This is a genomic window from Marinobacterium stanieri (assembly GCF_900155945.1).
Classification (GTDB): Bacteria; Pseudomonadota; Gammaproteobacteria; order Pseudomonadales; family Balneatricaceae; genus Marinobacterium; species Marinobacterium stanieri.
This window is the reverse complement of record NZ_FTMN01000003.1, coordinates 458,557-509,788: the sequence shown is the minus strand read 5'-3', so window position 1 is coordinate 509,788 and position 51,232 is coordinate 458,557. Positions and strand designations below refer to the sequence as shown.

At 54.6% G+C, this 51,232-nt stretch carries 59 protein-coding genes (1 of these 59 cut by a window edge); 27 read left to right on the top strand and 32 right to left on the bottom strand.

Features of this window, described 5'->3' with window-relative positions; all coding sequences use genetic code 11:
- From BW956_RS10015 to BW956_RS09995, 5 genes are all read left to right on the top strand, one after another.
- Nucleotides 1–447, top strand: a 447-nt coding sequence (locus tag BW956_RS10015; protein WP_139327160.1) for a transposase, incomplete at its 5' end; no start/stop codon positions are given.
- Between the two features lie 28 nt (nucleotides 448–475).
- Nucleotides 476–1,525, top strand: a complete 1,050-nt coding sequence (locus tag BW956_RS10010) for a DASH family cryptochrome (RefSeq protein WP_244894349.1) — start codon at nucleotides 476–478, stop codon at nucleotides 1,523–1,525.
- 101 nt (nucleotides 1,526–1,626) lie between these two features.
- On the top strand, nucleotides 1,627–2,073 hold the full coding sequence (locus BW956_RS10005) for a DUF3465 domain-containing protein (RefSeq protein WP_217695117.1): 447 nt from the start codon (nucleotides 1,627–1,629) through the stop codon (nucleotides 2,071–2,073).
- 128 nt (nucleotides 2,074–2,201) lie between these two features.
- Nucleotides 2,202–2,609: a GFA family protein gene (locus BW956_RS10000; protein WP_076462615.1), complete on the top strand. Its 408-nt coding sequence runs from the start codon at nucleotides 2,202–2,204 to the stop codon at nucleotides 2,607–2,609.
- A gap of 75 nt (nucleotides 2,610–2,684) precedes the next feature.
- The gene (locus tag BW956_RS09995) at nucleotides 2,685–3,107 is read left to right on the top strand and encodes a YccF domain-containing protein (protein ID WP_076462614.1); all 423 of its coding nucleotides are present in this window, start codon (nucleotides 2,685–2,687) and stop codon (nucleotides 3,105–3,107) included.
- Between the two features lie 54 nt (nucleotides 3,108–3,161).
- Here BW956_RS09995 and BW956_RS09990 read toward each other — a convergent pair whose 3' ends face one another.
- From BW956_RS09990 to BW956_RS09980, 3 genes are all read right to left on the bottom strand, one after another.
- Nucleotides 3,162–3,818 (bottom strand): GGDEF domain-containing protein, encoded by a 657-nt coding sequence (locus BW956_RS09990; protein WP_076462613.1) that lies wholly within the window; start codon nucleotides 3,816–3,818, stop codon nucleotides 3,162–3,164.
- Nucleotides 3,819–4,144: 326 nt separating this feature from the next.
- Nucleotides 4,145–4,819: a 4'-phosphopantetheinyl transferase family protein gene (locus BW956_RS09985; protein ID WP_076462612.1), complete on the bottom strand. Its 675-nt coding sequence runs from the start codon at nucleotides 4,817–4,819 to the stop codon at nucleotides 4,145–4,147.
- Nucleotides 4,809–5,249, bottom strand: a complete 441-nt coding sequence (locus tag BW956_RS09980; protein ID WP_083703009.1) for an excinuclease ATPase subunit — start codon at nucleotides 5,247–5,249, stop codon at nucleotides 4,809–4,811. The genes BW956_RS09985 and BW956_RS09980 overlap by 11 nt, the downstream gene beginning before the upstream one ends.
- Nucleotides 5,250–5,449: 200 nt before the next feature.
- Between BW956_RS09980 and BW956_RS09975 the strand changes: the two genes are divergently transcribed.
- The 19 genes from BW956_RS09975 (at nucleotide 5,450) to galE (ending at nucleotide 21,659) form a co-directional block, all read left to right on the top strand.
- Nucleotides 5,450–6,178: a beta-ketoacyl synthase chain length factor gene (locus BW956_RS09975; protein ID WP_175611994.1), complete on the top strand. Its 729-nt coding sequence runs from the start codon at nucleotides 5,450–5,452 to the stop codon at nucleotides 6,176–6,178.
- Nucleotides 6,179–6,180: 2 nt separating this feature from the next.
- The gene (locus BW956_RS09970; RefSeq protein WP_076462610.1) at nucleotides 6,181–6,951 is read left to right on the top strand and encodes a lysophospholipid acyltransferase family protein; all 771 of its coding nucleotides are present in this window, start codon (nucleotides 6,181–6,183) and stop codon (nucleotides 6,949–6,951) included.
- A complete protein-coding gene (locus BW956_RS09965; protein WP_010322042.1) occupies nucleotides 6,944–7,204 on the top strand; it encodes a phosphopantetheine-binding protein in 261 nt (86 codons plus the stop codon). Before BW956_RS09970 ends, BW956_RS09965 begins: the two co-directional genes overlap by 8 nt.
- 9 nt (nucleotides 7,205–7,213) lie before the next feature.
- Nucleotides 7,214–7,465 (top strand): acyl carrier protein, encoded by a 252-nt coding sequence (locus BW956_RS09960; RefSeq protein WP_076462609.1) that lies wholly within the window; start codon nucleotides 7,214–7,216, stop codon nucleotides 7,463–7,465.
- A complete protein-coding gene (locus BW956_RS09955; protein WP_076462608.1) occupies nucleotides 7,465–8,004 on the top strand; it encodes a COG4648 family protein in 540 nt (179 codons plus the stop codon). The genes BW956_RS09960 and BW956_RS09955 overlap by 1 nt, the downstream gene beginning before the upstream one ends.
- Nucleotides 8,001–9,698 (top strand): ApeI family dehydratase, encoded by a 1,698-nt coding sequence (locus BW956_RS09950; RefSeq protein WP_076462607.1) that lies wholly within the window; start codon nucleotides 8,001–8,003, stop codon nucleotides 9,696–9,698. Before BW956_RS09955 ends, BW956_RS09950 begins: the two co-directional genes overlap by 4 nt.
- On the top strand, nucleotides 9,676–10,443 hold the full coding sequence (locus BW956_RS09945; RefSeq protein WP_076462606.1) for a glycosyltransferase family 2 protein: 768 nt from the start codon (nucleotides 9,676–9,678) through the stop codon (nucleotides 10,441–10,443). The genes BW956_RS09950 and BW956_RS09945 overlap by 23 nt, the downstream gene beginning before the upstream one ends.
- Nucleotides 10,436–11,404, top strand: a complete 969-nt coding sequence (locus BW956_RS09940) for a lipid A biosynthesis acyltransferase (RefSeq protein ID WP_076462605.1) — start codon at nucleotides 10,436–10,438, stop codon at nucleotides 11,402–11,404. The genes BW956_RS09945 and BW956_RS09940 overlap by 8 nt, the downstream gene beginning before the upstream one ends.
- Nucleotides 11,405–11,416: 12 nt before the next feature.
- Nucleotides 11,417–11,824, top strand: coding sequence for an acyl-CoA thioesterase (locus BW956_RS09935; protein ID WP_076462604.1), 408 nt, complete (start codon nucleotides 11,417–11,419; stop codon nucleotides 11,822–11,824).
- A gap of 98 nt (nucleotides 11,825–11,922) precedes the next feature.
- The gene (locus BW956_RS09930) at nucleotides 11,923–12,399 is read left to right on the top strand and encodes an outer membrane lipoprotein carrier protein LolA (protein ID WP_175611993.1); all 477 of its coding nucleotides are present in this window, start codon (nucleotides 11,923–11,925) and stop codon (nucleotides 12,397–12,399) included.
- On the top strand, nucleotides 12,396–14,717 hold the full coding sequence (locus BW956_RS09925) for an MMPL family transporter (RefSeq protein ID WP_083703007.1): 2,322 nt from the start codon (nucleotides 12,396–12,398) through the stop codon (nucleotides 14,715–14,717). Before BW956_RS09930 ends, BW956_RS09925 begins: the two co-directional genes overlap by 4 nt.
- Nucleotides 14,710–15,942: an NAD(P)/FAD-dependent oxidoreductase gene (locus BW956_RS09920; protein WP_076462602.1), complete on the top strand. Its 1,233-nt coding sequence runs from the start codon at nucleotides 14,710–14,712 to the stop codon at nucleotides 15,940–15,942. Before BW956_RS09925 ends, BW956_RS09920 begins: the two co-directional genes overlap by 8 nt.
- A 104-nt stretch (nucleotides 15,943–16,046) precedes the next feature.
- On the top strand, nucleotides 16,047–16,499 hold the full coding sequence (locus tag BW956_RS09915) for a DUF3261 domain-containing protein (RefSeq protein ID WP_175611992.1): 453 nt from the start codon (nucleotides 16,047–16,049) through the stop codon (nucleotides 16,497–16,499).
- On the top strand, nucleotides 16,496–17,668 hold the full coding sequence (locus BW956_RS09910) for a beta-ketoacyl-[acyl-carrier-protein] synthase family protein (protein WP_076462600.1): 1,173 nt from the start codon (nucleotides 16,496–16,498) through the stop codon (nucleotides 17,666–17,668). The genes BW956_RS09915 and BW956_RS09910 overlap by 4 nt, the downstream gene beginning before the upstream one ends.
- Complete coding sequence (locus BW956_RS09905) at nucleotides 17,665–18,117, top strand: hotdog family protein (protein WP_076462599.1); 453 nt, start codon at nucleotides 17,665–17,667, stop codon at nucleotides 18,115–18,117. Before BW956_RS09910 ends, BW956_RS09905 begins: the two co-directional genes overlap by 4 nt.
- Nucleotides 18,114–18,839, top strand: coding sequence for a 3-ketoacyl-ACP reductase FabG2 (locus tag BW956_RS09900; protein ID WP_076462598.1), 726 nt, complete (start codon nucleotides 18,114–18,116; stop codon nucleotides 18,837–18,839). Before BW956_RS09905 ends, BW956_RS09900 begins: the two co-directional genes overlap by 4 nt.
- The gene (locus BW956_RS09895) at nucleotides 18,839–20,065 is read left to right on the top strand and encodes a beta-ketoacyl-ACP synthase (RefSeq protein WP_076462597.1); all 1,227 of its coding nucleotides are present in this window, start codon (nucleotides 18,839–18,841) and stop codon (nucleotides 20,063–20,065) included. The genes BW956_RS09900 and BW956_RS09895 overlap by 1 nt, the downstream gene beginning before the upstream one ends.
- A 34-nt stretch (nucleotides 20,066–20,099) precedes the next feature.
- Entirely contained in the window at nucleotides 20,100–20,555 is a 456-nt protein-coding gene (locus BW956_RS09890) for an Sbal_3080 family lipoprotein (protein WP_076462596.1), read from the top strand.
- Nucleotides 20,556–20,618: 63 nt separating this feature from the next.
- Complete coding sequence (gene galE / locus BW956_RS09885) at nucleotides 20,619–21,659, top strand: UDP-glucose 4-epimerase GalE (RefSeq protein ID WP_083703006.1); 1,041 nt, start codon at nucleotides 20,619–20,621, stop codon at nucleotides 21,657–21,659.
- Nucleotides 21,660–21,729: 70 nt separating this feature from the next.
- Here galE and BW956_RS09880 read toward each other — a convergent pair whose 3' ends face one another.
- Both BW956_RS09880 and BW956_RS09875 read right to left on the bottom strand, forming a co-directional pair.
- Nucleotides 21,730–23,805 carry a TonB-dependent receptor family protein gene (locus tag BW956_RS09880; RefSeq protein WP_244894348.1) on the bottom strand — a complete coding sequence of 692 codons (2,076 nt, stop codon included), beginning with the start codon at nucleotides 23,803–23,805 and terminating at the stop codon, nucleotides 21,730–21,732.
- A gap of 222 nt (nucleotides 23,806–24,027) precedes the next feature.
- Nucleotides 24,028–24,684 (bottom strand): GntR family transcriptional regulator, encoded by a 657-nt coding sequence (locus BW956_RS09875; protein WP_076462593.1) that lies wholly within the window; start codon nucleotides 24,682–24,684, stop codon nucleotides 24,028–24,030.
- Nucleotides 24,685–24,824: 140 nt separating this feature from the next.
- On the opposite strand from BW956_RS09875, the gene BW956_RS09870 reads away from it, so the two are divergent.
- From BW956_RS09870 to BW956_RS22630, 3 genes are read left to right on the top strand one after another with little or no spacing between them, the layout of a single operon-like run.
- Complete coding sequence (locus BW956_RS09870; protein WP_244894347.1) at nucleotides 24,825–25,763, top strand: ABC transporter substrate-binding protein; 939 nt, start codon at nucleotides 24,825–24,827, stop codon at nucleotides 25,761–25,763.
- 8 nt (nucleotides 25,764–25,771) lie between these two features.
- Nucleotides 25,772–26,746, top strand: coding sequence for a FecCD family ABC transporter permease (locus BW956_RS09865; protein ID WP_076462592.1), 975 nt, complete (start codon nucleotides 25,772–25,774; stop codon nucleotides 26,744–26,746).
- Complete coding sequence (locus tag BW956_RS22630) at nucleotides 26,743–27,246, top strand: iron chelate uptake ABC transporter family permease subunit (RefSeq protein WP_076462591.1); 504 nt, start codon at nucleotides 26,743–26,745, stop codon at nucleotides 27,244–27,246. Before BW956_RS09865 ends, BW956_RS22630 begins: the two co-directional genes overlap by 4 nt.
- On the opposite strand, the gene BW956_RS22905 is transcribed toward BW956_RS22630, so the two are convergent.
- The 27 genes from BW956_RS22905 to BW956_RS09720 all read right to left on the bottom strand — a co-directional run.
- On the bottom strand, nucleotides 27,152–27,526 hold the full coding sequence (locus tag BW956_RS22905) for an SPRY domain-containing protein (RefSeq protein ID WP_420811650.1): 375 nt from the start codon (nucleotides 27,524–27,526) through the stop codon (nucleotides 27,152–27,154). The genes BW956_RS22630 and BW956_RS22905 overlap by 95 nt on opposite strands.
- A 422-nt stretch (nucleotides 27,527–27,948) precedes the next feature.
- Nucleotides 27,949–30,786, bottom strand: a complete 2,838-nt coding sequence (locus tag BW956_RS09850) for a phage tail protein (RefSeq protein ID WP_076462589.1) — start codon at nucleotides 30,784–30,786, stop codon at nucleotides 27,949–27,951.
- 2 nt (nucleotides 30,787–30,788) lie between these two features.
- Nucleotides 30,789–30,983, bottom strand: a complete 195-nt coding sequence (locus BW956_RS09845) for a hypothetical protein (protein ID WP_076462588.1) — start codon at nucleotides 30,981–30,983, stop codon at nucleotides 30,789–30,791.
- Nucleotides 30,980–31,213 carry a hypothetical protein gene (locus BW956_RS09840; RefSeq protein WP_244894346.1) on the bottom strand — a complete coding sequence of 78 codons (234 nt, stop codon included), beginning with the start codon at nucleotides 31,211–31,213 and terminating at the stop codon, nucleotides 30,980–30,982. Before BW956_RS09840 ends, BW956_RS09845 begins: the two co-directional genes overlap by 4 nt.
- Nucleotides 31,214–31,220: 7 nt before the next feature.
- Complete coding sequence (locus BW956_RS09835) at nucleotides 31,221–32,048, bottom strand: phage BR0599 family protein (protein WP_076462587.1); 828 nt, start codon at nucleotides 32,046–32,048, stop codon at nucleotides 31,221–31,223.
- The gene (locus BW956_RS09830) at nucleotides 32,045–33,253 is read right to left on the bottom strand and encodes a hypothetical protein (RefSeq protein WP_076462586.1); all 1,209 of its coding nucleotides are present in this window, start codon (nucleotides 33,251–33,253) and stop codon (nucleotides 32,045–32,047) included. Before BW956_RS09830 ends, BW956_RS09835 begins: the two co-directional genes overlap by 4 nt.
- A gap of 1 nt (nucleotide 33,254) precedes the next feature.
- Nucleotides 33,255–37,265, bottom strand: coding sequence for a tape measure protein (locus BW956_RS09825; RefSeq protein WP_076462585.1), 4,011 nt, complete (start codon nucleotides 37,263–37,265; stop codon nucleotides 33,255–33,257).
- Nucleotides 37,266–37,566: 301 nt separating this feature from the next.
- Complete coding sequence (locus tag BW956_RS09815; protein ID WP_076462583.1) at nucleotides 37,567–37,896, bottom strand: hypothetical protein; 330 nt, start codon at nucleotides 37,894–37,896, stop codon at nucleotides 37,567–37,569.
- Between the two features lie 160 nt (nucleotides 37,897–38,056).
- Nucleotides 38,057–38,569, bottom strand: coding sequence for a DUF6631 family protein (locus BW956_RS22435; protein ID WP_076462582.1), 513 nt, complete (start codon nucleotides 38,567–38,569; stop codon nucleotides 38,057–38,059).
- The gene (locus BW956_RS09805) at nucleotides 38,569–39,324 is read right to left on the bottom strand and encodes a phage tail tube protein (protein ID WP_076462581.1); all 756 of its coding nucleotides are present in this window, start codon (nucleotides 39,322–39,324) and stop codon (nucleotides 38,569–38,571) included. Before BW956_RS09805 ends, BW956_RS22435 begins: the two co-directional genes overlap by 1 nt.
- 11 nt (nucleotides 39,325–39,335) lie before the next feature.
- Nucleotides 39,336–39,536, bottom strand: coding sequence for a DUF7210 family protein (locus BW956_RS09800; RefSeq protein ID WP_076462580.1), 201 nt, complete (start codon nucleotides 39,534–39,536; stop codon nucleotides 39,336–39,338).
- Nucleotides 39,533–39,985, bottom strand: coding sequence for a phage tail terminator protein (locus tag BW956_RS09795; protein WP_076462579.1), 453 nt, complete (start codon nucleotides 39,983–39,985; stop codon nucleotides 39,533–39,535). The genes BW956_RS09800 and BW956_RS09795 overlap by 4 nt, the downstream gene beginning before the upstream one ends.
- Complete coding sequence (locus tag BW956_RS09790; RefSeq protein ID WP_076462578.1) at nucleotides 39,982–40,485, bottom strand: gp436 family protein; 504 nt, start codon at nucleotides 40,483–40,485, stop codon at nucleotides 39,982–39,984. Before BW956_RS09790 ends, BW956_RS09795 begins: the two co-directional genes overlap by 4 nt.
- Nucleotides 40,482–40,991, bottom strand: coding sequence for a hypothetical protein (locus tag BW956_RS22430; RefSeq protein ID WP_175611991.1), 510 nt, complete (start codon nucleotides 40,989–40,991; stop codon nucleotides 40,482–40,484). Before BW956_RS22430 ends, BW956_RS09790 begins: the two co-directional genes overlap by 4 nt.
- 35 nt (nucleotides 40,992–41,026) lie before the next feature.
- The gene (locus BW956_RS09780) at nucleotides 41,027–41,929 is read right to left on the bottom strand and encodes a Mu-like prophage major head subunit gpT family protein (RefSeq protein WP_076462577.1); all 903 of its coding nucleotides are present in this window, start codon (nucleotides 41,927–41,929) and stop codon (nucleotides 41,027–41,029) included.
- 14 nt (nucleotides 41,930–41,943) lie between these two features.
- The gene (locus tag BW956_RS09775) at nucleotides 41,944–42,351 is read right to left on the bottom strand and encodes a hypothetical protein (protein ID WP_076462576.1); all 408 of its coding nucleotides are present in this window, start codon (nucleotides 42,349–42,351) and stop codon (nucleotides 41,944–41,946) included.
- Between the two features lie 11 nt (nucleotides 42,352–42,362).
- Complete coding sequence (locus BW956_RS09770) at nucleotides 42,363–43,421, bottom strand: phage protease (protein ID WP_083703005.1); 1,059 nt, start codon at nucleotides 43,419–43,421, stop codon at nucleotides 42,363–42,365.
- A gap of 283 nt (nucleotides 43,422–43,704) precedes the next feature.
- Entirely contained in the window at nucleotides 43,705–44,277 is a 573-nt protein-coding gene (locus BW956_RS09765; RefSeq protein WP_076462575.1) for a phage virion morphogenesis protein, read from the bottom strand.
- Nucleotides 44,278–44,368: 91 nt separating this feature from the next.
- The gene (locus BW956_RS09760) at nucleotides 44,369–45,619 is read right to left on the bottom strand and encodes a PBECR2 nuclease fold domain-containing protein (RefSeq protein WP_076462574.1); all 1,251 of its coding nucleotides are present in this window, start codon (nucleotides 45,617–45,619) and stop codon (nucleotides 44,369–44,371) included.
- On the bottom strand, nucleotides 45,619–47,211 hold the full coding sequence (locus BW956_RS09755; protein ID WP_076462573.1) for a DUF935 domain-containing protein: 1,593 nt from the start codon (nucleotides 47,209–47,211) through the stop codon (nucleotides 45,619–45,621). The genes BW956_RS09760 and BW956_RS09755 overlap by 1 nt, the downstream gene beginning before the upstream one ends.
- On the bottom strand, nucleotides 47,205–48,644 hold the full coding sequence (locus BW956_RS09750; RefSeq protein WP_076462572.1) for a phage terminase large subunit family protein: 1,440 nt from the start codon (nucleotides 48,642–48,644) through the stop codon (nucleotides 47,205–47,207). Before BW956_RS09750 ends, BW956_RS09755 begins: the two co-directional genes overlap by 7 nt.
- The gene (locus BW956_RS09745; protein WP_139327158.1) at nucleotides 48,644–49,246 is read right to left on the bottom strand and encodes a phage protein Gp27 family protein; all 603 of its coding nucleotides are present in this window, start codon (nucleotides 49,244–49,246) and stop codon (nucleotides 48,644–48,646) included. Before BW956_RS09745 ends, BW956_RS09750 begins: the two co-directional genes overlap by 1 nt.
- A 5-nt stretch (nucleotides 49,247–49,251) precedes the next feature.
- The gene (locus BW956_RS09740) at nucleotides 49,252–49,563 is read right to left on the bottom strand and encodes a hypothetical protein (protein ID WP_076462571.1); all 312 of its coding nucleotides are present in this window, start codon (nucleotides 49,561–49,563) and stop codon (nucleotides 49,252–49,254) included.
- Nucleotides 49,550–49,909: a hypothetical protein gene (locus BW956_RS09735; RefSeq protein WP_076462570.1), complete on the bottom strand. Its 360-nt coding sequence runs from the start codon at nucleotides 49,907–49,909 to the stop codon at nucleotides 49,550–49,552. Before BW956_RS09735 ends, BW956_RS09740 begins: the two co-directional genes overlap by 14 nt.
- 98 nt (nucleotides 49,910–50,007) lie before the next feature.
- Nucleotides 50,008–50,427, bottom strand: coding sequence for a hypothetical protein (locus tag BW956_RS09730; protein ID WP_139327157.1), 420 nt, complete (start codon nucleotides 50,425–50,427; stop codon nucleotides 50,008–50,010).
- Nucleotides 50,421–51,071 carry a transglycosylase SLT domain-containing protein gene (locus BW956_RS09725; protein WP_076462568.1) on the bottom strand — a complete coding sequence of 217 codons (651 nt, stop codon included), beginning with the start codon at nucleotides 51,069–51,071 and terminating at the stop codon, nucleotides 50,421–50,423. Before BW956_RS09725 ends, BW956_RS09730 begins: the two co-directional genes overlap by 7 nt.
- Before the next feature lie 2 nt (nucleotides 51,072–51,073).
- On the bottom strand, nucleotides 51,074–51,232 hold the final stretch of the coding sequence (locus BW956_RS09720; protein ID WP_076462567.1) for a putative holin. Its footprint extends 195 nt past the window's final position; the window shows 159 of its 354 coding nt (coding positions 196–354); its start codon lies beyond the right edge, outside the window; the stop codon is at nucleotides 51,074–51,076.

Here is a 51,232-nt window from a genome sequence, read left to right as displayed (position 1 = left end):
GAAACTCAGATAAAGACTATCACCAAACAGATCGATGAAGCCGTTATGCAGGTCAAGCATTGGCGTACCAAAACCGAGATCCTGACCAGCGTGCCTGGTGTCGGTAAAGTCCTCGCGTACACCTTGCTCAGCGAGCTTCCGGAGCTCGGTAAGCTCAACCGTAAAGAGATCGCCGCACTCGTCGGTGTCGCACCCATGAACCGAGAAAGCGGCACCTGGAATGGCAAACGGCGTATTCGCGGAGGCCGTCACCGTATCCGCACGGTCATGTTCATGGCGATGCTGTCATCCATCCAATGTAACCCCGTCTTCAAGCGCTTTTATGAACACCTGAAGTCTGAGGGTAAGCTGCCCAAAGTGGCGATCATCGCCTGCATGCGCAAGCTCATTGTAGTGCTAAATACCATGCTCAAAAACGAAGAGCTTTGGCGTCATAAAACAGCCTGATTATTTATGCTGGACACCACAGTCACTGGTGAGTCGGTACCGCATTGATCGATTGTTCTGCACCAGAAGCTCGGGTGTATACGAGCAGCGTCAGCTGTCTTCGCTGCAAAGCCGCTTTCCACACCTGAATGCGTCTATCCGTGATGGTTACACTCTATTTGATCAAAGCCAATTAACCGAGATTGTTGATCCCTTTCCCGTCAGTTTTTCGGCCTTCAGACGTAGGGTCGAGAAAGCGCTGGATATCCCTCAGCCCTTGCCGCCTGTAATGGACCTGCCGCCTGCACTGAAGATTGAGGCAAGAGGTGAGCAGCTTTCAAGGTCAGCCGGGTATCATAATGACACCTGGTTTACAGGCGGGGAGCAGGCAGCACAGTCTCATCTGGAACGCTATTTCAGTTCGTTGCTGCCCTCAACGTACAAACAGGTTCGCAATGAACTGGATGGTCTTGAGAACGGTACCCGTTTTTCACCCTGGCTGGCACAGGGCAGCCTCTCTCCACGGCGAATCATGCAGCAGCTTAAACAGTATGAAGCACGCCAAGGTGCTAATGAGTCAACCTATTGGATTTTCTTCGAGTTGCTGTGGCGCGAGTACTTTCAGTGGTATGCGCATCATCATGGCGTCAGGCTGTACCACTTGAAGGGTATTCAAGGGCGCTCACCACTGACCAGCTTCTACCCCCAGCGTTTCAAGTCCTGGTGTGAAGGGACCACGCCCTGGCCACTGGTAAATGCCTGCATGCGACAGCTAAAGCAGGCAGGCTGGATGTCCAACCGGGGGCGTCAGGTTGTTGCCAGTTGCCTGGTTAATGAACTGGCATTGGACTGGCGGTATGGTGCGGCCTGGTTTGAGCAGGAATTGCTGGATTATGACTCCGCCAGCAACTGGGGCAACTGGCAGTATCTGGCAGGCGTAGGGGCAGACCCGCGCGGGAAACGGCGTTTCGATATTGCCAAGCAAACCCGTCAATACGACCCTGATGGTCGTTTCATAGAGAGCTGGCAGGGTAATGAGCAGACCTTGGCACTGGATCATGTAGATGCATCCGACTGGCCTATACCGCCTCGGCATTAGTTTCCGGCGTATTTGGATATCGTTTTTTTTGATAGCCGGGCTCGCGTTGATTCGCGTTTTTGATGAAGATAAGGGCTTGGCTGAATGAAGGGACTCGCGTGATGAAAAAACTGGCTGTCGTATTGCTAATCGGCTTGGTTGCTGTTGGCTATCTGGAGCGGAATACAGGGCTTGGAGACCTCTTTGGCAGCGAGCCGGTTTCTGTGGGTGCCAGTGCTTCTGACGCTATCGCCGAGGCGTTTCAGACACGGCAAAGTGATGTTCAGGTACAAGGCGAGGGCACTGTGGTTCACCTTTTACCCGATGACACCCGGGGCAGTCAGCATCAGAAATTTATTCTGGAACTGGCATCCGGCCAGACCTTGCTGATATCTCACAATATTGATCTGGCACCGCGCATAAATGCACTGCGAAAGGGCGACCGTGTTCAGTTTTATGGTGAATACGAGTGGAACCCGAAAGGCGGTGTCGTGCATTGGACGCACCATGACCCGGCCGGTCGCCATGCCCATGGCTGGCTTAAGCATCAAGGTGTCACTTACCAGTAAAGACAGGCCAGATGATCAGTCGCCGACTGAATGACTGTGGGTGTCACTTTTGTTCTAGTCTTTCATCATTCAGGTTGCGATGATCTCGGACCCGATAATTTGAATTTCTGGACAGAAAGGATCTCAGTATGAGCTACCCGATCAATGGTGCCTGTCAGTGTGATGGTGTGACATACCAGCTACTATCTGAACCTCAGATGGTTGTTGCCTGCCACTGTAAGGAGTGTCAAAAACTCTCCACCAGTGCATTCAGCATTACCGCCATGGTCAATGCCGACCAAGTGAAATTTGAAGGAGAAATGGCTGATTGGAGCCGCCCGGCGGATAGTGGCAATATTAGTGCCGCAAAATTCTGCCCCGGCTGCGGCAACCGTATCTATCATTACAATCCGGCAGAACCCGACAAAATCAAATTGAAGCCATCAAATCTGTCGGATACCAGTATTATTAAACCGGTTGCCCATGTCTGGGTAAGTGAGAAGCAGGACTGGTATACCATCCCTGAAGGGGTCAGGGTATTTGATAAGCAGCCCTGATAGGTTGAGCTGTTAGTGCTATGTTCAGCGTTGGCGGCCTAGTCTTGATGGATATATTTGGCAGGAGGCACTTTAGTGGCTGTTCTACGTTTTTTGGGTAATGTGCTTTGGTTCGTGCTGGGCGGGCTTGTAATGGGGCTGGCCTGGTGGCTGGCAGGATTGCTGGCAGCGATTACAATTGTGGGCCTTCCTTGGGCGCGCTCCTGTTTCGTGCTGGGCAGTTTTTCCTTTTTACCCTTTGGTCGAGAAGCCGTCAGCCGTAAAGCCCTGACAGGCGAGGATGATCTTGGCACCGGTACCATTGGGCTGCTTGGTAATATCATCTGGTTTATCTTTGCCGGTGTCTGGTTGGCAATAGGCCATTTGATGTCGGCTGTTGCCTGCTTTATTACAATTGTCGGCATACCCTTTGGTATCCAGCATTTAAAGCTGGCGCTGATTGCACTATCGCCAGTAGGGCAGACCGTTGTAGACAGTGACCGCCTGCGCTGGGACTGATCTGTCACGCTTGCGGTAGGCAGGCCAGGGTGTGTCGGCCCTGGTCTGCCGGTTTCAGGACTGTTGTTTCAAAACAGCCCGATCTTTTCCTCTTTCTTTAGCCGTATACAGTGCCTGGTCGGCAGTATCCAGCCAGGCATCAGCCTTAACGGGGTTCTGCGTGTGTGCAATCCCGATGCTCACGGTACAGGAAAATGTTTGCTGGTTTTCCAGCGTAAACAGGTGACTGGAAAAGCCGGTCATAATTCGCTGTGCCACCAGTTCGACTGCGCGTGGATGGGTGCCTTCCAGCAAGATCGCGAATTCCTCGCCGCCATAGCGAAATGCCAGGTCCTGCTCGCGGATACACTGTTTCATGGTGAGAGCCAGTTGCTGTATCACCTGGTCACCCCTGGCGTGGCCATGGGTATCGTTGACCTGTTTGAAGTTGTCGATATCCAGAAACAGCAGGGCGCGTTGTTTTTCACCACTGGCAGCACGTTCGAGATGGTGGTTAAAACTGGCACGGTTACCCAACCCGGTTAACGCATCTGTTTCACTTAACTTCTGCAGCTGCTGGCGAGAGCGTTTTTGCTCTGAGCCCCACAGGTAGAGGCCAATGCTGATAAACAACATGCCGATGGGGGAGGCTACATTTTCAATGGCTTGGGAGACTGCGCCTTCTTCAAGTAAAAACTCATCTTCTACGTCTTCCAGGGCACCCAGTGCCATACACGTAAACCCAAGATACAGCATCCAGAACACACTTCGTGTCAGCTTTATCCGATGTAGCAGAACAACCCAAATACAGAGCAATATGGAGATGATTGCTTCGCTATAGACGTCTTGAAGGATAACTTCGTCCCAAGAACGAAAGGGTGGTTCAAGCGAAAGGGTGCTTAGGCCTGACGCCACCAAGATAAACAATACCAGTGTGTACCAGTGCCGCATAAACTCGATCTCGACTGAAATGAGCTGATTTCATTGGGAGTCGCAGTTGATCTTAACCTATTAGCGTGAGGGTGCGGTGATTTTGAGGGGGTGAATTGAAAAGGGAATTAAACCAGCTGCAAAGTGCGTGTAATCAGTGATGGTTGAGTAGTTAGTCGAGGGGTTACCAGGCTGGATTGAAAAGCACCTATGTGGTGCTCATGCAGGTGCCAGTTTGTATCGCCTGCGGCAAGGCCTGCATAATCAATTGTGCTGAGAGGCGTGTTTAGCTGTCTGTCACGTGGGAGGGCTTTATAGACGGCTTCCTTGGCACACCAAAGGCGATAGAAATAATCGTGCTGCTTACTAGAGTCAGGAGGTAGCTTATGCAGCTCTGATAAGGTCATGAACTCCGCGGCCAGTGCTTTGAGGTTATTTCGTTTTGCGCGGTATTCAATGTCCAGGCCAACAGGGGACTCGCTGAGAGCAAATCCGATGAGCTGCCGGCTATGGCTCAGACTGATATAAACGGAGACAGGCAAATTGGCAATTTCCGGTTTGGCGTGTGGCCGGTCCTGGATTATCCAGCTGTCGGGAGGCTTTGAGTAGACTTGGCTCAATGCAGTGCAGATCAGAAGCCGGCTGAATAGATATTCTTGGCGGCGCTTGTCGGTTCGCAGTGTGAGAAAGTGGCGTTGCTGGGCTTCAGGCAGGCGGGCAAGGCAGGACTGTTGCTGTGTGATAGACAGCTGTTCGGCTCTGGTATACCAGAGCCGAACACTAAGGACTGAATCAGTGTGCAATCTTGACTACTTTGCCTGTCAGGGCGACGCCTGCCATGATATTGCCGGCATGGCACTCGAACTCGGTATTGCTGCTGACCTTGTTCTTTTTGTAATAGCTGGCAATGTTGATTACAGCATTACCGCCTTCTCGAATAGCGCGATCCTGCAGTGACAGCAAGGCAGATAGCATTACCCAGCGGCAGGCTTCTTCATCGCTTTTATTGAACGCATTGGTCTTTTTGTTGGTAGAAAACTGCCCAAAAGAGTTCAGAACCTTGGGGTGGTTCTGGCTGCCAAAATAGAACTTGATGTTAGGGTCCAGACGTTCCTGGTAATCGGGTGATTGCATTGCGTCTTCGATGGACATCATGTGCGTCGTGTCGCGGCTGAAGGCACTGGGTGATAGAAACATCAGAAAAACCGACAGGCAGGCTGCGATCAATTTCACAATAGGCTCCTTGTGTTATAAAAAAATCCTGAGAAGTCGGCGAATTATAGGTAGACTTGCCGCGGGGAGTAAACCGCTTTCTCTATTGCATCGGTGAAACGAGACGGTAGAATTCCCTGTCCCTTAAAAGGGACATTGTTTCAAGACTAGGATGGTTGGCCTGCTTGGTTTTGAGTATCGAGCAGGCAGGAGTAGGGACGTTGTCAGGTTTCAGAATACAGTCATGGAATGCGGTTGCGCCGGGTCTGAATTGCCCCGAAGATTGGCGTAACTGGTTGCAGGCACCTTACCTGCTTGACACTCAGCTAGCCAAAATTCCGCTCAAACAGATACCACCCCTGCTGCGTAGACGTTTTACCGAGCTCGGCCGATGTGCTGCGGGAGCGGCTTTGCCGTTGCTGGAAGATATCGACTCAATACCGAGTGTTTTTGCTTCACGCCATGGGGACACGCCTCTCACCCTGTCACTGCTTGAAGGTATCGCCGCGCAGCAACCCATGTCACCGACCGGCTTCAGTCTTGCTGTGCATAATGCTGTCAGTGGGCTGTTGTCAATTGCGCGGAAGGATGTCAGCGAAGTCACGGCCATTGCTGCCAGCGAACAGTTGATTGCCCATGCCTTAATGGAAGCTATGACTCAGCTTCAGGAGCATGAGCGGGTGCTCTGCCTGATTTATGATGTGCCCCTGCCTGAGCTATACCAGCCTTATGTCACCACCGAGCCTTTTCCCTTCGCCTTGGCCATGATTCTGAGCCGCGGCACCGGGGAGTGTTTTCAGTTGGCGCAACAGCAGTCAGCTGTACATGCAGAAGTCAGTGAGCTGATGGCCATGATGAAATGCCTTTGTGGGCTGGAGGAACAGGTTTGCTTCAGCGGTACACGGGGCAGCCACTGGCAGCTGTGTAAAGCTGATCCTGAGCAGGTGTAGCGATGGTGCTGGGTCATTTGAATCATCTTTGGCGCTGGTGTGGTACCGCCTTCAGCTTCCTGGTGTTTGGTATTGGCGGGTTGCTGTTGCCCTTGTTTATGGTTCCGATCTTCTATTGCCTGCCGGGGAGTGCCGAGCAGCGGGAGCGCAGGGGGCAGCGTGTCATTCATTGTGCCTTTCGGTTTTATATCGGCATGATGAAAACACTGGGTGTACTTAGTTACGAAGTGGAAGGGATTGATAAACTGCGTGATGCGCGCCTGATTTTGGCGAATCATCCATCCCTGATCGATGTGATTTTTCTGATCGCTCTGGTCCCGAATGCCAATTGTGTGGTGAAAGGGAAGTTGATTCGCAACCCGTTCACCCGAGGGCCTATACGCTGTGCGGGATATATCATCAATGAAGACAGCGACAAGGTGATTGATGCAGCGGCAGATGCCTTTGGCAAAGGGCATGCGCTGATCATCTTTCCTGAAGGAACGCGAACGACACCGGGTGAGCCTCTTAAACTTAAGCGCGGTGCGGCAAATGTCGCGATTCGTGCCGGGGCAGACATCACGCCGGTTTTGATTTCCTGCAGTCCTTCTACGCTAACCAAGCAGGATCGCTGGTATCAGGTCCCTGCACGAAAAGTACATATGCGCATCCAGGTTAATGATGGCTTGCCTATTGCTCCCTACCTGGAGTCCAGCGCCCCCTCTATTGCGGCCAGGCAACTGACAGCCGACCTGGCTGATTATTTTGATAAGGAGTTACGTGTTTATGAGTAACCTGCATCTGGATGTAAAGCAGATGATTATCGAAGCGCTCGATCTGGAAGATATCGAGGCTGATGATATTAGCGACAGCGATCCGTTGTTTGTTGATGGTTTGGGCCTGGATTCGATTGATGCCCTGGAGATCGGTTTGGCCTTGCAGAAACGCTACGGCATTAAGCTGAAAGCGGATTCTGATGAAACCCGCCAACATTTTGCCAGTGTGAATGCGTTGGTCGCCCTGATTCAATCTCAAGCTGAAAAATAAGAGAACCCCATGTCTGACCAGGAAGAAACCTATCAGAAAATCATCCAGGTTTTGGAAGACCTGTTCGAAATTGACCCTGCGGATATACACCCTCAGGCTCACCTCTATCAGGATTTGGACATCGACAGTATCGATGCAGTGGATTTGGTGGTTGAGCTGAAGAAAATGACGGGCAAAAAAATCAAGCCTGAAGATTTTAAATCCGTACGCACCGTGCAGGATGTTGTGACTGAAGTAGAGAAGTTACTCGGTCAGGACTGATGCCGATCCGTATTCTGGTGACCTTGCTGACGCTGAGTTATCCCTTTGCGGTGTACTGGGGATTGCAGCATTTTGACGCCTTGTCGCTGCTACCCGTACTGCTGTTGATGCTGCTGCTGCGGTGGCAGGGGGAGCGGCAAGTACGCGACCGTATGGTCATCATTGTCAGTGCTCTGGGTGTGCTGGTGGTGACGCTGCTTTGGGATGCTCAGCTCGGGCTCAAATTCTATCCGGTGTTGGTGAATCTCGGCTTACTGGTTGTGTTTGCCAGTAGCCTGTTTGCGTCACAAACCGTCATTGAGCGTCTGGCACGGATTTCGGAGCCGGATCTGCCACCTGCTGGAGTGGCATATACGCGTAAGGTTACCCAGGCATGGTGTGTATTTTTCGTGGTCAATGGAAGCGTTTCAATGGCGACATTGCTATGGGCATCGGAAGCGACCTGGATGCTGTATAACGGACTGATCGCCTACCTGTTGATTGGCGCCATGCTGGGGGCTGAATGGCTGATTCGCCAGCGTGTCAGGAGTGGACAATGAAGGGGTTAATCCCTCTGTGTGATTGGCTCAACCAGGCACCGGCACACCCTGTGGCAATAAGTCACGACGGGCCTGTAGGTCATGACGCCTTTACGCAGCAGGTCGCCCGATGTTACTGGCAGCTGTCATCAGCCAAGCCCGGTCAGCGCTGGGCCGTGTACCATGCCGATACACTTGTGTTTCTGGCCTGGGTTCTGGCTTTGTGGCAGCGTGGTTGTACCGTGTGTGTGCCTGGTGATAATCGCCCCGGTACTAACCAGCGTTTGAGCACCAGGGTTTCAGGTTTTGTTGGTGATTACCCGGTCGAACTGTCGAGTGTTGATCATGCGAGCAACGAGATAGTGTCAATACCGGAGTGGCGGGCGTTGGATACAGGCTTTCCGGCGCTTGAAATCTATACTTCAGGTTCCACTGGTGAGCCCAAGCCGGTTCAGAAAACCTTTACCCAGTTACAGAGTGAGTTGGAGGCGCTTGAAGCGCTTTGGCCGGATCACCATGACGCAGTAATCGTCACAACCGTTACCCATCAACACCTGTATGGTCTGACATTTAGGCTTTTCTGGCCATTATGTCGGGGGCAGCTGTTTGAAAGCAGCCAGTGCCAGTTCAGTGAAGAGATATTTCAGCGGGCGCATCAGTATGCCCATTTCTCACTGGTATCCACCCCGTCTCACTTGAGTCGTTTCAATCCGGTGTTGGATTGGGATGAAGTAGAGCCGAGGTGTGTTGCGGTTGTATCTTCGGCAGCACCTTTGATGCGTGAAGACAGTTTGGCGGTTGCTGCACTTTTGCATGCGCCAGTGCGTGAAATCTATGGAAGTTCTGAAACGGGTGCCCTGGCCTGGCGTATACAAGGTGACAGGGAGGAATCCCCCTGGCAGCTGTTGCCAGGTGTTCAAGGTGAGCTTACCGCCGATGCAACGTTGAAAATCAGTGCACCTCAGGTGACAGATGGCTGCCAGACGTTGTCCGACCGTGTGGTCATGGCTACAGACGGGCGATTCAGGTTGCTAGGCCGAACAGATCGAATTGCAAAAATCGAGGGCAAGCGCGTATCGCTGGTTGAAATAGAGCAGCAGGCTGAACAGTTGCCGTTGATTAAACTGGCGCGCTCACTGGTTTTAAGCGGGCGGCGCACCGAGGTTGGGCTGGTTGCCGAGTTGACTGACGAGGGCAACAGGACACTGCAGTCGGACGGAAAAAGGGCACTGGTGCAACAACTGAAGGCAGCGCTGAGCCGATGCTTTGAGCCGGTTGTTCTGCCTCGACGTTGGCGCTTTGTGTCCCATATGCCTTATAACGCGCAAGGAAAAATTACGGTGGAGTCGTTGAAAACTTTGTTTCAAGCGGACAGTACCAAATGGCCGAGTATCCTCAGTCAAACGGCTGAAGCTGCAAGTGCAGAGCTGATGCTTCATGTTCCGGCATCTCTGATCTATTTTGATGGCCACTTTGCGGGTAATCCCATTTTGCCGGGTATTACACAAGTGCATTGGGCGGCGCATTACGGCCGTGAGTTACTGGGTGTTGATGGTGTGTTTTGTCGCCTGGAGGCAGCCAAGTTTCAGCAGGTCATTTTCCCTGAATCTCAGGTCAGGCTGGAGCTTGAGTATCAAGCGGAGAAAAACAAGCTCGTCTTCCGCTATGTGTCGGACAAAGGAGGCCATTCCAGTGGACGTATCTGCTTCAGCTGAGGGTGCTTTCAACGTCGCCATTGTGATTCCGGTGTACAACCATGAAGGCGCAATAGGTCCGACCCTGGCCAGTGTGCTGACCTATGGTTATCCGGTACTGCTGGTTGATGATGGCAGTGACCCTGTGTGCCGAGATGTGCTGATCGAACTGGAACGCCAGTATGGCGATGAAGTGCAACTGATACGGTTGGAACAGAATGGCGGCAAGGGGGCAGCCGTAAAAGCAGGCCTGCGCCACCTGCTGGCGATGGGCTATAGCCATGGCATTCAGGTAGATGCTGATGGTCAGCACGATTTAACGGACTTGCCAACACTGGTCGCAACTGCCCGTCGTGAGCCTGATGCTTTGGTGACAGGTTACCCGAAATACGATGATTCGGTGCCGGCATTACGTTACTACGCCCGCTATCTGACGCATGTCTGGGTTTGGATTAATACACTGTCCTTTCGTATCAAGGACACCATGTGTGGGTTTAGGGTTTACCCTTTGGAGCAAGTTGTGTCCTTGCTGGATAGAGAGCCCTGCGGCAACCGTATGGATTTCGATACTGAGGTCATTGTGCGTTGGGCCTGGCGTGGTCTGCCAGTAGAGAATCTGCCCACCCGTGTTCACTACCCGATTGACGGTGTATCTCACTTCAATGCGGTTAAAGACAACGTGTTGATCTCGTTGATGCACGCTCGTCTGTTTTTCGGCATGTTGCTGCGTTTTCCGGTTATTCTGAGGAATCGATTCCGTGGCTGAGACGGGTAAACACTGGGCGGGTGTAGGCGAGGCCGGCACACTACTTGGCATGAAAAGCCTGTTACTGGCGTATAGAGTATTTGGCCGGACCGGCTTTCGCATCTTTCTGTTGCCGGTCATGACGTACTTTTACCTGACCCGTGCGGAATCCCGACAGGCATCTCGTGATTATCTGGACCGTATCAAGCCGCTTCTGGCTGAACCTGAACGGAAAGGGCTGACTCCTTTCAGGCACTTCTGGTGTTTTGGTGAGATTCTGCTCGATAAACTGTTGGTGTGGATGGGCCATATACGTCATGAGGATGTGGTATTCGAAACCCCGGATGCCTTTGCCGCTGTCGATACCAATCGGCGTGGTGGCGTTATTATCGTCTCACACCTGGGTAATACCGAAGTCTGCAGCGCGTTGGCCCATCAGCTACCGGACGTAGCCATTACCATGTTGGTGCATACCAAGCACGCGGAAAAATTTAACCGCCTGATGAAACAGACCAACAGCAATGCTGCCATTAATCTGATGCAGGTAACGGATATGACGCCAGCCACGGCAATGTTGCTGTCGGAACGTGTTGAGGCGGGCGAGTATATTGTCATTGCGGGTGACCGGACGCCGGTTAACGGAGGAGGTAGGACAGCCTGCGTGGATTTTCTGGGCGCCAAGGCCGAGTTTCCTCAGGGCGCTTTCATTTTGGCCAGTTTGCTGCGGTGTCCAGTTTATCTGATGTTCTGTCTCAAACAATCGGAACGCTACCACCTGTATCTGGAAAGTTTCAGCCAGCAGTTGAGCTGGCCTCGCAAGGAGCGTAACCAGGGGCTGCAAAGCGCGGTTCAACGTTATGCTGATCGCCTCGCCGTCTATTGCCACAAGGCTCCACTGCAGTGGTTCAATTTTTTCCCTTTCTGGTTGAGTGATGAAAAAGCTGATAAAGCTGAGTCCTCACCGCCGCAGACGCCTTCATGATCAGGAATACCCATGGTTAAAGCTGAAGTTGAACTTGAGATTCCATTTCACGATGTGGATGTGATGCGTATTGCCTGGCATGGTCATTACGCCAAATATCTGGAAATTGCACGTTGTGCGCTGCTGGAGCAGATTGATTACAACGTGCCGCAAATGGAGGCTTCGGGCTATGCCTGGCCTGTCATCGACATGCGTATTCGATATGCGCAACCCTTGCATTTTCAACAGCGCATTTGCGTGGAAGCTCAATTGGTTGAGTGGGAAAACCGGCTGAAGGTTGAGTATCAGATCAAGGATGCTAATACAGGACGGCGTTTGACCAAAGCCTATACAGTACAGGTTGCCGTGGATACCGGTAGCGGTGAGATGCTCTATGCCTCACCTCCGGTATTGTTGAGCAAGCTGGGGCTGGAGCCATGATCCGTTTGCTATGCCTGATTTTGTCTCTGCATGCGCCCTCTGTACTTGCAGACACAACTTCACCCTCATCTGCTGTATATGCGGAGATCAGTGCACTGATGGATTCCCATTCCTCACTGCAGGGACGCTTTGATCAGGTGAAATATCTGGCAGCGCTTGAAGCTGAAATTAGCTCCTCGGGTCGCTTTGAATACGAGCATGATAAGGCGATTCGCTGGCATACCCGGGAACCCATTGAAAATTTGCTGACATTGACATCACGCGGCATTCTCAGTGAGCAGGATGGGAAAGTACTGTCCAGGCTGGATGCCCAGAGTAATCCAATAGTCAGTTTGTTCAGTGATATTTTTTTTGGAGTCATGACGGCCGATTGGCAGCGGCTTGAACACCATTTCGAAATGGAATCCTGGGTGGCGGGTGCAAACTGGCACGCGGTTCTGACACCCAGAGCGCATGAAGTGGAATCCATCGTGTCACGGGTTGAGCTCCAGGGTGATCGCTATCTGCGTGAGATTATTCTGCATGAGGCAGGAGGGGACTGGACCCGCATCCGGTTTTCTGAATTGCCACAATGAATGGTCTTTACATCAATCGCCTGGCGGCCGCGATTTGGCTGCTGTTGGTGGCCATACTTCTTTTCAGCGCCTGGCGCCAGGGGCCGGTTGTTGATACCAGCGTCATGGCCCTGCTGCCGGCGGACGAGCAGCAGCCGAATATTAAACGGGCCACGGATCATCAGGCGGATGCCTATGCCAACAGTTTGCTGTTGGTCATACGTGGCCAAACGGCTGCCGAGGCTGCCGAGGGTGCTCGGCACGCTGCTGAGCGTTTGGCTGCCCTCGCGGGCTTGGTCAATCTGACCTGGCATGCACAGGGGGCTGAGGCCCTGGTAGAGGATTTATATCCCTATAGGTTCACGGTGTTGTCTGAAACGGTACGCGAGCGGTTGCAGCAGGAGGGCGGCTCAGCGCAATACCAGCTGGCCCTGCAACGATTGTTTAATCCGGTATCGGGCTTTTCACAGCAACCTCTTGAAGATCCTTTCAGTCTCTTTGTCGATCTGGCGATGGCACAGCAATCGAAGCTGCCTGTTGGTGCGGATCAGGGCCTGTTGCGCCTGATTGCCTCCGAAATGCCTGCTTATCTGGTGCGCCTGGAACTGCTGGATGATCCTTTTAGCATCAGCGTTCAGGCGCGAGTTAATGCAGTGTTAAACCCGCTGCTGGACGAGTTGCAGCAACGTGGACTAAGTGTCTATCGCTCGGGTCTGCTGTTGCATGCGTCTGCAGGAGCCGATCAAGCCCGAGCGGAGATTTCGACCATTGGTCTGGGGTCGATACTGGGTATCCTGCTGTTGATTCTCTGGGCTTTTCGAAGTGTTGTACCGATACTGCACGTCATGATCCCGGTAGCAACGGGTGCTCTGGTGGCCATGGCCGTCACTCTGTTGCTGTTTGGGCGTATTCACATGATCACGATTGCCTTCGGTGCTGGTCTGGTGGGCGTGGCCGTGGACTATGCCATGCATTTTCTCTGTGAGGTGCGTGTTGTTCCTCGGCAACAGGTCATTCGCAGGCTGTTGCCCGGGTTGGTGCTGGGGTTGATGTCCAGCGTGTTGGCTTATGCAGGCCTTGCTCTGGCACCTTTTCCAGGGCTTCGCCAGATGGCAATTTTCTCGGCGGTTGGCCTAGTGGCCGCCTGGTTGACCGTGTTGCTCTGGCTGCCGCTGTTATCTACACGGCGTTCAACCGGGCCGCTACCGGCGGCTGCTACATTGGATCGCTGGCGTATGCAATATCCGTATATCACGCAGTCACCGCGGTTGGCACTGGTGCTGATTGTATTGGGTGTCTGCAGTGCAGCGGTCGTGTTTCAGGGCAGTGCACGGGACCAGGTTGCACTACTGCAAACCTCCTCCGCTGATCTGCTGGCGGAAGATCGTCAGGTGCAAAGCCTGCTTGGCAATGGCAGCAGTACAGCTTTTTTGCTGGTGTCAGGTGACAGCTTTGAACAGGTTTTGCAGACCGAAGAGGGGCTTCAGGCCGCTTTGGGATCATTAATCGCGGATAATCAATTGCAGGGATATAGAGCCTTGTCTCAGGTATTACCTTCCCTGCAACGCCAGGAGCAAAACAGCCAACATGTGCGGGCATTATATGACGCGAAATGGCATTCAATGGCTGATCTGCTGAATCTTTCACAACGGCAACGATCAGCGGCTCTGGAAAGCATGTATGAATCGACACGGGGTCGATTAACGCCTCAGGCCTGGCAGGCAATGACCTTGGGTCAGACCTGGACAGCCAATATTGTCAGCAGTGAACCCGGGGATGTGGCAACTGTGATTCAGCTGCAGGGGCGACTGAGCAGTGAGTTGAAGCAGCAATTGATGGCGCTTGCCGAACCTTTGCCCAATGTGGTGTTCGTCGACAGTCTGGGCAGTATGACCGAGTTGCTCGAGCGCTATCGCGCGGAGATTTCGAATTGGCTGTTGCTGGCGTATGCCTGCGTGCTTGTGCTGTTGGTGTTGCGTTACCGGTTTGCCAGCTGGCGGATACTGTTACCGCCACTGTTGGCATCATTGATCAGTTTTGCCGCATTTCTGCTGCTCCACGACGGTTATAACCTGTTCAATCTGATTGCGTTGATGCTGGTGCTGGGCATTGGATTGGATATGGGAATTTTCCTCAATGAAACCAGGGAGAGCGCACACACCTGGTTGGCCGTGACGCTATCGTCCGCCAGCAGTTTGTTGGCTTTCGGCTTGCTTGCCTTGAGCCAAACCCCCGTTCTTTATCACTTCGGTGTCATCGTTTTGCCCGGCCTGCTACTGACTTGGCTGCTGGCACCGCTTATGCGTGAATTTTCTACAGGAGAAACAGATCATGGCTGATCCACAGGGACGTTATGATGTGATCGTGATTGGTGCAGGCCCGTCGGGATCCGTCGCCGCAACCATACTGGCGAATCAGGGCTATAAGGTGCTGATATTGGAGCAGCAGCATTTTCCCCGTTTTTCCATCGGTGAAAGCCTGTTACCGCAAAGTATGGAGTTTCTCGAACAGGCTGGCATGCTGCAGGCAGTCGTTGAGGCTGGCTTCCAGTACAAGAACGGTGCCGCGTTCTGCCGTGGACAGGAGTATGACTACTTCGATTTTCGGCAAAAATTCTCAACTGGTTGGGGGACGACCTACCAAGTGCAGCGGGCACAGTTTGATAAAACGCTTGCAGATTGTGCTGCCGAGCGGGGTGCCGAGGTGCGGTATGGTCAGACGGTTACGGCGATCCAACAGAGCGCATCCGGTGTCGGTGTGGATGTGGAGCCCGAGGTAGGTCAGCCCTATCAGGCCAAGGCTGAATTTGTACTGGACGGCAGTGGCTTTGGGCGTGTATTGCCGCGCCTCTTGAATCTGGAAAAGGCCTCGCAACTGGGGTCACGTATCGCTCTCTTCACGCATATTGAAGACAACATCAGCGACCGTCGTTTTGATCGCAACAAGATTCTGATTACCGTTCATCCTGAACATGCTGAAATCTGGTACTGGTTGATTCCCTTCAGTGATGGGCGTGCGTCTGTCGGCGTTGTGTTGCCCCGTGAACGGTTTGACGACAGTAACATGGACCGACTGGAAACCCTGCAAGAGTATATCCGTGAAGGCGGTATACTCAGTGACGTATTGAACCAGGCCCATTTTGATACGGCCATCAGGACCCTGGATGGCTACTCCTGTGATGTGGAAAGTCTCTACGGTGACCGTTTTGCCCTGTTGGGCAATGCCGGTGAATTCCTGGACCCCGTTTTTTCATCCGGGGTAACCATCGCGCTCAAATCAGCCACCCTGGCAGCCGCAACCGTGCACCGACAATTACAGGGACAATCCCCGGACTGGGAGCAGGAGTATGCGCAGCCACTTAAAACGGGCATTGATACCTTCAGAGCCTTTGTTGAAGGCTGGTATGACGGTCGCTTGCAGGATGTCATCTTTGCCCACGACAAGAGTGACCCGGTAAAAGCCATGATCAGCTCCATTCTGGCGGGCTATGCCTGGGATACACGTAACCCGTATGTCAGTGAGCCGGCCCGGTTGTCGACATTAGCAGAGCTGTGTCGTTCTTGATGGCGAGGGGATTCACACGACTGCTGATACTGTTCTGTTTGGGCCTGCTGGCAGGGTGCTCGCTGTTTCGGACAGAGCCTGTAGCTGTACCGGCGTTACCCTTATTGGCACCGTTTTTTGGGCCGGATGCAACCCTGTTGAAGCAGCGGGTTGTAATCAATGCCAGAGGCGAAGCCGTCAGTTTCATGCTGGTTAGCCGCTTTGAGTCGCAACGTACGCGGTTGGCGGCATTATTGGCTACGGGTCAGCCGATTATGTTGCTTGAGTATGATGGCGAACAGCTTGAGCAGCAGGTGAAAATACCCGTACAACTGCCGGTTGAGGACATACTGGCAATGATTCAGTTTGCCGAGTGGCCAGAGGCGGCATTGCGGCAGCACTATGGTCGTGGAGCCGGGTGGTCGTTAAGTCTAGAGGCCAAGCGACGTCAGTTGTGGCATCATGGCGCGCTGATTCTGGATCTCACCTTCTCGGGTGAGCACATTCAGGTTACGCATTACCCGGATAGTTATGACGTCAGCATCACCACAATAGAGCGAAAGGATTTACAGCAGTGACCCGGTGTTACTTGAATGCCATGGCCATGGTGAGCGCCATGGGGGATTGCCCACAGGCCGCTTACCGGCAGTTGACCGCGGGTGCTCCTGCACTAAGCACTTCTCACTCATTCAGCCCTGAGGATACTTTGCCACTGGGTCTGTTTACCGGTGAGTTGCCGGTCATCCAGTTGCCTGAGCGTCACTGGCATAGCCGTAATAATCAAATGGCACTACTGGCGCTGGAACAAATCCGCCCTCAGGCAGAGGCTGCCATCGCACGCTTCAAGCCGCACCGTATCGGTGTGGTGGTGGGGACATCGACTTCGGGTATCAGTGACTCGGAAACCGACCTGAAGCAGCGCGTCAATACGGGTGAATTGCCGCCGGAATTTGATTATCGACAGCAGGAAATGGGTGCAACAGCGTCATATCTCGCTGCAGAACTGGGCGTGTCTGGACCTGTGTTTGCTATTTCTACGGCTTGCTCTTCGGGTGCCAAGGCGTTGGCGTCGGCACGTCGATTGTTGCGAGCCGGGCTTTGTGATGCCGTTATAGCCGGTGGCGTTGATACTTTGTGCCACCTCACCGTGCAGGGGTTTTCCGCATTGGAGGCGGTCAGTGACTCACCTTGTGTGCCGTTCAGCCATAACCGCAAGGGCATTAATATTGGCGAGGGAGCCGGTCTGTTTCTGATTAGCAGGGAGCCCGGTGAAGTTGAACTGGCCGGTGTCGGTGAAAGCTCTGATGCGCATCACATTTCAGCACCAGATCCCAGTGGTGCCGGAGCGGTCCGTTGTATGCAGTCAGCCCTTAGAGATGCCGGCATTGCATCGGATGCGGTCGACTATGTGAATTTGCACGGCACGGCAACGGCGTTGAATGACCAGATGGAAGCGCGCGCGCTGGCAAAGGTGTTTGGTGAGGCTGGTGTTCCCTGTAGCTCCACCAAGCCTTTTACGGGGCACACTCTGGGAGCAGCCGGTGCCGTAGAAGCCGCCATCTGTTGGTTGGCCTTGCAGGGGGGCGGCGCTCCGCGACACGTTTGGGATGGTCAGGCTGATCCTGATTTGCCGGCTCTGGATCTGATAACAGCGTCGCAACCGAATACTGAATTGTCCTGTGCGTTGAGCAACTCCTTCGCGTTCGGGGGCAATAATATTTCACTGATTTTGAGACGAGTAGTATGAAGGCTGAGTTCAGTGTCGATGAACTGGTGCCGCATACCGGGCAGATGAGCCTGTTGTCGGATATAACGGGCTATGGCGAAGACTGGCTGTCTGCAGTGGTTGATATCTCCTCGAGCTCCATGTTCGCCGATGATAAGGGCGTACCCGCCTGGGTTGGGCTGGAGTATATGGCACAAGCCATTGGCGCCTTTGCCGGTTTGCAGGAACGCCAGAAAGGTGAAGAGCCCAAGGTTGGCTTTCTGCTGGGTACGCGCAAGTTCAGTGTCGACGTGCCGTACTTTTCGCTGGGTTCTCGCATTCAGGTGAAAGTGACCAAGAACATGCAGGCGGAAAATGGGCTTTGCGCCTTTGATTGTGAATTGAGAGGCGAGGGTTTCACATCAGAGGCGAGTCTGAATATTTTTCAGCCAGACGATGCAAACCAGTTTTTACGGGATGCCAAGCAATGAGTAAAACAGTTTTAGTAACCGGCTCCAGTCGCGGTATCGGTAAGGGAATCGCACTGCGTCTGGCAGAAGATGGTTACGATATTGTGCTGCACTGCCGTTCCGGATTGGGGGCTGCACAGCAGGTCGCAAGCGAGATTGAAGGGCTGGGGCGACAGGTGCGTATCCTGCAGATGGATATTGCCGATCGTGAACAGTGCCGAGAGGTGCTGGAGCAGGATGTAGAGACCCATGGTGCCTATTACGGTGTGGTATGTAATGCCGGTATTGCTCGTGACAATGCATTTCCTGCCATGCCGGAACAAGATTGGGATCTGGTACTGAGAACCAATCTGGATGGTTTCTACAATGTATTGCACCCCTTGACCATGCCGATGGTTCGCCGCCGCCAGCCGGGACGTATCGTGACACTGTCCTCGGTGTCAGGCGAAATGGGTAATCGTGGGCAGGTCAACTACAGTGCGGCCAAGGCCGGAATTATTGGGGCAACCAAGGCACTGGCTGTTGAGCTGGCCAAGCGCAAGATTACCGTGAACTGCGTGGCCCCTGGCCTGATTGAAACCGAGATGACCGAACAGCTTCCGCTGGATGAAGCATTGAAAATGATCCCCATGCAGCGCGTGGGGTTGGTGAAAGAAGTGGCTGGGACCGTCAGTTTTCTGATGTCTGAGGATGCCGGATATATAACCCGCCAGGTGATTTCGGTGAACGGTGGTATGTTCTGATGAAGCGTGTTGTTGTAACGGGTATGGCCGGGTTCTCACCCATCGGTAATGACTGGGCCACAATCAGGGAAAATCTGGCCGCAGGACGCAGTGGCATTGTCAAAATGGATGATTGGGACCGATATGATGGGCTCAACACGCGTTTGGCAGCACCGGTCTCGGATTTTAAAATGCCGTCGCATTACAATCGCAAGGCGCTGCGAAGCATGGGGCGAGTAGCCCAGTTTGGTGTCTATGCTACGGAGCGTGCCCTTGATGATGCAGGCTTGCTGGGCTGGGATCAACTGGGCAACGGGCGTGCCGGTATTTCCTTTGGTTCCTCAGCTGGGGATACCCGTGCCTTTGTCGATTTCGGCAATATGTTGATGAACTGCTCGTCTGATGGTCTCAATGCCAACTCCTATATCAAGATGATGTCGCACACGGCACCGGTCAATATTGGAGTGTATTTCGGTATCCGAGGCCGTGTGATCCCTTCATCCAGTGCTTGTACGTCTGGCAGTCAGGGCATTGGCTATGCCTATGAAGCGATCAAGTTCGGCACTCAGGATGTAATGATTGCGGGTGGCAGTGAGGGGCTTTGTGCCACGGAAGCGGCTGTGTTCGATACCCTGTATGCCACCAGTGTCAAAAATGATACTCCGGAGCTATCTCCACGCCCCTTCGACCGCCATCGTGATGGCTTGGTTATTGGTGAAGGCGGTGGCGCCTTGATCCTTGAAGAACTGGAGCATGCGCAGGCCCGTGGCGCCACTATCTATGCCGAAATTATCGGCTTTGGCACCAACTCTGATGGTAGCCATGTGACCCAGCCCAGTGCTGACACCATGGAAATTTCCATTCGCCAGGCCCTGCAGAATGCGGATCTGCCTGCCAGTGAGATTGGCTATGTCAGTGCGCATGGTACGGCTACCGACCGTGGCGATATTGCCGAGAGCCAGGCGACACATGCCGTGTTCGGCGGTACTACACCGATCAGTTCTCTGAAAAGCTACACCGGCCACACATTAGGCGCCTGTGGCGCTTTGGAGGCCTGGACCGCCATTGAAATGATGAATGCGGGCTGGTTTTCACCGACTCTCAATCTGACAGAAGTAGATCCTGAGTGTGCTGATCTTGACTACGTGATGCATGAAGGGCGTCATTTCGAGACGGAATACGTCATGAGTAATAACTTCGCCTTTGGTGGTATCAATACGTCGCTGATATTCAAGCGCTGGAGCTGAACCGGGAACCTGACAACGCACAAGGAAGACAGGAATGATCAAGAAAACAGCGGCTATAGCCGTGCTCGCGGCCGGAGTAACCGGCTGCTCAATCCAGCAGAATGTGGATACGGCTCATATTGAGCAGGGAACAACGCTTTGTGTGATTGAGAATATGGATGTGCGTCCCGGGTTCCTGAGTGCATTCAAGACCGCACTACAGACCAAGGGCGTGCAGTACCGCCTGGTGAATGCCGCTGCCATTCCTGCCAATTGCCAATGGACGGCGTCGTACACCGCGCGCTGGAGCTGGGATCTGGCGCTGTATATGTCTTATGCCGAAATACAGATCCACAAGGATGGCACTCTTCAGGGTAAGGCACTTTATGATTCGACACGCGGTGGAGCAAATATGGGGAAGTTCATTGACGCGGAAACCAAGGTAAATGAGCTTGTTGAAGCCTTGTTGAATATTAAGACGGCTGCGCTCTTTTATCGATTTTACGGTTAGGCATGCAGACAGCTGAAAAGTGCTGCGGCGTTTGTGCCAATCCATTCTGAAGATTCCACACCTATGCCCAGCAAAGCAGGTATGGTCCTCATCACAGGCGGGGCCGGTTACATCGGTTCGCATACTGCAAGCTGTTTGCTTGATGCTGGCCATGACATTCTGATACTGGATAACCTCAGTAATAGTTTCCGGTCCACGATTGATAGACTGCAAGGGTTTGCCAAAACCAGCACCCTGAGGTTTGTCGAGGGCGATTTGCTGGACCGGAAATTGCTCGATCGCCTGTTTCTGGAATACTCGATTAAGGCCGTGATCCATTTTGCCGGGCGTAAGAGTGTGCCAGAGTCTATGCAAAACCCGATGCTGTATTACCAGCAGAATGTTGAAGCGACCCTGAATCTCGTTCGAGCCATGGGTGAGCACGGTTGCCATCGGATGGTGTTCAGTTCATCTGCGGCAGTCTATGGGGATGCTCAGGCAGTCCCTGTTACGGAAGTCTGTCCAGCGCTACCCAAAAGCCCCTATGGGCACTCCAAGCTGATGGTGGAACAGGTGCTCAGGAGTATTGCCAGTGCCGAGCCTCAGTGGTGTTTGACGATTTTGCGATACTTTAATCCAGTTGGTGCTCATCCCAGTGGGCAGCTTGGTGAGTCGCCTCGATACCCCTTGAGTAATCTGTTCCCGCAGCTGGCGCAGACCATCGCGGGTGAGGCCGGTCCCTTCCAGGTGCTTGGTCAGCAGTATGCTTCTGAAGATGGCACCGGTGTGCGTGATTTTATCCATGTTCAGGACTTGGCAGAGGGGCATCTCAGCGCTTTGAGCAGGCAGCAACCAGGTTGCCAGACTTACAATTTGGGGACGGGAAAGGGCTACACGGTGTTGGAGGTAATAGCTGCCTTTGAACAAGTAACAGGGCAACCTGTGCCGTTTGAAATGGCACCTGCGCGAGCTGGGGATATAGGGTGCTTGTATGCATCCGTTGAACTAAGTCGTCATGCGCTGGCCTGGCAGGCGCATCGTGGACTCAACCAGATGGTTGAGGATTACTGGCGTTGGTGGTGTAGCTCGACGGCGTATGGCACACCGTTGCGCGGATGCTCTTAGCCCGCGGGAACTGCCAGCAGTAGGTGATTGAAGGGGCTTCCCTCAGGAGGCCCCTGTCGGTATGCCGCCGTTAGAAGTCCAGCTGCGCACTCAAAATGAATGAGCGGCCAGGGCTCGGCAGTCGGCCCACCGGGCTGACATCTGCGCCGCGGAAGTAATATTCCTCATCCAGCAGGTTGTTGGCCGAGAAGGCCAGCTGCAGTTGCTTGTTGCTACCCAAGTTAACGTCGCAGGCAATGCGTGCATTGACGAGCGTGTAGCTGGGCAATTGGCCAGCGCTGCCGTTGTCTGTTTCCTGATGGGTATTGGCCGCATCGCTGAAGCTGTTGCTGACATAGGTTCCGGTCAGGCTGCCCTGCCATTGCTGATGGCTGTATACAGCTTCAGCGCCCCAGTGATGGCGAGGAGCGTTGGGGAAATCGTTACCCTGATTGGCACCGCTGCGCTGTTCGGTATCCAGGAATGTGTAGCTCAGGCCCAGTTGAAGCGAGTCATTGGCCTGCCAGTCGGCATCCAACTCAATCCCCTGCGAGCGTGACTCACCCAGGTTCAGGTAGGTGTTGCTCGCCTTGTCATACTGGATCAGATCTTCGTGATCGATAAGGAAGCCGGTAGCACCGACGGACAAGGCATGTGTTGCCTGTAGGCGTCCACCCAGTTCGTAGTTCCAGGCCAATTCGTTTCCAACTTCTCCCGGCTTGGTGACCTGGGCGGTTTGTACTGGCACTAAAGAGCGTTGTGCATTGGCAAACAAGAACAGCTTGGAGTTGGCTTGGTATCCAAGGGTCAAACCGGGCAGCCATTCGCTGACAGTATTGCGGTCTTCTGTACCGGAAATGCCGTCATTGTAGCTGGTCTTGACGTGCTCATATCGAATGCCTGGCGTTACTTCCAGTTGGCCACCAAGCAGGCTTAACGTGTCACTGGCATAGGCCGACCAGGCATCGGTTTCAAAATGCCAATCACGCACATTGCCATAATTGTTGCTGGATAGTTCCAGTCGGTTTACGTCGAAATCAACTTCTTCACGAATAAAGCGGGTACCCAGCGTCAGGGTGTGAATGCCCTGGCGCAATGTCAGTCTGGGCTCGCTGCCATAAACCGTAAACAGTCTTGGGGAGTCGGCAATATGGGTTGAGTCCAGAGATGGGTCCGCCCAGTTGTCACCAGTACCCAGGCGCTGGCCGAAGTAGAATGTGCGGTCGGCATCATGGGCAAAGTTGCGCCATTGAACTTCAACATCATCATTGGGGGTGTAAGTCCAGGTCAGAGTGCCGCGCAACATGTCCGCATTGTATGCATCGTATGGGCGTTGTGATTGGGTGGGGTCATCAGCGAAAGCTGAAGGACTCAGGGCGCCTGGCAGCTCGGCTTCAACATCATAGTATTGCAGTTGGGCTGCAATCTCATGGTTCAGGTTGGGTGTGTAACGCGCATCAAAAATGAAATTGCTGACATCGGTGTCGGAGTGATCACGGGCACCTTCTCCGTTTTGCAGGTTTACCTGCATCTGCAGGGCCAGTTGATCGCTGACGGCACCACCGGCACGGTAGTAGAAATCATTGAACAGGTTGCCGGTTTCCTCACTCACAGTAACCTGTTCGCGAACCGTCTGTGACAGTTCATGGGGAATGGCTCGGCTATGCAAGTTGATGACACCACCCAGGTTGTTGGGACCGTAATGTACGGCAGCGCCACCGCGAACGACATCAATGCTCTGGATGCTGGGGAAGGTGACCGGGAATAGAGATACGCCCACATTTGTGTAGGGGCCAATAGCAATGGGGTAGCCATCGACCAGAAATTGTACCCGCTCGCTACGAAGCGGGTTCATGCCACGCACACCGATGTTGGGCAGGATGCCGGTACCTGTTTCATCAAGGACCTGAAGGCCCGGGGTTGAGCGCAGCGCATCTTCCAGGTTCAGGGCGCCACGTTCATGCAGTTCCTCTTCGGTCAGAAGATCACGCGACCCTGGATAGATTTTGACTTCTTCTTCGGTCGCTTTACCGAGCCAGTCTGCGGTAATAACCATTGTCTGCTGTTCACTGGTATTGGCATGAGCCAGCGAAGAAAACGTGGCCAGCAGGCAGCTCGAATAGAGGGCTTTGCGGGCAAAACGCTGGGCGGCGGGTGTGTGCGACATCTTCATTTAACTGCGGTCCCGTGTTGAGTGAATGTGTCGGTATCAAGCAGTCAGAACCAGGCGCAGGCAGTTGAATGAGGGGTGTGCCGTCGTGGTAATGCGACTTAATACGATCTGGAGCGGGATCATAAATGCAAATTGGCGCCAATACAACAGAATGATAATAGTTATCACTAAGTTTATTGTATCGATCAGGGCAGGCGCTTGTGAGAGGGGCTGTTGTTAGCTGCTGAGGCTGTCATAGCCCTGCCGCCAGCGATTTAGATGGATATGAATCAGGGCCTGAAGGCGCACAAGGTTTTTATCTCGCAGGGCTTCGACCATGTCCAGGTGGTCCTGGGCACTGGCCTCCTGGGTGCTGCGCTTGGTCCAGCCGCGGTTGGCATTACCGACACCACGCTCTCGCAGCTCATCGACCATGCGCGATAGGTGAGGGTTTCGACAATAGTCATTAAAGCAGCGGTGAAATGCGAAATTGACTTTCATCATGCGCGGCCTGTCTTCGGCATTAAGAGCATCTCGAAATTCAAGCGCCAGTGATTCCAGGCGCTGCAGGCCGGGTGAATCCATGTTGGCAATAACACGTGCCGCGGCAGCGCACTCGATCAGCTCGCGTGCTTCAGTAATGGCAATACGTTCCTGCAGTGAGTGTTCGGTGACCCTGTAGCCCTTGTAGGGAACGTGTTGGAGGAAACCGTTACTGTGCAGTTCACTTAATGCTGAGCGGACGGTAAACCGATTGACGTTATAGCTGCGTTCTACATCAATCTGCTTGAGCCATTCACCGGGTTGGTAGGTGCCGGTGGCAATCGCTTGTTTGAGTTTTGCCACCAGTTCCTGCACGGCCTGGTCGGAAAGAGATTTACCTGTGTTGCTCATGCCACTCCCTGCAGTTGAACCCTTGTATTGAGCGGCGGGCGGGGCCAAGGCAATGATCACGAGAAATAGGGATCGATTTTGGCGCCAATTATGACATAATGCGCCGCTCAAATGTGAATGATTTCGATTAGGCTTTATTGATGCTATCCATTTTACCGCGAGTGCTGGGTTGCTGTCTTCTGTTGGTGTCGGCAGGCGCCGTGGCTGTAGAGGCCAGGGATGACCGAGGTGTCCTTGTAAAGCTTGCCGCACCTGCCGAGAGGGTCGCCAGTATTTCAACCTTTGGAGCGGATGTGTTGTTGGCGTTGGATATCAAGCCCGCTGCAGTCACACGATTTGGTCCATTCACACAAGCGGATTATCTGGCAGATGGGCTGACCGGCGTGCCCGTGATAGGCAGCCGCTCGCAGGTCAATATGGAGCTGTTATCTCAAGTTGATCCGGATCTTATTTTGGCTATTCGCCGTTATACGGAAATGGATTCAGAGCGTTTTGATGAGATTGCGGCCTATGCGGCACTGAACCTGGTCTCGCTTGATGACAGCCTCAGGGCGGTGACCCTGGCGGGCGAACTACTGGGCAAGCCTGAGCAGGCAATGGCTCTGAATAATCGTTTTTTACAGCGGCTCGACCAATATGAACGTAAAGCCCCTGGGGGGCTGACGGCCGCGCTTTTGGTTACCGGTGCTGAGGCGCCGTTCATATACTACGACCACTTTCTAACTGCCGAATTGCTGGAACGTTTGGGCGTGGAGAACCTGGGAGGAGCACTGGAACAGGCTGACCAGGGCTTGCCGCTTGGCTACCGCATGCGCTTGGAGGACCTGCTCAGGCAAGATCCGGATGTGATTTTTCTGTTTGCCTCCAACAAGGAGCGAGCCTTCACCCACAATCCTGTCTGGCCCTATCTGTCAGCCGTTCGCGAAGGGCGTGTATACGAAGTGGGTCAGCACTGGAAAGAAGCCGCCGGCCCAATCGCACGTGATTTGGTGCTTCAGGAGATGGCTCATCGTCTCTACCCGCAACTTTTCGACATGCCGTCTCTGCCAGAACATCTGCGCAGTCGCCCCTACCACTAGGCCGGCAGATGAAATTTAAAATCGCTGCCGGAGTGTTGGCAATTGCCCTGATGCTCCTGCTGTCTCTAATGCTGGGTGCGCAGGTGTTGATGCCCTTGGACCTTTGGCAGATTCTGCTGGGGCAGGGTGATCGGGTGCAGATAATTGTGCTTTGGGAATTGCGTTTGCCGCGTACACTGATTGCGCTGTTGGTCGGTGCGGCGCTGGCTACAGCGGGTGGCGTCATGCAAGGGGTGACTCGAAACCCGTTAGCCGCCCCGGACCTGACCGGTGTTGTCGCTGGATCAGCTTGTATGGTGGTCATACTGTCAACGTTGTTTTCAATGGATGCCGGTTGGTATCCGCTGGCAGGCATCAGTGGTGGGCTGCTGATTGGCGGTTTGACCTTTGCTCTGGCCTGGAAAAACGGTTTGATGCCAATACGAGTTGTTCTGGCCGGTGTTGCCATGAGTTCGGTGTGTGTAGCGGTGATGACCGGCTTGCTGGTGTTTTCCGGGGCTGAAGCGGGAGAGCTTTTTTTCTGGCTGGCCGGAGGCTTGAGTGGCCGTGGCTGGCAGCAGCTAAATTCTGTTCTTTGGTGGGCTATAGCGCCATTACTGCTGGTGCTTTTGCTGAGCCGTCACTACAGGTTGTTACTGCTGGATGATGCCATCGGCCGAAGTCTTGGCGCCAATGTCTCGGCGTGGCGCCTGGGTTTTATGGTACTGGCTGTGGTGATGACAGCTGCAACGGTCATCGTTGCCGGCCCCGTTGGGTTTGTTGGCCTTGTTGTGCCGCACATTACACGTCGATTTTTGTCTGCACAGTCCCTTTTTTGGTTGCCAATGAACGCACTGCTGGGCGCCTTGCTGTTGCTGGCCGCGGATGTGCTGGCACGCATGCCGCCGGTCGTGCAGGAGATACCTCTGGGCGTAATGACGGCTCTATTGGGAGGTCCCTGGCTGCTTAGCCTGATTCGCAGCGGCATGGGGAGGTCGGTATGAAAACAAAGATTTTGATGCCGCTATGGGCCGGCTTGTTTTTATTCTTCTTGGCGCTGGCTGTCGTGCAGGCCTTAAGTCTGGCTTTGGGTGCAACCTCTATTTCCATACCGGAAGTGTTGTCGGTGTTGGCTGGTGAGGGGAGTGAGCACGCGCGCAGAGTAATATGGGAGTTGCGCCTGCCTCGTGCACTGCTGGCTGTGCTGGTTGGGATGCACCTTGCCGTGTCGGGATACCTGCTACAAACGCTGAGCCGAAACCCGCTTGCCGATGCGGGTGTGCTCGGGATCAGTGCAGGGGCCAGCCTTGCTGCTGTGTTGATTGTAGCGCCGCGCGAAAATTGGAACCGGTTTGCGCGAAAATTGGAACCAAAAACATTTTCAATATCGCCAACTGAATTTCAAAGTTTTAAGCAAAACCTGTCGGCGGGGGGTACGAATAGGCTGCCTGTCCGAAGTTCAATTGCAGAGACTCGCCTGAGTGATATGTGCACCCGACTATGAGGTAAGGGCCGGTTATGTAGTTGCTGATAGTGATACCACCAGTGTCACCTGTAGGGTCTCCGTCCTGCCATACACCGTTCACTGAAAACCACATGGTGTCCGCATCAAAGTCAATTGCCAAGCCGATTACATCTCCAGGGCCGGCGGTTGCGAGTCCTGAAGTTACAGTGGTGTCGCACCAATACCCGCCTACTTGTCCGTAGTAAACCAAGCATCGCGTATCGTCCAAGTCGCTACTTGAGGCGGAGAAACCCGCCGTAGGACTAGCCAACCCTAGCATAACGTTCTGGTTCGAAAGGCTGGGGCAGACGCCTTCAACATATACTTTGCCCGTGCTGTAGGAGAAGGAGGATTGAGCCCCAAAAAATGAGTTGGTGGTACTGGTGACCGTCCTATTTGAGTCACTTAGTGATACGCGTGAAGCGGAAATAGCTGCGGGGTCAAAGCTATCAGAAGTCGTGGACGCGGCTTGTATGCTGACTTCCTCGCTGACCCGCTCCGCAGCCCCCCGATAAGCACTCACCCTGTAATAGTAAAGCGTGCCAGTTACCACGGTGTCATCTATATAGGACGTTACGTTCTCTCCGAGAGACGCTAGGGGTGTAGGCAGATTCAGAGGGTCCAAGGGAGACGTTGAACGGTAAACCCGGTGGCCTTCCTCGGCAATATTGTTCTCTTCCCAGTCCAGTCGAATGCTCATATCTACGCGCCTACATTTACAGCTGTTAGGTTGAAGGGTGCTTCAAAGACGGAAACCTGAGTTTCATAAGGCTGCAAGCAATCTAGCCCACCCCGGACGGAGTAAAGCCGAATATGCAAATACTGTGTACCTGCCGGGGGTACATCGATTGTCAAGTCTATAGTTTCGGTCGAAACAGTACCGAGGTCTCTATCTATATAGGATGCTTGAAGTATGTTGTTTTCGGCATCAACTGCATCGACTTCCACACGATACGTGGTGCCGGCTTCAGGGCCGTAGTCAGATTCAATGAACCAATGGACCGATAGATTTGATTGTAAAACCCGATCACGATGATTCCAGGTCAGCACAATTTGATTGCTGCTGATTTCAATAGGGGTGAATCCGTAAACTCCATCGACTTTCACATTCGCGGGAGGGTAAGGAAGGTGTACGCGACTGGCTATATCCACATGGTGGTACGTGTACGGTCCTTGGTAATCCTCTCTCCCTGTAGAAGGGAGAGCATACGCACTGGCAGATTCCCCTGTAGCAAACTCTTCGGTTGAGTACGTATAGTCCTCATTGAAGAGATATAGAGCGGTGCCTGCAGATATTTCCCTGGGACTGGTGTCAGCGGTCCCTCGATCCAAAAAAACCAGGGTGTCACCGGGGTCCAAATCGGTAGCTAACACTGCTATTTCTCGCGCAGAATCCGCCGCATTACCAATCAATACGAACTCGCCAGCAGAATGTGACTCTACCCCAGAGAACGGCTCAATCGATACATCCGTTTCTATCGGAGAGGCAGTTGTAGTTACAAAAGCAACCTCTGCAAAGTCACCAACAATGGCCTCGTCTTCCTGTGTCAAAGGGTTGGCACCGGTAGGATATATAAACAGCTCGTAGTTGATATGATTCACTGCGGTTGGTTCAGATCCGACGAATGCAGCATAGCCAATACCTTCAGGTACATCCGATACGTAGCTGTCACCAAGCCTGCGCACAAGATGAACATACGGAAGCTCAAAGGCTGTTTGCTGGGGGAAGTTTTCTGCAGTGCCGATCGGGTCTGTCCAACCAGAAGCTGGGGGCTGGGTGAAAATGGAATACTCAGTGCCAAACACGTCTTCGCCAAACTCCAACGCTATCTCCCCATTGAGTGCGCCGTTGTCTTTTCGCTTCGCCACCCTGCAGATCATGGCATCAACACCATAATCAGGGTCGTTAAGGATGAATACATCGCCTGGCTTTAGGTCTGCGACTGTTCGGTTGGTTGTCACGGCTCCCCGAGCAAATGGTCGGCTGTTCGCTGCCAAGTCACGCTGGGCCACCATAGATGCAACAGTGTCGTTGGTGATTCCAGGATACTCATATGTTTGGTTGATGATCGTGCCCGCCATGGTGATTGCGGCAGTATCCTGAACAGTGATGGCTGCATCGTTATCATCCGCTACCTTGTGGTACTTTACCGTTACCTGGTTTGTCAGTTCTGAGAGCGCAGGTATTTCAAATTTGGTGATCTTCGAGTTGCTTCTATCCAGTACCGGCAAGGTGCCGATATCGTAGTCACCACGGATAAGCTTGAGTTCCTGCAAACCTGTTTCAGGGTCTTCATAGCGAACGGCATCGATGTGACGCAGCACCTCGCTCACAAACTCTTCCACAGGTGCTTCTTCTGACCACAAAAATGACAGCCCGAGTCCTTCATCGAACAGTTGATCTGCTGCAATTGCAAAGGATGGCCCGATCTCTGACTCCGGTAAGCCTCGGCCCCATACGCCGTCAGTCAAACATTCGCGGATGATATGCGCTGGATTCATGTCTGAGTAGGAGGTATCGACGGTTGCCCATATTTGCAAGTCCCTAAACGAAGAGCTGCCACCTCCGTTTCCAGTGTTCTCCATACCAAAAACAATTGAATTGAAGCCTACGGCGGCATAAGGAACGTTTTCAGCTCGATCCAACTCCAAGCCGTCGCTTCGCAAAATTACTGTCTGGGAGTTTCCACCTTCATCCACCATGCTTTCAATTTCATACCATTTCCCAACCTCAGGGGGACCACTTAAAAGAGGAATACTCGCTGCAGCGTAGTTAGCGCCTATGGTAATTCTCTGCAGTGAGTCGTAATACAGTTGCCGGGAAGGAATGAGATTAATAGGGCCTATAGTTACCTGGCCTGCATCGTCAGTCCCTATGCTGTTAACCCTGAATTGAACCCTGAATCCGAGCAATGCATCGTAAGGGCCTACAGGCTTGGAAATGATAGAAGTTTCATGCCCGGTGACCGGAATGATGTTAAGGATACCGCCTTGAGTATCAAAGGCAGACCAAGTTCCGCTGTTGAGGGAAAACTCCTGAAGTGAATTCAGTGAGTCTGAGTAAGAAAGATCTGTATTTGAGTCGGTATACGCTCCAATCGCTGCCTTCTCGTCATACCACTGCGCACTCCCATCCCCACGGGTATGAATACGCTGCGCCGTAAACTTCCAGGGCTTCAGGTACGGGTTCACGCCCAGGTAACACTGGCGCAGCACTACAGAGGTCACGCCACGGTAAGCCGAGAGCAGTGCCGAGCCGATCTTATCCAGGAGGTACTCGTTTCGTGCCTGGTCAGGGTGGCCTGACAGGAGGTCGATATCGCCGGCGATACCGCCTTCGCGCTTCTCACCGCCGAACAGCTTTGGCTTGTTGATGGTGATACGTGTCGGCGCGGCCGTGCTGGCGTCGGCTTCGCCCAGCCAGGCCTCATTGCCGCCAACTTCGATCCGCACAACCTTGTCGATCGGCCCATGGCACAGCACGAAGTGCACGCCCAGGTAATACTTGTAGCCCGTAGTAACCTTACCCCCGCTACCCATCGTTAAGCCTCCTGCTCAGCTTTATCAGCGGCTGCGATGGCCATGGGGCAGCCCGTCGCACGCACCTCAGAAATAGGCACACCCTCGCGGAAACGGCGGATGTCGATATCGTGCTGATCACACCAACGCTTCACGCTGGCAGCGCAGTATTTCAAGGCGCGCAGGTGCTTGAATGTCACGACGGGCTCAGTCTTCATTTACCTGTCTTCTCCTTGATTGCCTTGGTTCTGAGGTCGCCGTACCAGGTGACGGATGCGCCTTTGATGTTCCGGGTACCGAACAGGACAGGGATGCTTTCGCCTTCCTGGACGGTTGGGATGTTGGAGATCTCTTCCGGGTTAATCTTCGGCTGTGAGGGCTTGGGCGTCAGGATGTAGCTGACCGCCATCATGGCCAAGGTGATTACAAACTGAATCCACAGTCCCATGGTTCACCTACACAATTGAATTGATGTTGTTGCCGTCGAAGGGGCCGTCTGTCGGGATGAAATCAAACCCGCCGTAGTTCTCGACGTTGTTGAACTTGTCCTTGCACGTGGCTGCGGATCGATCACAACCTGGATAAAGAGACACTGCTGTCCCCGCATCCAAGCCAACGATCGGGCGGTTGACCTTCACCTGGTCACCGGTATGTTGAATGATCAGACGCATCACGCCTCCGATCGCCAAGATGCCGCCATTGAAGTAGCCATCAGCATGGCCCGCTGCGGCCGGTAGTGTGAGCAAGGTGCGATTACTGACGGCAGACACCACATCAGGTACTTCATAAGTCGCCCGATCGAGGCCACAACCTGGGCCATAGTGGCAGTGGCGACAGTGGCGCTGGTACCGGGCACGGACACCGGTGCGCTTCAGTGAGGTAGCAATGCGCTCACATGCGACCTCAGACGTTGGATGTTCCCAGCTCACGGCAACCACCCGGCCAGACCAAATGCTCAGACGCTGCTGCGCCGGGTCATCCAGCTGCACGGCGCGGATCTTCACCGTGACCGTTTTCTCCGGGGGTTGGATGCGGTAGAGGTCTGCCAGTGGGTTGATACGCGGCAGGCTCAGTTTCAGGGTGTTGCCGTCATCCGGGTTACCATCATCACTGAAGCTGTCACGCTCAATCGCGATTGAGGTATAGGTGTCGGTACCGATCGTGATGTCATGGTCGGCACTGGTGAACAGGATGATATCGGCAGGGTTATCGCTGTAGCGGAACTCATAGAGTTCAGCCGGGCGGCTGCCATAACCTGTGGCTGAATACTCAGAATGACTCACACCACGTCCTCCACGGTTTTCACGGCAAAGGTGATCTTGGCCACTTCATCAGTGACCCAGCTAATTTCCATGCGATCGCTGGCCAGCCTGCAGGTGTTAACCAGGCAGGCCTGCACACACTCCCAAGGGTTGTAAGCCTCGCCCCAGCTTTCGGCCGTGGTGATAACAGTGACACCTAACTCGAAGTCAGGGGCCACAGCCTGGATCTCGTAATACGCCTGGTTGCCACTATGGAGGCGTAGCATCAGATGGGTGTAGGTCGGGTTATCCAGCAGGTAGAGACCTAGCGCGGTGCCCGGCACTTCAAAGGTGGCACCCGGTGATGCCGGTGCTTCCAGACCCAAGTCGACCCACGTGGGCATCAAGAACGGCACCTGGCGGCCACGGCAGCGGTCGAAAAATGCGAACCACCAATCAACCTCATCGCTGGTTTCAGTCAGAACCTCACACTTGCGGGTTTGGGATGCCAGGTCACCATCGGTTTCATAAGCAGTCGGACCGATATCGGCATCGATCAACACCGGCTCCCAGTCATACCCTACGTCCAGTGAGTTGACCCAGTTGATGGGATGGGTCAGCACCTCCAAAGCTCCGATCATCAGATCAAATGTCAGCTCAGGCTCAACCGGTGCACGTGCATCCACCAGGCAATTGAAATTCATGTTGGCTCTGAGCACGCCAGATGTGATGTAACGGCCGCTATTCCCTTTATGCAGCTGAGCCGCTTCCGTTGGATACACATGGCTATGTGCTGGCCAATCGGCCTCAAGCACATCGGTCAGAGTCACCGACAGGCGATCGCCAGAAACAGTATCAACCTGCTGGGCTTCGGGCTCAGCACCCTCGCGATGCAGTACCAGGTAATCACCTGATCGAAGCTCATACGACACCGGGGCCGCGAACTGGAGTGTATTGCCGCCGGCTGATACGGCAGTCGTCAAACGACGCGGCCGCTGCCACATCGGCAATAACCAGCGGTGAGGCTGCAATCCTGTCATCAGGTAATCAAAGTTGGACGCTTCGGTGCCTTCCAGGAGCACATCAAATGAAAGACTTTTACGCGGTTTGGAACGCAGTGCACGGCGTTGTTCCTTACCATCTCGGCTACGCATGATGTCTGTTTTGTACTCGCGGCCCTCTGTAATGGAATCAGTCCAGCTGGCCGGATACGGGAAAATGGCGGCGATGTTTTCGGGTAGCGGCATATCAGCTCTCCAGGATCGCGCGGAAGCTGCTCTTTTCCGCCTTAACGATGTTCTTGATCTGACGTACAGCCGTAGGCGTCGACAGCGCTGTTTGCGCCATATCATCCGGGTCGATGGCATTGATGACCTGAATCGTGTCGCGGGTACGCCCGGCAGCTTGTGAAGGTGGTGTGGCCAGGGTAGCGGCCGATACAGCACCGCCGTCGGCATAGCCCTGGAAGCGCTGGAGTGCGTCCATACCATCACGGCGGAACGCTTCCATGAACGCCATCGCGCCAGGCTCACGCATACGTTCCTGGGGTTGCACGTACTCACCGGCATGCACAATACCCGCTGGCTGATATTTGCTGCCGGGGCCTGTGTAGCCACCCTCGGCAAATGCCTGACTTGCCATGCCGCTGGTCACCGCCATAGTGGAGACAATGGCGGCGTTGGCGCTGGTCGCGTTAGCACCGGAGGTTGCCAGGGATGCGAGGGCTGCAGCTGGTGACCAGGCACTGGAAACTTGGCCGGCCGCAACCACCTGCTTGGCAACACTGGCAGTTAATGACGCATCAGCCAGTGTTCGGTTGATCATCCACTGAATGCCCAGTTTGATCAGTGCCCGGAGCATATCAACGGCAACCGTGCGTGCGACTTCACCCAGGGTTTCGCGCAGGCTTTTACCTTCAATGGCAGCACGGGCAAGGCCATCGGCCAGACCGTCCACCCAGCCGCCCATGCCTCGACCCAAGATATCGGCCAAACCTGACGCCATCGTGGTGAAGTCGTCCAGTACATGGCCCAGGGCTTCGACCCAGACAGTCTCATTGTTGCCAAAGCCCAGCGTGTTCAGTAGCTCTGCGGATTCAACGTTCAGGCGTGCAATCTGGTTGTTGTAATACTCAGCCGTCAGGGCGCCTGACTCAAAAGCCGAGTTCAGTGCATACAAGCGGCCAGCCATACCCAACAAAGCACCATTGGTCTCTTCCCATAGGCGGCGCAGCTCACCGGCAAACTTCTCCAGGAAGTCCATCTGACGGTCGAACCCCGGCATACCTTCAACCAGAGCACGAATGCTTTCACGTTGCTGATAGGCTTCGCCGGCTGCCTGGTTGCTCTCTAGCTGGGCACGCAGTCGAGTGGCGGCAGCCTCATCCTCACGCAGATCGATACCCTCACGCAGCAGCTGGTTGGTCAGCTGAATCATCTGGGCTTCGATCTCACGCTCTTTCTGGGGGAGCTTGAGCAGGCGCGCCTGGTCCTGAATCTGGCGGTTTATCTGGCGCATGGGGTCGATCTGGTTGAGGTAGCCTTCCTTGGCCTTTACCAGCTCACGGTTGTACTGCGCCTGGGTAATCACACCCCGAGACAGAAGACGATCGGCAGCCGACTGAGCAGCGTTGTACCGGGTCTGCAGGCCGATTGTTTCGTTATAGATGCGGTCCATTTCAGACTGCACCTGGTTGGCCTGGCGGATCAGTGAAATTTTCTGCTGCAGGGCTGCAGCTTCTTGCTGGCTCAACGTGATCTTGTTGCCCAGCAGCTGCTCTTCAATGCGGTCAAACTGCACCTGGGCTTCACGCTCAGGCTTGAGCATATAAAGGCGCGCCAACTGGTTATCCAGCTCGGTATTCACCTTCGACATGCGATCAGCACGGCTCAAGTCATCTTCGCTGGTACCGCGCGATTCACGTAGAGCATCATTGGCAGTCGCCAGTGCCAGGATGTTTTGAGCCAGATCCGAATTGACGTCGATCTGATTTTTACGGAGGAAGGCTAAGGCTTGTTCGCGAGCACTTAAGTCTTGTAAACCTTCAAACTGACGCTGGAGCGTACTCAAGTACTGATCTGCTGCTTTCAAAGCATCAGCGGATGGACCGATTGCGGCCAGGCTCTGAGCAGAGTCACCGGTGCCGTCTAATGCCCCCTTAAGCTCATTCAGTCGACCAGTCAGGTCAGCTGCTTTTCGACCATCTTTGATCAGGGCTTCCATGAGCCCAAGCATCTTTGTTTTGGTCTGTTCTGAGAGGTCCCCCGAACTTTCTACAGCCTCCCCCAGCTGGTCAAAATCTACCTGTATGCCCTGAGCAGCTTTTGCTGCTGCTTGGCGCACCTCCAGTAGTAACGCTTTGGTTTCGGTCGACCAACCAGTTGCCTGAACACCCCGTCCAGATGAGCCCAACCAACCGCCCGCATCACCATCAGGAGTTGCCAACTGGGCCAATTCTTGAGCCGATTTTGTCCGCTCATTCTGAATTTGCTCAATGCCAGTCGCCATACTTTTTAGCGCCTGGTTCTGCTCCAGTTTGGAAATCTTTTCCAGTTTGGCGAGCGTTTTATCCAAGGGTGCCTGGAGGTCTTCCAGCGCCCGTTCCACTCGTTGAGTAGCCGCTTCAGCATCAGCGCCAAAATCAATGAACGATGTAGCTAATAAACCAACCGCTACAGCTATCCCAAAAGGACCACCCAAGGCAGCGGCAACACTGGCACCTGCCGCCTTCAATCGATTCAGAGTGGAAAGGAATAGGCTATTCGCAATACGTGCCTGCGTGGCTGCTGCTGTGCTGGCATGGGTCGCTTGCGTGAGGGTAGCAGTTGCTGCCGCAGCCCTGCCTGTTGCAACCGTCCGAGCTTCCAAAGCCGCATCCAGGCGCACTTGTGCTGCGGCATGAGCATTGGCTGCTTGTGTGGCTTTTGCTTCAAGAGCGGCTTGAGTCCCCAAACCTCGGGCTGCTTGCGCCTGCGCAGCAGCACGTTTCGCTTCAGCAGCGGTTGCCTGCACATCAGCTTGTGCACTCACTACAGCAGCTTTTGATCTTTCCAATTCAGCGACTGCAGCGCGATTGGCCGAGACAGCCACCCCTTCAAGTGATTTAGCATGATCAGCAACCGCCAGAGTATTGGCGCGCGTCTTGGCGATATTATCCAGAGTGGATTCAGATAAACCTTTAAGTGCAGCTGCGCCTCGTGCAACTGATAGTATGAGTGCCACTTGCAAAGCCACACCCAATATATCCAGCCCCTCCGTAAGCCGGTCGACCCCATCCGCCAGCAGTGTGATGCCATCTGCCAAACCTTCACTGGAGCCAGCTTCGGTGCTCAGTGTGCCGACCAAACGAGTTAGTGCCTCATGCAGCTCAGTAGCCGATTGAGAGACCTGTTTTACACGGGTCCCAAACTGCTGAGTCACTCCCTCAGCTGCCGATTCCAATGCCTGAACCAGCACGTCGGTCGTCAACTGACCCGCATTCGCCATTTCTCGAAGCTGGCCAATATTTTTACCCAAGCCATCAGCCAATGCCTGAGCAAGACCCGGCGCTTGTTCCATGACTGAATTGAATTCTTCACCACGCAAGACTCCTGATGCCAGTGCCTGCCCGAATTGGACCATGGCGGCTTCCGCACTGGCCGCAGAACCACCGGATATTGCAACGGCCTGACTTACTGTTAGCGTCAGTGCAGCGGTCTGCTCTTGGGTAATATTTAATCGATCAGCGTTTTGCGCGAAACGCTGATAAATAGCCGCCGTCGAATCAAGTTGCTGGCTGGTGGAGCGTGCTACACCATATACATCCTGAGTAACTTGTCCCAACTCTTCTTGGGTATCAGTCACCAGGCGCAGGCGGTTTTGAAAGGCGGTCCAGGCATCAGCTGTAGTGATGATTTGGTTAAGACCGAACCCAGCCGCAACGGTTAAAGTGGCCGCTTTGACCGACGCAGCCAAGGAAGTGAACCCACCGCCAACCTGGCGATTTGCCTGCGTCATTTGATGAGCAGACAAAGTAGCTTGATCTAAGGCCGCATCATAACGCCGAGTACTGGTAGCGGCATTTGCGGTTTGGCGCGCAGTACTGGCAGTAGCAGCTCCAAGGGTACCAATACCTCTGGCAGCATTAGAACTGGCGCCACCAGCACTGCCAGCGGTGGCAACTGTTTTATCCAGAGCTTCTTCCAGCTGGCTTACCTGCTGGATTGCCTGCTGGAGGTCTGCCTTGATTTTGAGTGCGAGTTCGAGGTTTTTGTCGGCCATAGTCCATCACCTGGTTATAGGGTGATGGTGGCACTGGTCACGCGGGGAGTAATTTGAACGAGGGCAAAAAGGAGTCAGCCACTCCACATGGCACTAAAGAATCTTTTAGTAGCAGCTTTCAGGCAGCGAAGCCGTGAGTACTTGAACTCACCATTCACCCTAAAGCGCCGACAATATCGATACACTTCAACTGCCTTGATCACAGACGCCGTAATTATATATCCAATGAGAGCACCAGCTTTCCAGAGAATAAACGCCCAGAAAACGATGCCGCTTACATAAAAAAAACCTACGGTATACATCAGAAACCCTTTTTGAATCCACCACACACCGGCAGGAAATCCAGCATGTATTCCATCTGGTTTTGACGCTCTGCAAAGTATCGGTGCTTCTCATACTCTGGCGTTTTTACGTACTCGACCAGCAGACGGTGCATTTCTAATGCTTCCTCTTCACTGAACCACTTCTCACCCATATAGCCATCATGCTCATATTTAATGGTGCCTCTATCGGTATATTCACAACCAATAACTTGAGATACCGGCGTTTCTACGCAGAACGCGTTCCAGAAACCGTTAGGGAATCCATATACACCGGCTTTGGGGTTCTTCGGTTCAATGTCAAATGCCATTGTAATCACCTTTAATATTTACAAGCCCTTTAGCTTCACTGCCTCAACTCCTTCAGCAGCTTCTTAGCCTCATCACCGCCACAGGTTGCCAGATTGGTATCCACAAGCCTGTCGGCGCGCCTGCGTCGATGTAGACGCAAGGCGGCATTGTGGTGAAGGATTAATTGTCGTTCGGTGTAGCGTCCGATTCGGTCGACGTCATGGCCGCAGTCGATGAGGTCGGCGTAGATGTCGGCCCATCTGAGTGTCGGTTTGCTTTTCGCTGCGCTTCCATGAGTTCCGTGATCGCGCGAGTTTGAAGCGCGCGAACGAAAAAAGGGCCATTCACACCCCACCAGGTCATCAACAAGTTCTGACCATCGCTATCGCCGAGTTGATGAACCCACTCCAGTTCCACGTCTGCTGAAATGGCAACCAGCTGCAGCACTGCATCAACATGCTCACCCACGGCCATCAGGACCGCTTCAGTTGATAGGTCGCCTGCCTTGAATACCTGGTTGAGGGATTCGATAAAGGGCTGTGCGATCGGGCGGATCTTAAGCCCTTCCACAAACCCGTATTCACGGACTGTGATTACTTCGCCCTGAATTGTCAGCTCACGTTCTGGGTTGAGAACCTCCAGGTCATCCTGGTGGTCCTCATCCTGCTGGGGCTTCTCGATCCGCTTTGCCATTAGACGGCCTCCGGCATCCGCAGTCGACCATAACCACCCAACTGAGGATCAACCTCGTTATTGGGGTCGTTCAACAGAGTACCGCTGACTTCCAGGCCACTCAGGGTGGTAGCGTGAAAATCAATTTCATTGGCCATGTTGAACTTGGCACGGTAGAACTCCATGCGCGCATGATCTTCGGCACCGTCGACAGTGTTTTCGGCCACAACAATCAGATAACGCACGATAGAGCGCTCTGTTGCGACAGCAATGTCCTTGCGAGCGCCGTAATCGTAATCAGCATTGAACGGCTGAACCAGTGCTGCCGGGTCCAGGATCTCAATAACGCCACCCTTGGCATCGTCAATCCGGTAGTGGGTGCCTTCAGTCAGGGCCACAGGGGTCGCATCGCTGTCTTCCAGTGCCAGGCTACTGAGATCAACATGCTCCAGAGCAATGTAGTCGCCAGCAGCCAAGTCAGCCGGCAAGGCTTCACCGGTCACACTTGCAGCGGCCACATCGGTTACTGAGCCACCCAGACCGATCGCAAAGTTTTCGGGCGTGCCATGGTTGAACGTAATGGTGAACGTGCCTTCAACACCGGTTTGCATCGTTGCGCTGGTACGACGAGTACCGGAGTATGACTCCTGGCGCTTCTCCTCGTTTGCCGTGAACTGTGCCTTTACCAGGGCATCACCCACCCAGCGAGCCGCTAGGGGTTTGCCGTTCACATTTTCAGCCAGGAGCACTTTGCCCTGCAGTGAAAAGTCTTTCATTGGTTACCCCCTTAGCCCTTGGCTTTAGTGGTGGTCGCCTTAGCCGGTTCAGGGCTGTTTGCGGCGATGATTTCACGGTCGATCAGGAATTTCCGCTGGGAGGCAGTTACCTTGATCTTCGCGTCCTTTTGCAGCTTCTGGCCGTTGTGGGTGTGCTCCTTCAGCAGGGTCACTTCAACGGTTGCCGGTACCGGCTTCTTGGGGATGCTCATGCAGTGCCTCCGAGATAGTGGGTTGTGGTAAATACATCGATCCAGAGCAGCGTGTTGGCGTCGTACTCCATAACGTCACCCTGTATCCAGGTAATCGGTTGCAATGGTTTTTCAGGTACCCAACCGATCAGGGCCGTACGAACGGCACCAATTAGCGGGCGTGCATCCCGCAACGCATCAGCCCCTGAACGGCTGCGGTAATTGCGGGAAGCGGTGATCACACCAAAGGTACACACCGCCTGAGGGCGTCCCCGTTGGCGACTGCCTGCGGGGCTGTTGGGGTCATTCGGATTCATTTCCTTGGCCAGTACCACATAGGCACTACCATGGCGAAAATCACGAATGGATTTAACCGCCGCATATTCAGCAGCACCTTCGACACACTGAAGAGCATCCACCTGTTCTATCAGGCGGGTTTCAATCGGGAGGGTGTCGAATGGCTCGTTCATACCAGGCCCCGTCCAAATACACGACCATCAGACATGAACTGCACATCCAGATCGGCACCATTAGATTGAGTGGGATCATCCGCACCCAAACTGAATTTGCCATCGGCGGTCAGCTGCAGCAGCTTCATAGCGTCCTGGTAGTCACGCACGATCGGGTCATCCTTGCTGTCGCCAATCCGGTCTTTGTGCAACATGTAGCGCACGATCACACGAGCCCAGGTATTCACAATGGGAGGCACTGAAGTAAGGGGCAGATAGCCACGGCGAGACAAGAAACCATCAATCACTGATTTGGCATCAACCATGGCGTCTTCAATCGCACTCAGGGCTTCATCTGCAACCTCAATGTCCTCAATGCTCCAGGCACTTCGATCCGCACCGGTCAGCGTTGCTTCCATCAGTTCTGAATCAACGATGGATTCATGCTCAGGAGTCGCGACCTGGGCCAGCTCTCTGACACCCGGCCGCTTGGCGAGCTGTTCATGGGTGATATAGCTCATTGAGAAGCCTGCTCATCTGAAAAAGTCATGCGCTCAACGACCAGATTCGGGTCCTTTTCCAAGATCTCCAGCTGCCCGTCCTCAAGGACATCCAGTGCAATACCGAAGCCTTCACGAGTGAAACGTACGCCACAGCGTCGAAAGCTGGGTTTAACTGATCGAACCCAAATGCCTTCAATCTCATCCCGGTCATGGCTGGCCGTGTCCGCCTCAGCCTCACCTTGGTCCGGTGAGCCTTCGGACTTGGTGGTATCCGCTGCGTCATCACCTGGCGCTGGAGAGGCCGGCGCATCCTGCGCCTGTTCATTGGTATCCATTGTTGCCTGCTCACCCTGAGCGTGATCTCCATCCTTTCCGGACTCGACTTCCGGCGGGACCGCCTCCGCCGCTGCGTCCGTCTCCGGCGCATCCTTGGCCGGGTTCTCTTCGCTGGGTTTTGGGGCTGCAGTCTTGGCATCGGTTTTGGCGGCCGGTTTGCTGCGTTGTGTGCGTTTAGGGGCTGTCATTAATCAGTCCTCCTGTCCTACCAGGCAGGCGCCGCTTACGCGGTCGCCAACCAGGGGTTAACAATCAGCTGAGAAGTGTTGGCCCATTCGTTGGTTTCACCACCAGCGGCCAACAGGTTCTGCACCACCTTGCGGGCAGCGCCTTCCATGGTGGACGGCACCATGGTGTGGGTGTGCCGCAATGCCAGCGGGCGTGCGTAATCACCCTTCATCGCCTGCAGACGTTCACGGGCGGCCTTGTAATTGGCCGCATTGAGTTCCTGCTTGGAACGCACCGCCAACATCCACAGCCCCGGTCCCGCATTCACACGCGCATCGGTACCGAAAAGGAACTTGTCCTTCATGAACACTTCGCTGTCGTTCAGGTTGGTGATGGAACGGAAGTCATAATCACGACGCTTCTGGAACACCATCGGCTTGATCGCACGGCTCAGGTCCATCACATACCAGGCATCACCAGAACCGCCCATATCGTTGCTGACGGAAACCTCTTTACCATCCGCATCCAGCACCGGGTGATCGGTATCGAACAGGGGCTGACCATCAAAACAATCAGGGTTATTTTCCAAAACCTCTACGGCCAGCTCATTGGGATGCTCGCGACTGGAGCGACCGAACTCGTTAAACACCGGGCCATAAAGGCCATAGGTGTCATCTTCGATGGCATCACGCTCAACGCCCTCGGTGAGTTCGAATTTGCGGTTTTTAATGCTGAAGTCACCGCCTTCCAGGGAATGGATGACACGATCGCCCAGCCATTCACGCATGCGCGGCAACGATTTCAGGAAGGGGTACACTTCCACGGCTGTGGTTGACGGCACAACTGTACAAAACAGCTGGAACAGAGCACCGTCATCACCCAGGGAATCAAAACCCTGCTGGAAGTGAGTTTTGTACGCTTTGAAAAGCGCGTTCAAATTTGCAGATGTCAGATCCATCGTTATTTCCTCGGTTAGCCGATTTCAACCCAGACGCCGAGATCATCGACATCCACAATTTTCCCCGCCGCACTGCGAGTGCCGGTCCCATCGGTAGCCGCCACTGTTTGGTCGTCCACAATGTAAGCCGTGCCACCAATATCAGTGCGATCGATAGTGTCGGTACCATCGTTCACAAAGCGGTGTGTTCCCGCTTCAGTCTCGACGGTCTTATCAGCCGCAGCGCCATTGCTGTTATCAACGGTTGCCTGCGCAACGCCACGCGCAGTCAAGCCGGTTGCCGTTGTCCCCTTGGCGGCATTTCCGCTGGCATCCAACACAACCAATGCACCGGCAAAAATCACCGCCGAAGCCGCTACCGGGTCACTGAAACGCTTGCTCAAGCGGGTTGGGGTATTACGTTCTTTAGTTAGCGCAGTCACGGATCACCTCCTCACTGGGCCTGGTCTGAGTTGGCAGCACGGTATGCATCCAGGGAAAGTCCCATGTTTTTGCATACCGCCACTTCTGCATCGGTGGCTTGATCCTGATTATCAGGCTCAGGCTCCTTGCCTCGGGTTTGAGTCGCCCCCTTCAAGGCGGCAATGGATGGCGCGTCCTGCAAATGGTTTTTACAGGCTGCAAGACCTTGCTTTTTGAGCCAGTCGGCTGTTGCCTGACCAGGAATACGACCATCTGCCAAGCCTTCCTTGATGAGCGCATCCAACTCAGCGGTTTCACTACCAGACTTGAGGGCAGCCAACTGTTCCTGGGCTTCATTGAGTACAGCCACAGGCACGAACTGAGAAGGGTCGGGCTGGGCACCGGCTTTGAGAGCAGCGACTTTATCTTCAACCGCTTCGTCCTCTTTCATGTCCAGAGCCTTGCGAACCTGTTCAACCATGCTGGCGGAGGCAGTCAGAGCCTCTATGGCCTGTTCGATTTGCTCATCGGTGGCACTGTCTTCCAGCCCAAGTGCCTTGAGCAATTTCGCTTTATCCATACTGTCCTCCTCGGGTTCGATGGATTCGGTTGCGGCCATGCGAGCTGCCGCCAGAGCGGGTACAGCAGTATCAATAGCCGGGGTGTTAGTCAGGGCGATATGCAGGATGTCCAGCGGCTCGCCGTTTTTGTCATAAGGGAAAACGGGGGAAAGGTAGCGATACTCATCCGCTTCGATCGCTTGCTTTGCTGCAGCGGTCCATTTCACTTGGCCATAGAGACCATCGTCACGCCACACCAGGGTCTTAGGATCGACCCAGCCAGCAGCAGGAGCCGGCTTGCCGTTTTGGTCGGCCAGCAGCGTTTGATGTTCGTAGTCAATGGCAATATCGGTACTGCGAGCGGCTGCCAGTGACATGATCTGCCGCGCACGCTCTTCGGTCAGACTCCAAGGCCCCGAGCCTGCCAATGCTCCACGAGGAGCTTCGAAGCGTCCCCCCGGCATCAATCGCACCACATCGGTATTGGAAGTGACCTGCAATGCGCAGGCGGCGATCAGTTGAGTTTTCATTTCATGGCTCTTCTCGGTTCTGAATTGAAGATTTCAAACAGGGTTCTGTTGCTGTTCGATCTCAGACTAAGAGCCAGCGGAGCGGGTGTAATTTGAACGGGGGCAAAACTTGTTCTGGAAGGATTTCGGAGGCAAAGCGGGAAATGCAGGCAAGGACAGGCAAGCAATCCTTTTTATAAAAGCGGAAATGGGCCTGTGGCGGCGTTTTCAGGTGCGGGTGGCAGTGGTTGTAGCCCTGAGCACCTCTCAGGGGCTTAGAGAGGCGCTCAGAGCCTTGGCAAATTTATCGACCTGAAGTGGCCTTGGCGAGGTAGTCACGCGCCAGAGCCAACAAATCACGATCATCCTCATCACTGGTGCCCAACCAGGGGCGTGCAGGTATCTCGGTGGTATGTGCGCCCACCTTCGCATCTTGCGCAAAGTCAGACCGGCCCGATTTCACAAAGCGATTCCCAACGGAGCCATCCCGGTTACGTTTGAAGTACAGGGTGGTGTCACGTGCCTGGTGCTGGATCTGTGCGCCAAAGTGCTGCACGGCTCCGTAAGCCCTGTCGGTACCGAATGCCAAACCGTCGTCATCGATCACACCGCGCAACGTGTTCATCAGATAGCCACGCAGTACCAGGATCTTGTCAGAGTTCTGTCGCTTGCGCTTACGGTACCGAGGCGAGAGCGGTGCCCAGGGTGTTCCGTCGGGCGCCTTCTGTTCACTGAAGCGCTTGCGGTGTATGCGCGTCAGGTGCTCGCGAATATTGGCCAATAGCGGCCTGGGATTTTCCAGCGCTTCTACTGCTGTGCTGAGGGAGCTGCTGGCAGACTGGTTGTTCAGGTTGATCTCTATGTGCGCACCGGCCATGGTTTTCTCCTATAATCGGGGTAACCGCGATGGATACGCCCCCGGCAATTGGGCCGCCAAACATCGCGGGGCCGCAGGTGCCGGCCTGCGGTCACTCCTCACTTCTGCTGTATAGCCTTACACCGACACGCATATCTTCGATGTCATGCGCATCAGGCTGGAAAACGGTGATTCCACTCCACCCATCGGCTGCAATCTCGAATACCGCCAATGCGGGCAAGACCTGATCAGGCAGACTGAACTGAGCAAGGTAACGGCGGCGAATCATGGCTTTCTTCTGACTGTGATGCCATTCCAGGCGTACCCATATCTCATCCGGGTCAATCACGGCTTGAGCCAGTAACGGCAAGTAGCGACCACGGCCACGCTTGTCGGCTTTCAAGGTGCCTGAGCGGCGATCCATGAAAAGCTCTTTCCCCATGACCAGGCGTTCATCAATCACATCGCGGAAGATTGCAGGCTTATCCAAATCAGCGCCAAAGGGCTGCAGGAAGGTGCGTGCATATTCCTCTTGCGTAAGCCCCTCAGCCAGCAGCTGGTCTGGGCTGGCCGGGCGTGGCTCAGGCAGTGGTGCATTTGGGCGGGTATTGGGCAGGCCCTGGCCACCAGCCGAGCCGGATATCGGTGGCTCAGGGCGCTCAGGCGGGATAGCACTCTGAAGGCGCGCACTACCGGGCGTGTACTCGAAGCCGGGATCGATCCCCTCGGGTACCTGCACAGTGCGGGGGCCGCTAGGGCTGCGCTGGCCTATCTCAACGGTCTGCCAGTTCTCGGCCGGAGCCTTGCCCAGCTTCAGCTGTTGTTGCTGCAGGTCGTATTCAGAGAGGCCCGTAACATAGCATTGGCAGCCCCAGCCACCCGGTGGAAAGTGGGCCTTCCACCAAGGGTCGTCTGCTTTGAGTACCAGGTTATCCCAGGCCAGGTGATGTTCACGCGGGTGGGTCACGGCGTCATTGTGGTGGTACTGCCAGTACGGCAGTGTGTCGCGGTCGTTCCATAGCTGCTCAAACCTGCCCGCGTTGTAACTGCTGAACAGGTTGGTTTCATAGATCACCCGGCTGCGCCAGTTGCGGCCCCCGTTATAATCCCAGCCGTGTTTTGAAACGATGTTGTCAAAATCCTTGCGGAAGTCTTCCAGGGTGCGGCCATTTTCGATCATGCGTTCGATGGACTCCCGGAAGTCCGACACAATCGCATTGCGGTTAGCGCCGGCAACCATGAACGCCCAGTCATGTTCCTGGGTGTAGATATCGGTCCAGTGGCGCGTCGGTATATTCAGCTTCTGCCGAATGAAATCGATCTGCTGCGGGAACGGTACCGATCCGTAGGACACACTGGGCATCAGGCTTGTTCCTCTTTGATCTCATTCATACCGGCCAGGTGGGCTGCCACACCGGCCTCAGACAAGGCCTCGGCATACCGATCAAGGGACATGTTGGGGTATACCTTCAGCAACCGATCACGCAGCTCTTCCAGGCTGTCCACTTCGCTGGCCAATGTGCGGATTTGATTGATCCATTCATTCTGCGCGGGTTCGGCTGCTGCACGCGCTTGTTCCTGCATCTGTGCGGGTGGCTGCGCACTTGGTGATGTGCCCGATCGCAGGGCCGCGATGGAGGCCTGGCGGGCGGCACTCAAAGCCATAGGTTCAACTGGCATAGGCTGGGTGGCTGCTGGCTGGAGCACTTCATCTTTTTCGGTGGCTTCGGGAATACCGGTTTTCTCATGAACCCACCAGGCGGGTATCCGCATGCCCATATCGACAAAGGTCGGCAGCGACTGAGATAGCGCGGCGTAATCTTTGGCCTCTTCGGTTTCCAGATAGAACTGAGGCGCCCGGCGGATATCGTCAATGCCGAAATTCATGGCGGCCATAGGCCAGAGCATGCAGCGCTTGATAGTACCGGCGTACTGGCGCGCATCGGCCCGGATTAAGCTGGCTTGGCCACGCTCATGCACATTGCCCAGTGCGTTAGTGTTAGTGCCTTCACCGGTACCGCTGGTGAGCGTACCGCCCAGGATCGATTTGGCGATAGAGCGTTCGCACCAGTCCAGCATCAGCTTGAACATATCGGCACCGCCAGCGGCCCCGGCCGCCGTCATGAACTCGATGCTCATGCCCTCGGGAATGATGCCTGCCGCGTTGTGCCCCAAACTGGTGACAGCTCGTAACAGGGTAGCTTTCTCGGACGGTTTAGCGTTACTGGGGTATTTGCCGACCCTCGCCGGCAGGCCATAGATTTCCAGCAGTTCCGCCAGGTCAGAGACTGAGAAGTGCTTGAACAGATACGGCCAGGCCAACTGACGGTGCAGGCCGCTGCGGGCAACATAGCCCGGTTTGGCACGGTGACGGTGCTGCACCCATCCTAACGGCCAAAGGTCAGCGCCCTGGGCGCTGTTATCGCGAAGCGTAATCAGGTTTTGATCATCCGGGTGCAAACGGAACCAGCTATGTGGACGCAACTCTGGCTGTTCCACAAAGCGCAGACTGCCATCCAGTGACCAAGACTGTTCCAAGTTAACCCAGCCGTGGCCAATGCCGGCACCCAAGTCGATGATCAGATCTTCAACTTCAAGGCCCGCAAAGGCTTCGGCGGCCTGGTCGGCAGCTCTCTTTTCCTGACGACTGGCGTTATCCGGGGGTACGATCTGCCACTCCAGCTCAGCGGCCAGCTGGCGGCGCTTGGCAATGTCGGCACCGATCTGGGTATCGCGCTCTTCCATATCCTCAAACAGCTCGCTCTGCGCCTTCAGGTCGCCTTGCTCGGCGGCTTCCAGAATTTCATGCAGGCGTGCGGGCGTCAGGCCCCGGCTGGGGTGTTCGGCGAACTCGCGTTTCAGCTGGGCCACACGGGCATCGCCGGTTTGCTGCTCTTTCAATGCTTGCTGACTATCGCCGAACAGACGGCGTACAAACCCAGGAACCTTTACCATGCTCGGCCTCCTTGTACTGTGTAATCATCGTCTTCGTCCCAGTCATTAATGGATGACCAGCGACCGGACGGTGGGGCTGGGGTGAATTCAATATTGGTAACTGGGCCACTGGCCGCATGAATGGCCAGTCCCAACGCCCAGAAGCGGTCTGAGTGGCCGTCAGGGGTCCGTTCAGCGGTGAAGCGCACATTGCCAGCAGCGGTGACTTGTTTGGTGACTTGGCGCAGGTCTGCGCGGATCTTAGGGTCATGAGGGATACGCACACGCCTGTCTTCCATGCTGGAACGAATCGGATAGGCCAGCTGCTCCTTGACACCGGCGGTGAAGGTCACGGCCTCAACTCGGTAAGTACCAAACTGATCTTGGGCATCATCAGCCCAGCCAATGCCCAAACCGGTGGCATCAATACAAATGCGATCGGCTTTCGCGAACCAGGGCCAGAGCACGGCTTCTTGCTCTGATTTACGCATGTTCTGCAGGCACTCAACGTGGCGGGTGTAGAGCACATCGCCCAACCTTTCGATTACCCAGAGAACGGTCAGGTCTTTCTTGCGGCCGATATCGACGCCGATAAACAAGCGGCCACCTTCGAACTGCTGCCAGTCGGTACCTCCGGGATATTCAGACGCCGCAATCAAGTCATATTCCAGGAAGGCAACATCATCATCAGCCGGATTGCACATGTACTCCTGCTGGAAGGACTCTTCATCAGCACAGCCGGAGCGCACGAAATCAAAGTACGCAGCCTCATCCATTTCCTGGCGTTCATCATCTTGAGGCAGCATCTGCTGCAGCTTGAACAGGAAGCCTTGATCTAGTGCATCCTGCAGCGTAACCCGGTGATGGCTTATGCCCTTGGGGTTGCCGTTTTCTGTAATCTCGCGAATCAGCTGGTTGAAGAAGTTGTGCGAACCTCGGTGTGTGGAAATGACTTCCAGAATGCCGCCCCAGGTAATACCCGGATAGGCGATTGACCAGAGCTTGCGCGGGTCCGGGTGCAGGGCAAATTCATCCAGGGCACGGCTGCCGCGCTTACCGGCCTGAGCATCCGGGTTACTCGACATGCTGTGAATACGGCGACCGCTAGCAAATTCCAGCACATAGGCGGAGATCCGCTTCTCCTGGTCAACCACAACCTCACCTAAGTCATTGGCCGCCATGTCCATAATCTTTGCCCACATCTTGCAATCTTCGATGAACAGACGTGCCTGTAGATCATCACGGCTGCTGACCCACTGATCGAAGCGCGCACCTTGAGCGGCAGTGCGTTCATCAGCGGCATACGCAGTGGACCAGGACAGACCGATCTGACGGCCTTTTTCCATCAGCTTTAAGCGGCTGGAGTCAGTGATCCATTTGGACTGGTATGGCAGGAAGATAGCCTCAGGATCGGCAGGTAGCATCTTCGCATTACCCTTGAACGGCGTAGCCATCAGCTAATCCCCAGCGCTTCGCGAATAGCTTGTTTGGTGTCTTCGGTGACACCGCCTTTGCTCGGCATGGCTGCCAGTTTTTCTTTCTGCTCTCGCAGCAGTTCCTGGCGTGCGGCTTCAGCAATATCTTCCTGGTACTTTTTCAGAGTTACGCTGGAGCGCGTCAGGGTGGCGATATTCTTGGCCGCATCCGACAGCAAGCCTATCCGCTGAGCGATATCGACGTCTTCGTCATCCGCTTCCTGCAGCGACATAATCGACTCGAACAGCTCAGACTGAATCATCGCTGTCAGGGCTTCTGAGCGGGCATCTTCACGATCTCCGGCATGGGCACGAATAATCTTGGCCGCTTCGGTACTGGCCCGGATTGCTGCCAGGCGTTTATCCAGCTTCTGGCCGTACCGGTGGACGGCGCTGCGGCTGGGCAGCTCTTCGGCATGCTCCGGGAATCGGTTCTTCAGGTCCGCAATCAGCTCATCCAGCGTCATGCGGTCTTCAACCAGGCGCTTCTCCAGATGGCGCTTCACATCATCCGGTAAGCGGGCCACAGAGGAGCGACCAGGGCGCGCAATCAACGGTAGGGAATCATCCTGCTCACTCATGGCACTCACCAATACTTCTCAGGCCGTGCAATACCCGCGCGGCACTCGACCGTGTATTCGGCGATATCGGTACCCAGGCTGGTCAGGTCACAATGCCAGCGGCCGTCCGGTTTCTTGTCGATCTCAACCATCTTGCGATCACCCAGGTAATCGATCTCTTTACGCAATTCCAACGGGGTGGCATCCGGGTACTCACTACGAACAACCGACAACACCAGGTTCTCGTATGCTCCGATCGGGCGGGCGTTGTTCAACGTCAGCAAGATCAGCCAACGCATGGACTCACGGCGGACACGTTCCATATCAATCTGCTGCATGTTGACCTCCTACCAGCCCATGCACGGGTGCGGTTTGCAGCCTGGTGGCCAGGCTATCCAGTTTTGCTTCCAGGCGGCTCTGCCCACTGATGTAATCCTCATTGCGCACGTACTTCTCGGGCAGTTGGGCACGCAGCTCCATCAGATCCCGCTCTACCTTGGTAACGGCTTGATGATTGCGCTGCTCGCTTTCCTCAATCTTTTCCAATCGTTGGCTCAAGGCCTCGAACTTGCTATCCAGCTGCTGTGTAAACAGCTTCCCTACATACTTCGCCAGCGCCCAGTACCCCGCGATAATCGTCAATACGATGGCAATCAGGCCAATGACTTCTCGCAGCTCAATCATCCCTTTCTCCCTGTATGCGGCGTATCAGCTCGAACAGACGACCGCCGCAGGTGCCGTACTGGTCGTACAATTCCTTCAGTGCAACGACGGCTGCACTGTCACTGTTGTCCACCGGCGTTACCGGTGTCGGGCAAGGCACCATCAAGGCCGCTGGTAACGGCTCGGGCGGCGCGGTTACGGGCTTCGGTGAGTTCGCGCATGACGCGGTCATCAAAGCGGCAATCAACACGCAGAGCAGCCGTTTCATTCAGCACCTCCTTGAGTGTTCGTGTGGTTGAGTAATCGTGGCGCTGACGTTCGGCAACCAGGGTATTGATCTGCTGACTGGCCTTGTTGGCCTCATCGGTCAGCGTCTTCTGCGATTCGATGAGTTCGGAGAGTACGGCTACAGATTGGCTGTCGGTGCTTGCACGGACTTGCAGTGCGCCGTGATCCAGCCCCATCCAATAGCCACCGGCTGCACCGGTGATAAGAGCTGCCAAGGCCAGGGAGATACTGGTTGCGCTGGGCATTAGCATGATCCAGCTCCCCAGCCTGCGGCTTCATACAGCGGCTCCCAGCGCAGCAGAATCAAGCGCACATACCGGCGGTTCTCCCGGCGCGCCCAATCCGCACGGCTGGTGTACTGCTCAACACTGTCAAACCACGTGGCAGAATCGGCCCCAGAAGCCGACGCCAGGCGTTGATCACGGTGTACCCAGCCCAGTCCGCCGTTATAGCCAGACAGCATCATGGCAACGGCATTGCAGTTATCTGCAGCGGTTACCCGCGTCAGAATCCAACGGTCATAGATCACCAATGCACGCAGCGCCCATCCGGGATTCAGCGGCTGGTTACTGCCCAGTGCATCGGGGTAGATCTCGGCGATCCAGGACGACGTGGCCGGCATGAACTGCGCCATGCCCTGAGCACCCACCCGAGACACCGCTTTCGGCATCCAACGGGACTCCTGGTGAACCTGAGCCGCAAATGTGGCGATCGGCGCATTCAGTCCCCAATAGGCATGGGCACTGCGTATAAGCGTGCGCTGGTACTGTTTGGCTGCAACGGGAATGCTGGATGCTGACGCCCAGCAGCTCACCAGCAGAGTCAGGATGATGACCACCCACACAATGGGCGTGGGCACGCGGGTGCCAAAGATGTGATTGATGAAGTCCTTCATGGTCACAGCCCCAGCGTCAGGCCCAGCACACAGGCGAGGACGATTAGAGCGCGACGAAGGGTAGCGATGTTAGCTGACCAACGGATCGTCGAGCCTCGTTCACAGTCATGCTGGGTATAGCCTTCCTGGCGACGAGTCGCTTGATCAAAGAGCTCATGAGG

Coding starts and splice junctions, on each gene's coding strand:
- BW956_RS10005 (WP_217695117.1), top strand. CDS start 1,627: ATGAAAAAACTGGCTGTCGTATTGCTAATCGGCTTGGTTGCTGTTGGC.
- BW956_RS09895 (WP_076462597.1), top strand. CDS start 18,839: ATGAAGCGTGTTGTTGTAACGGGTATGGCCGGGTTCTCACCCATCGGT.
- BW956_RS09815 (WP_076462583.1), bottom strand. CDS start 37,896: ATGGCATTTGACATTGAACCGAAGAACCCCAAAGCCGGTGTATATGGA.
- galE (WP_083703006.1), top strand. CDS start 20,619: ATGCCCAGCAAAGCAGGTATGGTCCTCATCACAGGCGGGGCCGGTTAC.
- BW956_RS09960 (WP_076462609.1), top strand. CDS start 7,214: ATGTCTGACCAGGAAGAAACCTATCAGAAAATCATCCAGGTTTTGGAA.
- BW956_RS09955 (WP_076462608.1), top strand. CDS start 7,465: ATGCCGATCCGTATTCTGGTGACCTTGCTGACGCTGAGTTATCCCTTT.
- BW956_RS09790 (WP_076462578.1), bottom strand. CDS start 40,485: ATGAGCTATATCACCCATGAACAGCTCGCCAAGCGGCCGGGTGTCAGA.
- BW956_RS22630 (WP_076462591.1), top strand. CDS start 26,743: ATGAAAACAAAGATTTTGATGCCGCTATGGGCCGGCTTGTTTTTATTC.
- BW956_RS09890 (WP_076462596.1), top strand. CDS start 20,100: ATGATCAAGAAAACAGCGGCTATAGCCGTGCTCGCGGCCGGAGTAACC.
- BW956_RS09770 (WP_083703005.1), bottom strand. CDS start 43,421: ATGAAAACTCAACTGATCGCCGCCTGCGCATTGCAGGTCACTTCCAAT.
- BW956_RS22430 (WP_175611991.1), bottom strand. CDS start 40,991: ATGACAGCCCCTAAACGCACACAACGCAGCAAACCGGCCGCCAAAACC.
- BW956_RS09865 (WP_076462592.1), top strand. CDS start 25,772: ATGAAATTTAAAATCGCTGCCGGAGTGTTGGCAATTGCCCTGATGCTC.
- BW956_RS09965 (WP_010322042.1), top strand. CDS start 6,944: ATGAGTAACCTGCATCTGGATGTAAAGCAGATGATTATCGAAGCGCTC.
- BW956_RS09900 (WP_076462598.1), top strand. CDS start 18,114: ATGAGTAAAACAGTTTTAGTAACCGGCTCCAGTCGCGGTATCGGTAAG.
- BW956_RS09730 (WP_139327157.1), bottom strand. CDS start 50,427: ATGCTAATGCCCAGCGCAACCAGTATCTCCCTGGCCTTGGCAGCTCTT.
- BW956_RS09725 (WP_076462568.1), bottom strand. CDS start 51,071: ATGAAGGACTTCATCAATCACATCTTTGGCACCCGCGTGCCCACGCCC.
- BW956_RS09990 (WP_076462613.1), bottom strand. CDS start 3,818: ATGGCACTGGGTGCCCTGGAAGACGTAGAAGATGAGTTTTTACTTGAA.
- BW956_RS09760 (WP_076462574.1), bottom strand. CDS start 45,619: ATGCCCAGTGTGTCCTACGGATCGGTACCGTTCCCGCAGCAGATCGAT.
- BW956_RS09950 (WP_076462607.1), top strand. CDS start 8,001: ATGAAGGGGTTAATCCCTCTGTGTGATTGGCTCAACCAGGCACCGGCA.
- BW956_RS09870 (WP_244894347.1), top strand. CDS start 24,825: ATGCTATCCATTTTACCGCGAGTGCTGGGTTGCTGTCTTCTGTTGGTG.
- BW956_RS09745 (WP_139327158.1), bottom strand. CDS start 49,246: ATGAGTGAGCAGGATGATTCCCTACCGTTGATTGCGCGCCCTGGTCGC.
- BW956_RS09875 (WP_076462593.1), bottom strand. CDS start 24,684: ATGAGCAACACAGGTAAATCTCTTTCCGACCAGGCCGTGCAGGAACTG.
- BW956_RS09740 (WP_076462571.1), bottom strand. CDS start 49,563: ATGCAGCAGATTGATATGGAACGTGTCCGCCGTGAGTCCATGCGTTGG.
- BW956_RS09735 (WP_076462570.1), bottom strand. CDS start 49,909: ATGATTGAGCTGCGAGAAGTCATTGGCCTGATTGCCATCGTATTGACG.
- BW956_RS09905 (WP_076462599.1), top strand. CDS start 17,665: ATGAAGGCTGAGTTCAGTGTCGATGAACTGGTGCCGCATACCGGGCAG.
- BW956_RS09805 (WP_076462581.1), bottom strand. CDS start 39,324: ATGAAAGACTTTTCACTGCAGGGCAAAGTGCTCCTGGCTGAAAATGTG.
- BW956_RS09830 (WP_076462586.1), bottom strand. CDS start 33,253: ATGCCGCTACCCGAAAACATCGCCGCCATTTTCCCGTATCCGGCCAGC.
- BW956_RS09935 (WP_076462604.1), top strand. CDS start 11,417: ATGGTTAAAGCTGAAGTTGAACTTGAGATTCCATTTCACGATGTGGAT.
- BW956_RS09795 (WP_076462579.1), bottom strand. CDS start 39,985: ATGAACGAGCCATTCGACACCCTCCCGATTGAAACCCGCCTGATAGAA.
- BW956_RS22905 (WP_420811650.1), bottom strand. CDS start 27,526: ATGCTAGGGTTGGCTAGTCCTACGGCGGGTTTCTCCGCCTCAAGTAGC.
- BW956_RS09840 (WP_244894346.1), bottom strand. CDS start 31,213: ATGGGACTGTGGATTCAGTTTGTAATCACCTTGGCCATGATGGCGGTC.
- BW956_RS09755 (WP_076462573.1), bottom strand. CDS start 47,211: ATGGTAAAGGTTCCTGGGTTTGTACGCCGTCTGTTCGGCGATAGTCAG.
- BW956_RS09780 (WP_076462577.1), bottom strand. CDS start 41,929: ATGGATCTGACATCTGCAAATTTGAACGCGCTTTTCAAAGCGTACAAA.
- BW956_RS09845 (WP_076462588.1), bottom strand. CDS start 30,983: ATGAAGACTGAGCCCGTCGTGACATTCAAGCACCTGCGCGCCTTGAAA.
- BW956_RS09850 (WP_076462589.1), bottom strand. CDS start 30,786: ATGGGTAGCGGGGGTAAGGTTACTACGGGCTACAAGTATTACCTGGGC.
- BW956_RS09920 (WP_076462602.1), top strand. CDS start 14,710: ATGGCTGATCCACAGGGACGTTATGATGTGATCGTGATTGGTGCAGGC.
- BW956_RS22435 (WP_076462582.1), bottom strand. CDS start 38,569: ATGGCAAAGCGGATCGAGAAGCCCCAGCAGGATGAGGACCACCAGGAT.
- BW956_RS09880 (WP_244894348.1), bottom strand. CDS start 23,805: ATGTCGCACACACCCGCCGCCCAGCGTTTTGCCCGCAAAGCCCTCTAT.
- BW956_RS09800 (WP_076462580.1), bottom strand. CDS start 39,536: ATGAGCATCCCCAAGAAGCCGGTACCGGCAACCGTTGAAGTGACCCTG.
- BW956_RS09765 (WP_076462575.1), bottom strand. CDS start 44,277: ATGGCCGGTGCGCACATAGAGATCAACCTGAACAACCAGTCTGCCAGC.
- BW956_RS09825 (WP_076462585.1), bottom strand. CDS start 37,265: ATGGCCGACAAAAACCTCGAACTCGCACTCAAAATCAAGGCAGACCTC.
- BW956_RS10000 (WP_076462615.1), top strand. CDS start 2,202: ATGAGCTACCCGATCAATGGTGCCTGTCAGTGTGATGGTGTGACATAC.
- BW956_RS09970 (WP_076462610.1), top strand. CDS start 6,181: ATGGTGCTGGGTCATTTGAATCATCTTTGGCGCTGGTGTGGTACCGCC.
- BW956_RS09750 (WP_076462572.1), bottom strand. CDS start 48,644: ATGGCTACGCCGTTCAAGGGTAATGCGAAGATGCTACCTGCCGATCCT.
- BW956_RS09925 (WP_083703007.1), top strand. CDS start 12,396: ATGAATGGTCTTTACATCAATCGCCTGGCGGCCGCGATTTGGCTGCTG.
- BW956_RS09930 (WP_175611993.1), top strand. CDS start 11,923: ATGGATTCCCATTCCTCACTGCAGGGACGCTTTGATCAGGTGAAATAT.